Source organism: Leeuwenhoekiella nanhaiensis (genome assembly GCF_002744755.1).
In the GTDB taxonomy this organism is placed as follows: domain Bacteria; phylum Bacteroidota; class Bacteroidia; order Flavobacteriales; family Flavobacteriaceae; genus Leeuwenhoekiella; species Leeuwenhoekiella nanhaiensis.
In genome coordinates this window covers 1-56,646 of the sequence record NZ_KZ319292.1, presented here as the reverse complement: position 1 = coordinate 56,646, position 56,646 = coordinate 1, and the positions used below count along the sequence as shown (strand labels likewise).

The 56,646-nt window shown below is 42.1% G+C and carries 59 protein-coding genes and 1 riboswitch (1 of these 60 only partly in view); of the genes, 35 read left to right on the top strand and 24 right to left on the bottom strand.

Features of this window, described 5'->3' with window-relative positions:
• Positions 1-297, bottom strand: partial view of a vWA domain-containing protein gene (locus tag CJ305_RS12040; protein ID WP_099646531.1) — the beginning only. It extends 825 nt beyond the left edge of the window; the window shows 297 of its 1,122 coding nt (coding positions 1-297); the start codon lies at positions 295-297; its stop codon lies beyond the left edge, outside the window.
• 169 nt (positions 298-466) lie between these two features.
• Positions 467-1,057 carry a fasciclin domain-containing protein gene (locus CJ305_RS12035; RefSeq protein WP_099646530.1) on the bottom strand — a complete coding sequence of 197 codons (591 nt, stop codon included), beginning with the start codon at positions 1,055-1,057 and terminating at the stop codon, positions 467-469.
• Positions 1,058-1,228: 171 nt separating this feature from the next.
• On the opposite strand from CJ305_RS12035, the gene CJ305_RS12030 reads away from it, so the two are divergent.
• Positions 1,229-4,450: a WD40/YVTN/BNR-like repeat-containing protein gene (locus tag CJ305_RS12030; RefSeq protein ID WP_099646529.1), complete on the top strand. Its 3,222-nt coding sequence runs from the start codon at positions 1,229-1,231 to the stop codon at positions 4,448-4,450.
• A 137-nt stretch (positions 4,451-4,587) separates the two neighbouring features.
• Here CJ305_RS12030 and CJ305_RS12025 read toward each other — a convergent pair whose 3' ends face one another.
• Complete coding sequence (locus tag CJ305_RS12025; protein WP_099646528.1) at positions 4,588-5,568, bottom strand: App1 family protein; 981 nt, start codon at positions 5,566-5,568, stop codon at positions 4,588-4,590.
• A 65-nt stretch (positions 5,569-5,633) separates the two neighbouring features.
• On the opposite strand from CJ305_RS12025, the gene CJ305_RS12020 reads away from it, so the two are divergent.
• From CJ305_RS12020 to CJ305_RS11995, 6 genes are all read left to right on the top strand, one after another.
• The gene (locus tag CJ305_RS12020) at positions 5,634-6,524 is read left to right on the top strand and encodes a diacylglycerol/lipid kinase family protein (protein WP_099646527.1); all 891 of its coding nucleotides are present in this window, start codon (positions 5,634-5,636) and stop codon (positions 6,522-6,524) included.
• 85 nt (positions 6,525-6,609) lie between these two features.
• Positions 6,610-7,197, top strand: coding sequence for a superoxide dismutase family protein (locus tag CJ305_RS12015; RefSeq protein ID WP_099646526.1), 588 nt, complete (start codon positions 6,610-6,612; stop codon positions 7,195-7,197).
• 86 nt (positions 7,198-7,283) lie between these two features.
• Positions 7,284-7,814 carry an RNA polymerase sigma factor gene (locus CJ305_RS12010; protein WP_099646525.1) on the top strand — a complete coding sequence of 177 codons (531 nt, stop codon included), beginning with the start codon at positions 7,284-7,286 and terminating at the stop codon, positions 7,812-7,814.
• 3 nt (positions 7,815-7,817) lie between these two features.
• Positions 7,818-8,627, top strand: a complete 810-nt coding sequence (locus CJ305_RS12005) for an anti-sigma factor (RefSeq protein WP_099646524.1) — start codon at positions 7,818-7,820, stop codon at positions 8,625-8,627.
• Positions 8,628-8,996: 369 nt separating this feature from the next.
• A complete protein-coding gene (locus tag CJ305_RS12000; RefSeq protein WP_099646523.1) occupies positions 8,997-10,199 on the top strand; it encodes an LETM1-related biofilm-associated protein in 1,203 nt (400 codons plus the stop codon).
• Positions 10,200-10,283: 84 nt separating this feature from the next.
• Positions 10,284-11,612 carry a DUF2254 domain-containing protein gene (locus CJ305_RS11995; RefSeq protein WP_099646522.1) on the top strand — a complete coding sequence of 443 codons (1,329 nt, stop codon included), beginning with the start codon at positions 10,284-10,286 and terminating at the stop codon, positions 11,610-11,612.
• Here CJ305_RS11995 and CJ305_RS11990 read toward each other — a convergent pair.
• From CJ305_RS11990 to CJ305_RS19300, 4 genes are all read right to left on the bottom strand, one after another.
• Complete coding sequence (locus CJ305_RS11990; RefSeq protein WP_099646521.1) at positions 11,609-12,367, bottom strand: LytR/AlgR family response regulator transcription factor; 759 nt, start codon at positions 12,365-12,367, stop codon at positions 11,609-11,611. The two genes, CJ305_RS11995 and CJ305_RS11990, sit on opposite strands and share 4 nt — an antisense overlap.
• Before the next feature lie 91 nt (positions 12,368-12,458).
• A complete protein-coding gene (locus tag CJ305_RS11985; protein WP_099646520.1) occupies positions 12,459-12,773 on the bottom strand; it encodes a 2TM domain-containing protein in 315 nt (104 codons plus the stop codon).
• A 93-nt stretch (positions 12,774-12,866) separates the two neighbouring features.
• The gene (locus tag CJ305_RS11980) at positions 12,867-14,207 is read right to left on the bottom strand and encodes a 2TM domain-containing protein (RefSeq protein ID WP_099646519.1); all 1,341 of its coding nucleotides are present in this window, start codon (positions 14,205-14,207) and stop codon (positions 12,867-12,869) included.
• Positions 14,207-14,386 carry a hypothetical protein gene (locus tag CJ305_RS19300; protein ID WP_143469381.1) on the bottom strand — a complete coding sequence of 60 codons (180 nt, stop codon included), beginning with the start codon at positions 14,384-14,386 and terminating at the stop codon, positions 14,207-14,209. Before CJ305_RS19300 ends, CJ305_RS11980 begins: the two co-directional genes overlap by 1 nt.
• A gap of 193 nt (positions 14,387-14,579) precedes the next feature.
• Between CJ305_RS19300 and CJ305_RS11970 the strand changes: the two genes are divergently transcribed.
• The 3 genes from CJ305_RS11970 (at position 14,580) to CJ305_RS11960 (ending at position 20,145) form a co-directional block, all read left to right on the top strand.
• Positions 14,580-18,248: a ShlB/FhaC/HecB family protein gene (locus tag CJ305_RS11970; protein WP_099646517.1), complete on the top strand. Its 3,669-nt coding sequence runs from the start codon at positions 14,580-14,582 to the stop codon at positions 18,246-18,248.
• Between the two features lie 80 nt (positions 18,249-18,328).
• Complete coding sequence (locus tag CJ305_RS11965; protein WP_099646516.1) at positions 18,329-19,747, top strand: MBL fold metallo-hydrolase; 1,419 nt, start codon at positions 18,329-18,331, stop codon at positions 19,745-19,747.
• A 5-nt stretch (positions 19,748-19,752) separates the two neighbouring features.
• Positions 19,753-20,145: a rhodanese-like domain-containing protein gene (locus CJ305_RS11960; RefSeq protein ID WP_099646515.1), complete on the top strand. Its 393-nt coding sequence runs from the start codon at positions 19,753-19,755 to the stop codon at positions 20,143-20,145.
• A gap of 51 nt (positions 20,146-20,196) precedes the next feature.
• On the opposite strand, the gene CJ305_RS11955 is transcribed toward CJ305_RS11960, so the two are convergent.
• Positions 20,197-20,562, bottom strand: coding sequence for a winged helix-turn-helix transcriptional regulator (locus CJ305_RS11955; protein ID WP_099646514.1), 366 nt, complete (start codon positions 20,560-20,562; stop codon positions 20,197-20,199).
• Positions 20,563-20,694: 132 nt separating this feature from the next.
• Between CJ305_RS11955 and CJ305_RS11950 the strand changes: the two genes are divergently transcribed.
• The gene (locus CJ305_RS11950) at positions 20,695-21,582 is read left to right on the top strand and encodes an SDR family oxidoreductase (RefSeq protein ID WP_099646513.1); all 888 of its coding nucleotides are present in this window, start codon (positions 20,695-20,697) and stop codon (positions 21,580-21,582) included.
• Between the two features lie 62 nt (positions 21,583-21,644).
• Here CJ305_RS11950 and CJ305_RS11945 read toward each other — a convergent pair whose 3' ends face one another.
• The 5 genes from CJ305_RS11945 to CJ305_RS11925 form a co-directional block, all read right to left on the bottom strand.
• Complete coding sequence (locus tag CJ305_RS11945) at positions 21,645-22,169, bottom strand: hypothetical protein (protein ID WP_099646512.1); 525 nt, start codon at positions 22,167-22,169, stop codon at positions 21,645-21,647.
• A 9-nt stretch (positions 22,170-22,178) separates the two neighbouring features.
• Entirely contained in the window at positions 22,179-22,859 is a 681-nt protein-coding gene (gene rpiA / locus CJ305_RS11940) for a ribose-5-phosphate isomerase RpiA (protein ID WP_099646511.1), read from the bottom strand.
• A gap of 37 nt (positions 22,860-22,896) precedes the next feature.
• Positions 22,897-23,478, bottom strand: a complete 582-nt coding sequence (locus CJ305_RS11935; RefSeq protein WP_099646510.1) for a nucleotidyltransferase family protein — start codon at positions 23,476-23,478, stop codon at positions 22,897-22,899.
• Entirely contained in the window at positions 23,478-24,506 is a 1,029-nt protein-coding gene (locus CJ305_RS11930) for an XdhC family protein (RefSeq protein ID WP_099646509.1), read from the bottom strand. The genes CJ305_RS11935 and CJ305_RS11930 overlap by 1 nt, the downstream gene beginning before the upstream one ends.
• 89 nt (positions 24,507-24,595) lie before the next feature.
• A complete protein-coding gene (locus CJ305_RS11925; RefSeq protein WP_099646508.1) occupies positions 24,596-25,285 on the bottom strand; it encodes a VIT1/CCC1 transporter family protein in 690 nt (229 codons plus the stop codon).
• 124 nt (positions 25,286-25,409) lie between these two features.
• On the opposite strand from CJ305_RS11925, the gene CJ305_RS11920 reads away from it, so the two are divergent.
• The 3 genes from CJ305_RS11920 (at position 25,410) to CJ305_RS11910 (ending at position 28,895) form a co-directional block, all read left to right on the top strand.
• The gene (locus tag CJ305_RS11920) at positions 25,410-25,988 is read left to right on the top strand and encodes a non-canonical purine NTP diphosphatase (RefSeq protein ID WP_099646507.1); all 579 of its coding nucleotides are present in this window, start codon (positions 25,410-25,412) and stop codon (positions 25,986-25,988) included.
• Between the two features lie 226 nt (positions 25,989-26,214).
• Positions 26,215-28,029, top strand: a complete 1,815-nt coding sequence (locus CJ305_RS11915) for a DEAD/DEAH box helicase (RefSeq protein WP_099646506.1) — start codon at positions 26,215-26,217, stop codon at positions 28,027-28,029.
• A 74-nt stretch (positions 28,030-28,103) separates the two neighbouring features.
• Positions 28,104-28,895, top strand: a complete 792-nt coding sequence (locus CJ305_RS11910) for a carboxypeptidase-like regulatory domain-containing protein (RefSeq protein ID WP_099646505.1) — start codon at positions 28,104-28,106, stop codon at positions 28,893-28,895.
• A gap of 45 nt (positions 28,896-28,940) precedes the next feature.
• On the opposite strand, the gene CJ305_RS11905 is transcribed toward CJ305_RS11910, so the two are convergent.
• The 3 genes from CJ305_RS11905 to CJ305_RS19485 all read right to left on the bottom strand — a co-directional run bounded on the left by CJ305_RS11905 (position 28,941) and on the right by CJ305_RS19485 (position 31,884).
• Positions 28,941-29,198: a CBU_0592 family membrane protein gene (locus CJ305_RS11905; RefSeq protein WP_099646504.1), complete on the bottom strand. Its 258-nt coding sequence runs from the start codon at positions 29,196-29,198 to the stop codon at positions 28,941-28,943.
• Positions 29,195-29,851, bottom strand: a complete 657-nt coding sequence (locus CJ305_RS11900; RefSeq protein WP_099646503.1) for a TrmH family RNA methyltransferase — start codon at positions 29,849-29,851, stop codon at positions 29,195-29,197. The genes CJ305_RS11905 and CJ305_RS11900 overlap by 4 nt, the downstream gene beginning before the upstream one ends.
• A gap of 65 nt (positions 29,852-29,916) precedes the next feature.
• The gene (locus tag CJ305_RS19485) at positions 29,917-31,884 is read right to left on the bottom strand and encodes a CHRD domain-containing protein (protein ID WP_189319438.1); all 1,968 of its coding nucleotides are present in this window, start codon (positions 31,882-31,884) and stop codon (positions 29,917-29,919) included.
• 123 nt (positions 31,885-32,007) lie between these two features.
• On the opposite strand from CJ305_RS19485, the gene CJ305_RS11890 reads away from it, so the two are divergent.
• Positions 32,008-32,688, top strand: a complete 681-nt coding sequence (locus CJ305_RS11890) for an SIR2 family NAD-dependent protein deacylase (protein WP_099646502.1) — start codon at positions 32,008-32,010, stop codon at positions 32,686-32,688.
• Here the strand turns inward: CJ305_RS11890 and CJ305_RS11885 are convergent.
• Positions 32,657-33,130 carry a heme-binding domain-containing protein gene (locus CJ305_RS11885; RefSeq protein WP_099646501.1) on the bottom strand — a complete coding sequence of 158 codons (474 nt, stop codon included), beginning with the start codon at positions 33,128-33,130 and terminating at the stop codon, positions 32,657-32,659. The two genes, CJ305_RS11890 and CJ305_RS11885, sit on opposite strands and share 32 nt — an antisense overlap.
• Before the next feature lie 39 nt (positions 33,131-33,169).
• On the opposite strand from CJ305_RS11885, the gene CJ305_RS11880 reads away from it, so the two are divergent.
• Both CJ305_RS11880 and purB read left to right on the top strand, forming a co-directional pair.
• Complete coding sequence (locus tag CJ305_RS11880) at positions 33,170-33,721, top strand: hypothetical protein (RefSeq protein WP_099646500.1); 552 nt, start codon at positions 33,170-33,172, stop codon at positions 33,719-33,721.
• 72 nt (positions 33,722-33,793) lie between these two features.
• A complete protein-coding gene (gene purB, locus CJ305_RS11875; RefSeq protein ID WP_099646499.1) occupies positions 33,794-35,137 on the top strand; it encodes an adenylosuccinate lyase in 1,344 nt (447 codons plus the stop codon).
• Positions 35,138-35,315: 178 nt separating this feature from the next.
• Here the strand turns inward: purB and CJ305_RS11865 are convergent, their stop codons facing one another.
• The 6 genes from CJ305_RS11865 to CJ305_RS11840 form a co-directional block, all read right to left on the bottom strand.
• Entirely contained in the window at positions 35,316-36,509 is a 1,194-nt protein-coding gene (locus tag CJ305_RS11865; protein WP_099646497.1) for an acetate/propionate family kinase, read from the bottom strand.
• Positions 36,510-36,569: 60 nt separating this feature from the next.
• On the bottom strand, positions 36,570-38,663 hold the full coding sequence (pta, locus tag CJ305_RS11860) for a phosphate acetyltransferase (protein ID WP_099646496.1): 2,094 nt from the start codon (positions 38,661-38,663) through the stop codon (positions 36,570-36,572).
• A gap of 128 nt (positions 38,664-38,791) precedes the next feature.
• The gene (locus tag CJ305_RS11855) at positions 38,792-39,328 is read right to left on the bottom strand and encodes a DUF4252 domain-containing protein (protein WP_099646495.1); all 537 of its coding nucleotides are present in this window, start codon (positions 39,326-39,328) and stop codon (positions 38,792-38,794) included.
• Between the two features lies 1 nt (position 39,329).
• Positions 39,330-39,848, bottom strand: coding sequence for a DUF4252 domain-containing protein (locus tag CJ305_RS11850; RefSeq protein ID WP_099646494.1), 519 nt, complete (start codon positions 39,846-39,848; stop codon positions 39,330-39,332).
• Between the two features lie 16 nt (positions 39,849-39,864).
• Positions 39,865-40,302 carry a hypothetical protein gene (locus CJ305_RS11845; RefSeq protein ID WP_099646493.1) on the bottom strand — a complete coding sequence of 146 codons (438 nt, stop codon included), beginning with the start codon at positions 40,300-40,302 and terminating at the stop codon, positions 39,865-39,867.
• Positions 40,289-40,798, bottom strand: a complete 510-nt coding sequence (locus tag CJ305_RS11840; RefSeq protein WP_099646492.1) for an RNA polymerase sigma factor — start codon at positions 40,796-40,798, stop codon at positions 40,289-40,291. Before CJ305_RS11840 ends, CJ305_RS11845 begins: the two co-directional genes overlap by 14 nt.
• A gap of 110 nt (positions 40,799-40,908) precedes the next feature.
• On the opposite strand from CJ305_RS11840, the gene CJ305_RS11835 reads away from it, so the two are divergent.
• Entirely contained in the window at positions 40,909-42,396 is a 1,488-nt protein-coding gene (locus CJ305_RS11835; protein WP_099646491.1) for a S41 family peptidase, read from the top strand.
• A gap of 17 nt (positions 42,397-42,413) precedes the next feature.
• Positions 42,414-43,883 carry a S41 family peptidase gene (locus CJ305_RS11830; RefSeq protein ID WP_099646490.1) on the top strand — a complete coding sequence of 490 codons (1,470 nt, stop codon included), beginning with the start codon at positions 42,414-42,416 and terminating at the stop codon, positions 43,881-43,883.
• 74 nt (positions 43,884-43,957) lie between these two features.
• Here CJ305_RS11830 and CJ305_RS11825 read toward each other — a convergent pair whose 3' ends face one another.
• Positions 43,958-45,826, bottom strand: a complete 1,869-nt coding sequence (locus tag CJ305_RS11825) for a TonB-dependent receptor plug domain-containing protein (RefSeq protein WP_099646489.1) — start codon at positions 45,824-45,826, stop codon at positions 43,958-43,960.
• A 66-nt stretch (positions 45,827-45,892) separates the two neighbouring features.
• Positions 45,893-46,172: riboswitch (cobalamin riboswitch) on the bottom strand.
• A gap of 85 nt (positions 46,173-46,257) precedes the next feature.
• On the opposite strand from CJ305_RS11825, the gene CJ305_RS11820 reads away from it, so the two are divergent.
• From CJ305_RS11820 to CJ305_RS11745, 16 genes are all read left to right on the top strand, one after another.
• The gene (locus CJ305_RS11820) at positions 46,258-47,406 is read left to right on the top strand and encodes an ABC transporter substrate-binding protein (protein WP_223248867.1); all 1,149 of its coding nucleotides are present in this window, start codon (positions 46,258-46,260) and stop codon (positions 47,404-47,406) included.
• The gene (locus tag CJ305_RS11815; RefSeq protein WP_099646487.1) at positions 47,396-48,424 is read left to right on the top strand and encodes an iron ABC transporter permease; all 1,029 of its coding nucleotides are present in this window, start codon (positions 47,396-47,398) and stop codon (positions 48,422-48,424) included. The genes CJ305_RS11820 and CJ305_RS11815 overlap by 11 nt, the downstream gene beginning before the upstream one ends.
• Before the next feature lie 3 nt (positions 48,425-48,427).
• Positions 48,428-49,216: an ABC transporter ATP-binding protein gene (locus tag CJ305_RS11810; RefSeq protein WP_099646486.1), complete on the top strand. Its 789-nt coding sequence runs from the start codon at positions 48,428-48,430 to the stop codon at positions 49,214-49,216.
• A gap of 40 nt (positions 49,217-49,256) precedes the next feature.
• Complete coding sequence (gene rmuC, locus CJ305_RS11805) at positions 49,257-50,582, top strand: DNA recombination protein RmuC (protein ID WP_099646485.1); 1,326 nt, start codon at positions 49,257-49,259, stop codon at positions 50,580-50,582.
• Positions 50,583-50,636: 54 nt separating this feature from the next.
• Positions 50,637-50,888, top strand: coding sequence for a type II toxin-antitoxin system ParD family antitoxin (locus CJ305_RS11800; protein ID WP_099646484.1), 252 nt, complete (start codon positions 50,637-50,639; stop codon positions 50,886-50,888).
• Positions 50,881-51,183, top strand: coding sequence for a type II toxin-antitoxin system RelE/ParE family toxin (locus CJ305_RS11795; protein ID WP_099646483.1), 303 nt, complete (start codon positions 50,881-50,883; stop codon positions 51,181-51,183). The genes CJ305_RS11800 and CJ305_RS11795 overlap by 8 nt, the downstream gene beginning before the upstream one ends.
• A gap of 63 nt (positions 51,184-51,246) precedes the next feature.
• Positions 51,247-51,615: a 6-phosphogluconate dehydrogenase gene (locus CJ305_RS11790; protein ID WP_099646482.1), complete on the top strand. Its 369-nt coding sequence runs from the start codon at positions 51,247-51,249 to the stop codon at positions 51,613-51,615.
• Between the two features lie 63 nt (positions 51,616-51,678).
• A complete protein-coding gene (locus CJ305_RS11785; protein WP_099646673.1) occupies positions 51,679-52,173 on the top strand; it encodes an acyl-CoA thioesterase in 495 nt (164 codons plus the stop codon).
• 107 nt (positions 52,174-52,280) lie between these two features.
• The gene (locus CJ305_RS11780; RefSeq protein ID WP_099646481.1) at positions 52,281-52,796 is read left to right on the top strand and encodes a hypothetical protein; all 516 of its coding nucleotides are present in this window, start codon (positions 52,281-52,283) and stop codon (positions 52,794-52,796) included.
• Positions 52,797-52,967: 171 nt separating this feature from the next.
• The gene (locus tag CJ305_RS11775) at positions 52,968-54,098 is read left to right on the top strand and encodes a hypothetical protein (RefSeq protein ID WP_099646480.1); all 1,131 of its coding nucleotides are present in this window, start codon (positions 52,968-52,970) and stop codon (positions 54,096-54,098) included.
• Positions 54,099-54,240: 142 nt separating this feature from the next.
• Positions 54,241-54,537 (top strand): hypothetical protein, encoded by a 297-nt coding sequence (locus CJ305_RS11770; RefSeq protein ID WP_099646479.1) that lies wholly within the window; start codon positions 54,241-54,243, stop codon positions 54,535-54,537.
• An 18-nt stretch (positions 54,538-54,555) separates the two neighbouring features.
• Entirely contained in the window at positions 54,556-54,936 is a 381-nt protein-coding gene (locus CJ305_RS11765) for a hypothetical protein (RefSeq protein ID WP_099646478.1), read from the top strand.
• A 23-nt stretch (positions 54,937-54,959) separates the two neighbouring features.
• Complete coding sequence (locus CJ305_RS11760) at positions 54,960-55,319, top strand: hypothetical protein (protein ID WP_099646477.1); 360 nt, start codon at positions 54,960-54,962, stop codon at positions 55,317-55,319.
• An 80-nt stretch (positions 55,320-55,399) separates the two neighbouring features.
• Positions 55,400-55,804, top strand: a complete 405-nt coding sequence (locus tag CJ305_RS11755) for a hypothetical protein (RefSeq protein WP_099646476.1) — start codon at positions 55,400-55,402, stop codon at positions 55,802-55,804.
• Between the two features lie 42 nt (positions 55,805-55,846).
• A complete protein-coding gene (locus CJ305_RS11750; protein WP_099646475.1) occupies positions 55,847-56,047 on the top strand; it encodes a PspC domain-containing protein in 201 nt (66 codons plus the stop codon).
• A gap of 61 nt (positions 56,048-56,108) precedes the next feature.
• The gene (locus CJ305_RS11745; RefSeq protein ID WP_099646474.1) at positions 56,109-56,537 is read left to right on the top strand and encodes a hypothetical protein; all 429 of its coding nucleotides are present in this window, start codon (positions 56,109-56,111) and stop codon (positions 56,535-56,537) included.
• The last annotated feature ends 109 nt before the right edge of the window (positions 56,538-56,646 follow it).

Below are 56,646 nucleotides of genomic sequence, written 5' to 3'. Positions count from 1 at the left end.
AATGGCCTGTTCGGTTTTTGCGGTTATGGAAGTACCTTTACTCCCATCAGGTTCTATTTCTTCTCGTATATAGCCCTTGTCTTTAAGTTCCTGCACAAAATCATCAAGTGTATAGTCCTCATTGGTAAGGTTATATTCATTATCCAATTCTTTTAACCAATCCATCGCCTCATCAAAATCACCTGAGGTATGGGTAATCAGTTCCTTAAAAATTTCAAGCAGTTGTTCAAACAGGGATTGCTGGGGTGCATCATAGCTTCTAAATACAAATCCCCGGCCTTGCATTTTCTTTTTCATAGTAGTTTAAAATTAAAGCATTTTAGGCGCTTTACCTGAATAGTTTTCTTAAAAACTGCTCCTTATCCCATGTTCTTTATAACTTCTAAAAGGAGAAGCCTTTGAGACCGAAATCCATAAAAAAACCCTTCACAAAGAAGGGTTTTCTATATTTATATAAGATCAATAATTAGCTCTTTGGCATAACTACTGTGTCGATAGCGTGAATTACTCCGTTAGAAGCATCAACATCTGTCATTACTACAGTAGAAGTTCCACCATTAGCATCGGTTAATACCACTTTACCGTCTTGTAGTGTTGCAGTTAAAGTTCCTCCCTGTACAGTTGGAATTGTAAAGCTTCCACCGTTATCATTGATGGCTTTGATTACATCTTCAGCCATATACTCACCAGAAACAACGTGATATGTTAATATTCCGGTTAGTTTCTCTTTGTTAGCGGGTTCAACAAGTGTTGAAACAGTACCTTCGGGTAACTTGGCAAATGCATCATTAGTTGGTGCAAATACGGTAAAAGGTCCCTCGCTACTTAGTGTCTCAGCAAGTCCTGCTGCCTTTACAGCCGTTACAAGAGTTGAGAAATTTTCATTTCCCATTGCGATTTCAGCAATGTTTTGCTGTTCCGGAGCTTCTGCTTCCATCTCAGCTTCTTCCATTGCTACTTCTTCAGTAGTTTCTTCAGTTTCTGCTTTTTCGCTGTTTTTACAAGAAGTAAAAGCTATAGTGGCAAGCACAGCCATACTTAATACAATCTTTTTCATAATACGTGATTTTTAGTTTTGTTCAAATATATTGCGCAAACCTTAAACAAAACAATATATATACGTAAGCTTTTGTTAATTAGGCTTTTATTATGTTAAAGACTTTTGAATAGTCTAAACACAGGTAGTTTTTAGTATTTTTAAAACATTGAGAAATTAATCTATCCCTTTATGAAAAATTATTTACTGTTCTTTTTAATTCTTCTCGGCAGCTTAAGTTATGGTCAGAAGCTTGATCTCCAATTGCTGAAAAATAAGACTCCGCGTAATATAGGCCCTGCTGGAATGAGCGGACGCATTACGGCAATTGATGCGGTCACCGACAATCCGGACATTATTTACGCCGGTTCAGCTTCGGGCGGACTCTGGAAATCTACTTCGGGCGGAGTAACCTGGGAGCCGGTTTTTGAACACGAGGCTACAGCTTCAATAGGTTCTGTCGCCATTCAGCAATCCAACCCTTCTGTGGTTTGGGTAGGTACCGGAGAAGGAAATCCGCGTAACAGCCTTAATGGGGGTTTTGGTATTTACAAATCCTTAGATGGTGGTAAAACCTGGAAATGCATGGGGCTTGAGAAAACGCGTCATATATATAGAGTGCGCATCAACCCGTCTAATCCTGATATCGTTTATGCAGCAGCAATAGGTTCGCCCTGGGGTGAGCACGAGGAACGCGGTGTATATCGCACCACAAACGGTGGAAAAACCTGGGAAAAAGTTTTATATGTTAACGAAAAGACCGGCGCAGCAGAGCTGGTAATGGACCCTACAAACCCAAATAAGCTCATCGCGGCTATGTGGCAACACAAACGCGATCCGTGGTTTTTTAACAGTGGTGGCCCGGGTTCAGGCTTATACATCACCTATGATGGTGGTGATACCTGGAAAGAAATTACTTCAGACAACGGATTACCCAAAGGAGATTTAGGCCGGATGGGGCTTGCCATCGCTCCCGGAAAACCCAACGTGGTTTACGCCTATGTAGAGGCCAAAAAGAATGCCTTATACCGTTCTAATGATGGGGGCGAAAACTGGAAGAAGGTAAACGACGATATGAGTGAAATAGGTAACCGCCCGTTTTACTACGCCGAAATCTATGTAGCTCCAAATAATGAAAACCGGGTCTACAGCATTTTTACCTACGTGAATGTTTCAGAAGATGGTGGAAAAAGTTTCAGCGAACTTATGCCCGCATACGGCGCAGATAACGGTGTACACCCTGACCATCACGCCTGGTACATTCACCCAGAGAATGCCGATTTTATGATTGACGGAAACGACGGTGGACTCAATATCACCCGCGATGGCGGAAAAACCTGGAGGTTTGTTGAGAACATTCCGGTGGGGCAATTCTATCACGTGGCTGTAGATAACGAGTATCCCTATAATGTTTACGGCGGGATGCAGGATAACGGAAGCTGGCGCGGGCCTGCTTACGTCTGGAAAGCACAGGGTATTCGCAACTCCTACTGGCAGGAAATCTCTTTTGGGGATGGTTTTGATGTAGTACCAGATCCTGATGATTCACAGTTTGGCTGGTCTATGAGTCAGCAGGGATATGTGAGCCGTTACGATCACATCACCGGTAACAACTATACCGTACGACCTACACATCCGGACAAGGACATTGAACTACGCTTTAACTGGAATGCCGCGATCAATATTGATCCTTTTGACAGCAACACGCTGTATTTTGGAAGTCAGTATGTACATAAATCTACCGACAAGGGACTTACCTGGGAAGTCATTTCACCGGATTTAACCACTAATGATCCTGAAAAGCAAAAGCAAAGCGAAAGCGGTGGCCTTACGATGGATGCAACCGGAGCGGAAAATCATACCACAATCCTGGTAATCGAGCCCTCCCCGGTAGAACGCGGAATGATGTGGACCGGCTCTGATGACGGAAAGGTTTTCTACACCACCGATGGCGGCAAGAACTGGAACGACGTTTCTAAAAATATCAAAGGCCTGCCGGAAGGAAGCTGGGTCGCCCAGATCAAAGCTTCGGCAAATAATAAGGGTGAGGCGCTACTGGTAGCTAACAATTACCGAAGATTTGACTACAAACCTTATGTTTTCCGCACCAAAGATTACGGTAAAACCTGGCAAAGTCTGGTTGATGAAGACGATGTGGAAAGTTATTCGCTTTCAATTATTGAAGATAAAAAAGAGCCTAACCTGATGTTTTTAGGAACTGACGACGGTCTTTATGTTTCCATTGATGCCGGTAAAAACTGGCAAAAGTGGACGAATGGTTTCCCTACCGTTCCTGTGAAGGATCTGGTAATTCACCCACGGGAAGACGATTTGGTGATTGGTACTTTTGGGCGTTCGATCTGGGTACTCGATGACATCAAACCCCTGCGCGAGCTGGCCGCTAACAAGACTACACTAAACACTATTTCAGCCGAAAACTCAACGGTGCTTGAAGTATTTCCTCCTGCCACGGCTTATCAGAATGCATCTCAGCAACCTACCGGAAGTCGTTTTGGAGCCGATGCGACCTATAGTGGAGAAAACCGAAGCAGCGGAGCCGCTTTCAATTACTTCATCAAACCAAAAAAGGTTGAGAAAGAAGAGAAAAAAGAAGAAAACGAAGAAGCTGATTCGGAAAAGGCGGAAGCAGCTATAACCTGGGATACTGTGTTTTTAAAAATTTACGATGGTGAGCGCCTCATTCGTACCTTAAAAACCAAAACTCCTGATACTGCCGGCCTGTTTACGATGCGTTGGTATATGGATGAAAAGGGAAGCGAAAGGCCTTCACGCTCCTTGCGCGAACGCAATTATGAGCCGGGCGGTGTAGCGGTAAAACCGGGCACCTATAAAGCGGTAATGCATTATGGCGACCTGGAAGACCAAACTACCATCAAAGTAGAAAGTGATCCGCGTTTAGACATTTCGCAGGCAGCGATCAATGAAATTTACACGGCTCAAAAAAAACTAGAAGATTTTATGCAGCTTTCTGCTGATGCCGTAAAACAACTTGTTGAAAGTAAAAAAACAGCGGAAGATTTTCAGAAACGCTTGAAAGACGCTGACAAGGAAAAATACAAGGCGCAGATTGACAGTTCGGCTGCTATTATCAAGAAAATTGACGCTAAAATCGCGTTGTTTTTAGGAACCGAAGATGATCGTCAGGGCATCACCCGCAATCCGGAGGTTACCGTTCTTAACCGCGTTTATTTAGCCAATGGTTATGTGAGCAGCAGACCCGGTGGACTAACCGGTACCGAGCGTACGCTGATTTCGCAGGCTAAGGATGAATTGAACGAAGCTTTAGAAGAAGTGAATACCTTCTATGCTGAAGAATGGCCCGCCTACAAAACCGAAATGCAACAGGTAGAACTAGATCCGTTTAAAGAAACGCAGGTTTTCAAGCTTGATTAAGCAATCATAAACTCAAACTCAAAGCGCTCCCAAAATGGAGCGCTTTTTTATTGGTAACTCCAAAAGGAATAATGCTGCCAGTCTTTTAATGAATTCAGGTTTTTTTTAGCTGCCTTGTAAGCTTTCTCAGGAATAGTTCATTCAGATTCTATAATCCCTATTTTTTTGGAATGATTAATCGCCTCGCTGCTGTTTTCAAAATAACAGGTTGCCACGTCCAGACGTTCAATATTTTCAAGTGTTTTAGAGATTTTTGACTTTTGATGGCCGCCGGTTTGGCGCAAGTAAACCGCTTTTACATTAAGTGGGAACATTTTACAAATACGCTCATAAATGTAGGCGTCCTTTTGCGAATCATCACCCAGCAGTACATATTGCTGCTTCGGGTAAAAAGCGATCAAATCTTTAATTTTTACAAATTTATGGTCGTGATTACCGCCTCCGGTACTGAGAAAATCGGTTATTCCGGTTTTGATATCCTTCAGCTTTAAAACCGCTTTGGGCAATTCCTGCAAATTGGCAAACTGAACAATAAAATCATATAGGTTGTACTCGCTGCTTGATACGTAAAAAAAAGAGTTACGGGTACCTTCCCCTTTATGCCCACTGCTGCTCAAAGCCTGGTAATGACGTACTACATCTTTAAAAGTTTTACGCCGGTTTACATTTCGCGCCAGCATCACAAATAGTTTTTTAAAAATGTTTCCGCTATGCGAAATCAAAAAGGTATCATCAATATCAGAAATGATGCTCAGTTCGCTTTCAAAGGGTTTAAGCAATTCCCCTTTTTCAACAATACCAAAATCTTTATCACCCAGTTTACAGCCTACTTCATAGGTGTGCCATCCACTTTCAATATCCAGATTGTGCGGAATATTAAAACGAAAATAGCCATCATCCATCGTACGGGTGCGCACCTCAAGATCTTTAAAACGCAAAAAGACCTCTACGTTTTTAAGCGGCGAGATGCGAAACATATGTAAAACCGCAAAGGCATGCTTAAAACCCTTATGGTCTACCTGGAACTTATCGGGTGCCCATGATTTAAAAGCGTGGCCAAAAACCACCAGTTCTTCATCATTGGCATAACCCCGGTATAATTGTAAATCAAGTTTCACGTATTGGTATTATCTTAACGTTGTCTGGTGTTCAAAATACCTAATTTTAAAACGAAATCTACTTAATGAAAACACAAAAGACCATTTTACTGGTAATTAATCCCATCGCGGGAGGCACCGATAAGAAACCCATCATAAAGCGGTTTAAAACCTTTGTTACGGAAAATGACTACACAGCAGTAGTCTATGAGACCACGGGTGAGGATGATCAAAAAGCTATTGATGAGCTGGTTGACCGTATCAACCCGGAGCGGATTTTCATTTCAGGTGGTGATGGTACCATACGTGAAGTTGCAGATGTCCTAAAAGAAAAAGAGGTCAAAATAGCCCTGCTTCCCTCGGGTTCGGCAAACGGTCTAGCCGAAAATCTCGATTTACCAGAAAAGCTTGACGAGCAGTTAAAAATTGGTCTGGCCGATCATTTTATGGATCTGGATACGCTTGATGTGAATGGCCACACCTGCCTTCATATCGCTGATATTGGTGTGAATGCGCAACTTATCAAAAACTACGAGCAATCTGAGATTCGCGGTAAGTTTGGGTATTTACTACAGGCATTTCCCACGCTGGTGAACAGTAAATTTCCCTTTAGAGTCGCGCTAAAAGTAAATGGGGAAACACTAGAAAAAGAAGGTATTCTAGTCGCAATTGCCAATGCCAATAAATTTGGCACCGGTGCCAATATCAATCCTGAAGGTAAAATGAATGATGGGAAATTTGAGGTTTTGGTATTTAAAAATTTCAGCATAACCGAAATATTGAAGACCTTTTACGGAAGCAAAAACCTTGACCCAGATTTTGTAGAAGTTATTTGTTGTACTGAAGTCGAAATACAAACTGACGAAGCCATTGCCTTACAGGTTGATGGGGAATATCTGGGAGAAGAAACTCGCGTTAAAGCGCAGATGAATCCCAATAAAATAAACATTGCGGTGCCTTCAGGCTTTAAGCTGTAGTACAATGTTAAGCTATGCTTAATTCTTTGTGCAGCCCCTGCCTAACCCTTAATTTAGTGCTACAATTAACTAATACGCTACTATTATGAAGAATTATGCATTGTTTTTTTCTCTTGCTCTTGCATTAGGATTTACCTCTTGTAAAAACGATAAGAAAGATAAAGACGCCGAAGAAACTACAGTAACCGAAACTGCTGCGATGGAAGAACAAGCTCCTGAGCCTAAAAAGGTAACTGTTAAACTGGAATCTAAAAGTGGAAGTACTGCAAAAGGAAGCGCGGTATTTAAAGAAGAAGACGGCTCCGTTACGATGACAGCTGTTTTTGAAGGCCTTGAGCCGGGTATGCACGCCATCCACATTCACGAGAATGCAGATTGCTCTGCAGATGATGGTACCTCAGCCGGAGGTCACTGGAATCCTACTAAAGAACAACACGGTAAATGGGGTGATGCAGCCGGTTACCATAAAGGAGATATCGGTAATTTTGAAGCCGACGCCAACGGTAATGGTACTCTAACTATCACAACAGATGAATGGTGTATAGGTTGTGATGACCCAATGAAAGATATTCTTGGTAAAGGTCTTATCGTACACCAGGGAGCTGATGATTTTACCAGTCAGCCTAGCGGTGATGCCGGTGCCCGTGTAAGTTGCGGGGGTATCATTGAGTAAGACTCTAATAAGTTAACGAATATAAGCAGCCTTGGGGCTGCTTTTTTTGTTGGAATTTGATACATTTAGCAAACCAAAAAATCGCTATGCAACCCGACGAACTGATTTTACGATTACAGCAAAAAGACGAAAAAGCATTTGAGCGGATTTATGCTCTTTATTCTGAAAGTATTTTTGGTGTAATTAACAGCGTACTCCACGATACGGAAGCCTCTGAGGAAGTCTTACAGGACGTTTTTATTAAAGTATGGGACAATTCTGAATCTTATACTTCCAAAAAAGGACGTTTTTTCACCTGGCTTCTCAACATTGCACGCAACGCCGCCATAGATAAAACAAGGTCTAAGGCATTTAAGAACCAAAAGAAAAACCTTACTCAGGAATATTTCGTAGATATTCTTGAAAACAAAAGCAGTTTTACAAGCAAGGTTGATGCTATAGGAATTAAAAAGTATATCAAGACCCTTGGCGAAGAGTGTAAAAAAGTAATCGATTTGTTATTTTTTAAAGGATATACACAAAAAGAAACTTCAGAAGAGCTCAATATGCCACTTGGAACGGTTAAAACCCGTAACCGACTTTGCATAAATAAATTGCGTGAAATTTTGGTAAATTAAATTATGGATATTCAAGAATACATAGAATCTGGCATCCTCGAGCTCTACGTTTATGGAGCACTCACGCAAAAAGAAAGCGAAGAGGTTTCTGCAATTCTCGCACAATACCCCGAGGTACAGCAGGAAGTAGAGCAAATTGAGGCAGCACTTCAAAGTTTATCTTCTGCGGCAGCGCCTTACAATCCGGAGGCTTTGATAGCTGCAATCAAGTCAAAATTGAGAAATGCTGACGGGGTGATTCAACTGCAGCCTTCTGCCTCTCAAAAACGGGCGCGCATCCTTTCTTTTATAAGTGTTGCAGCTTCGATCATCTTCCTGATAGGAATTTTTGTGTTGCTTAACCGAACGAACAACTTACGTGAAGAACTTCAAACTGTAGAAGTCGAAAAAACACAGCTTGAAAGTAAATTGAATTATTCTGAAGAGGCCCTTCAGGAGACTAAAGAAATTCTGGCGGTCATTCGCGATCCACAGGTAACTAAAGTACCATTAGCGGGGCAGCAGGTTGCGCCGGAAGCTTATGTAAATGTATTTTGGGATAAAACTTCAAACAAGGCTTACATAGATGCTATGGGTCTTCCCGAACCTCCGGAAGGATTTGTATATCAGGTGTGGTCATTAAGATTAGATCCGTTAACACCTACCAGTATGGGTCTGTTAGAAAACTTTAGCGAAGATGAAAACAAGGTTTTTGAATTGGAAAATCCTAACGATTCTCAGGCATTTGGGATAACTCTGGAGCCTGCCGGCGGAAGCGAAACCCCAACGATGGAACAACTCTATACCCTGGGTGTTGTGCAGGGTAACGCCTAATTCTAAAAAAAAGTAATAAAATAAAAAATCCCTCTGATTGAATCAGGGGGATTTTTCTTTGGGAAAGAAGGCCAAAAAAAAAGAACCACCCGCTCTCTCCAAAGCATGGTGGTTCCCAACTAACAAAAAATCCAAAAAAACTAATCAACTAACCTAGTGACAAAATTTCCTTTTCATATTCTCCAAAAAATAAGGATTCGGATTTTTCAATTATAAAAGTTAAATGCCCAACTTAACTTTCTCACTATATTTACGTAGTAAAGATTCGTGTGGTTTTAAAAATCTGAATTTTATTTGTTAAAATTTACACGATATTGATTTTCAGAGTTTTAACTATTTAAAATTCAACATTCGTCTAAATTAAATCGTATGAATCCTTCAGCTCCCGGATGGATTTTAAAACACAAACCCCTCATTACCAAATGGCTTGATGAAGCATCAACCGGGCCTGAAGATTTCTATACCCGGCTTTTAAAAACCGGATTCATCTACGGGGTTTCGGTAAGCACGTGTATTTATAAAGATCGCGAACCCTTAAAATGGGATGAAACCGAACGCGCTAAAATCAATCTCTTTGATGCACTTCTTTACGTGTATTACAGTAAAAAAGGGAACTCTACTCATTTCTTTAAAGAAGTCGTTGACTTTTATACGCGCCTCAACACCTCCGAAAAAAGCTATTTTACGGGTTTTATTAAAACCAAACCTACTGCGACCGGCCTTGAGAAAATCATTCAATCCCGGTTACAAACCAACGAAGCTTTACTGCAGCGAAATTTCAGTAACCTTATTACCAATGCATTGCTCTTTCTCGACGTCATCGCTTTTGAATGGTATTTAGAGCATAAAGACGAAGACGTGGTTGTCTATGCCGCTCAATTTGAGGCCCTGCTGATGCAGCTCATTTGGATGGCATTCAATCAAAAACAGCAAAAAGAACACTTTGACAAACTGCTCCTGAAGCTTTTTGAAAAATCATTGCGCTATAACAGCAGTCTTGATAAAGGCCTCACATCGCTAGAAAGTCTTGAACTTTCTGCTCAAAACACTCTTTTCGCGCGACGGTATATGCTAGATCTCACTGCTCTCGCGGTATGGGATGATTACAAAATTGATTTAAATGAGCTGCAATTTTTGAAGGAACTGGGGAACCTGCTCGACTTTAATATCGAAATCACCCTCAACGCCACCCTTGGAGTACAGGAGTTCATTATGAGTAATCGGGGTCAAATCTCCTATCTAAACTACAGCAATCCGGTAAAGCATTTCTACAATCAGACGTCAAAAACCGTACGTACACTGATCATCAGGAATAAAAAACGTCTGCTGATCGAACTTTCAGAAAGTAAGGATCTGGTTATCTTACTCAGCTATTCAACGGTAAGAGATTTGACTAAAGCCGAAAAGAAACGCGTAAAAACTCAGTTGCTTGACATTTGTAAAAGCGTACCCTCGCTGGCCATTTTTATGCTTCCGGGAGGGGGTGTACTCCTGCCCCTCCTCATTAAATTTATACCCGAACTTCTGCCCAGCGCTTTTAATGAAAACAGGCCTGAAGATCAGGAATCCTGAAAATAGAATGCTTGAAAAAGCCAAATGCTGTTAAGAGAATACCAATTTTGGGGGCTTTGTAAAAATTATTATTGAAATTCGTTTATGCGACAATTATTTACCAAGTTCAAACTCATACTCGTTAACCTTACTGCAAACATTGGGTTTTATCCCACGCTCTTTGCCTTTGGAGGTCTTGTTATGGGTTTCGGGATGCTTTATGCGGAAAGCCGCGGTATTTCAAGCTTTTTAATTGAACACGTACCGCAGCTGGTCATTAACGACGCCGATACTGCGAGAACTCTATTGAGTACTTTTATAGGAGGAATCATCTCGCTGATGGTGTTCAGCTTCTCAATGGTTATGCTGCTGCTCAATCAGGCATCCAGCAATTACTCGCCCCGTATTCTTCCCGGACTGATTTCCAATAAAAAACACCAGTATGTTCTGGGCTATTACATCGCGGTACTTATTTACTGCATCCTTATTCTGCTTAGTGTAGAGCCTACAGACAACAAATACCAGCTACCCGGTTTTTCGGTGATTCTGGGTATAGTAATGAGTATGCTCGTACTGGCTTTGTTTATTTATTTTATACACTCCATTTCAGAAGCTATACAGATTAACCGCATCGTAGAAAATATTTTTACAAAGGCTAAAACCAGACTTGATCGCCTTATTGAAAATACCGGGGATCACGATCGCAGTATTGATTTTCCGGAGGGTAAGGACTGGTTTGAGATACGCATAGATGAGACCGGTTACCTGCAAACTATTGCTATAGATACACTGATGGAAATTTGTAAGGAAAACGACGTTAAGGTGCGTATTATGCAGCCTAAAGGATCGTTTATACTTAAAAATATACCTATCGCCCGTTGCTCCAAAGAACTAGATGAGCAAACCACAAATAATGTGCTCTCGTGCTTCGCTTTTTCGCGTAGCGAAATCGTAACCCACAACTACATTCTGGGCTTTAAACAGCTTACCGAAATTGCGCTTAAAGCGATGAGCCCCGGTATTAATGATCCCGGCACCGCCATCACCTGTATAGACTACCTCACTGAGCTTTTTGCACTTCGGCTCAGAAAAGAAGATTACAGCTACATTCACAATGACGAGGGCGAAGCGCTCATCTGCCTGCGGACTATTGACTTTAAGGAACTTATCTACTTCGTTTTTGTAGCGCTGCGCAGTTATTGTAAGCACGATGTGATTATGCTGCATAAGATGCTAACCGCACTTTATTTTCTGCTTCAGGTACAAAGTGTGATTAAAGATTCTGAAGAAATTATCATTGATGAAATCAACCTTATTCTGGAAGACGCGAAAGAAAATATTCAGAACCCTACAGACTTAAAGGTCATTTTTCAAATCCGGGAAAAAATTGCGAGACACAATTCAACGGATAAACATCTTGTCAGCATCGACTAGGACAGCCAAAGTTTAAAATCTTTAACCCGTTCCCGGCTTACAATGATTTCCTGATCTTCGCAGGCTTTCAACTTGATTTGCAGGCGTGAATTGGTGTAACTAATGATATCCTGAATCGCTTCAATATTCACATAATATTTGCGGCTCACCCTGAAAAAGGTATCGGGAGCCAGTTCCTCTTCCAGATTTTCTAATGTAGTTTCGAGCAGGTAATCACGTTTATCAGAAGTGCGGGCATAGGTGCCTTTGTTTTCGCTATAAACACACATTACATCGTCAATATTAATCATCTTAATATGCTGACCTATTTTTACCGTAAAACGCTTTTTATACTCGCGGTCAACAGGATTGACTCCTAATAATTTACGGATATCTTCAAAGTTAAATGTGCTGCTCTTTAGATCGGGACGCTGCTTTTTGAATTTTGAAACCGCGGCTTCCAGTTCGTCCTCATCAATAGGTTTTAGCAGGTAATCAATACTGTTCAGTTTAAAAGCCTGAAGGGCGTACTCGTCGTAAGCAGTGGTAAAAATAATGGCACTTTGTACAGTCACCGCATCAAAAATTTCAAAAGATAACCCATCGCTGAGCTGTATATCTAAGAATATTAAATCAGGGTGCTCTTCCGTTTTAAACCAGGCAACCGCCTCTTCTACGGAGTGTAACTGAGCCAGAACGGTTAACTCAATGGCTTCAAGCATACGGGTTAGACGGCGTGCAGCAGGTTTTTCATCTTCAATAACGAGGACATTCATGGTTCTATTAGTTCTAATGCGATTTTTTTTAAAAAACGTTTTATGGGTTTTGCCAATGGCTAAAACACTCCGTGGCTTTGCTCAGGATTGTTTATTCCCAGCGACCCATATTTGATTTAGAACGTTCTTCGCGTTCCATATACTCTTTAATTTTGCGCTCTTCCCATTCTTTCGTTACAATGGGATTCCAGTTAAAAGCTTTCGCAGCCTGAAAAAGCAGACCAATCCCCCAGCCGGCGGCGGCCCAAAGAAACCAGGGATGTGAAAGGCCATCCACATAATAATTAAGTGTGGCGAGGGCCGAAATTACAATGATATAACTTACTAAGCTGCCATAAAACTTCTTGATTTCTGCAACCTGCTCTTTAGCTTTTAAATACCGGCTTTCCTGTTCAAAATTTTCCATAATTAGTCTTTTTAATTCTTGTGTAAAGTTGAAGATATACCCATTGCTTTCCCACTTAATCAGACCCAACTGTCAAATAAATGGGATCAATTGTTAGTTGTTGCGTTTCTCTTTTTCCATAAGCTCCTGAATCTTGCGCTGCTCCCAACCTTTACCTAAGATTGGATTCCACTCAAACACTTCAGCACCGTGAAAGAAGACTCCAAGGCCCCAGCCTAAAGCCGGAAATATCACCCAGGGAAAGTTTGAGGTCATCGCATTAAGCACAATTAATGCGGGAATGATAAGGCAATACATCGTCAGGTTTACATAAAAGCCTTTGAGCTTAGCCACGTGCTCTTTGGCGCGGTCGTATTTCTTTTCAAGCAGATAATTCTCGGTTTTCATGACATTCGTTTTTAATTGACGGGTTAAAGTGGGTAATTTGATGATGAATTCGGTTTCGGTTTTCTCTACGAAAACCCTGCGGGACGTAAGCAGTGCGTATCGTTGTCTAATGTTGAAAAGCCCTACACCACTACCCCGCTCCATATTTTTTTTAGGCTGAAGCGTGTTACGCACCACCAGATAGCCCGGTTCTTCTTCAATGCGTATTTCTAACCGGCGGTTACTGCTTACCACATTGTGCTTAACAGCATTTTCAAGCACCAGCTGAAGGGCAAGAGGCACCATTTTGGCTTCAGGCTTCTGAAGCTCCTCGGGCATCGTAAAAACAATACTGTCTTCATACCGCATCTTAAGTAGCGTCATATAGGTCTTTGCAAAAGCCAGTTCCTCTTCAAGCGTAACCAGCTCTTTATTCTTTTGTTCCAAAACATAACGATAGACCTTAGAAAGCGATGTGGTAAAGCGCTGCGCCTGATGCGGATTTTCGTCAATAAGACTGGTTAGTACATTCAGGCTATTAAATAAAAAATGCGGATCAAGCTGATTTTTGAGAGCGTCAAACTGTGCTGAAGCGGTACCGGCAATGATTTTTTGCTCCTTAAGTTGATAGTCCTTTCGCTGCTTGTAGAAATAAAACGAGTAAAAAATCGTATTAACCACAAGGGCTACAAAAAGCGGTATCCAGTAATCCTTATAATCCTGAGTTTCTAAAAATCGCTCAACCGAAGTGCCTAAAATCACAGAGCTGTGAAATAATTCCAATAGAAATACAGCCAGAATCGAAACCAGCATCCCGCTAATAATCGCTGGGATGGTGCGTTTAAAAGTGAAAAGTTCTGATTTGTAAGTATGGTGAAAATACCGAAATACGCCCATGTTAAACATGTACAGTACAATGGAGTATAACATACTCATAGCAAAATCCTGAGCTAACTCACCATTGAATATCAATTGATTGCCTAACAGCACATGAATAAGGATAAATACCAGGTAAATGGACACTCCTACGATACAGGCCTTGGCAAATTCTTTGATAATCACATTCATTATACAACAGCTTTAAACTTCGCGGTTTTAATATCTACACACTTTTTAAAGGTATCACATTCTTCAGAATTGAAAGGAATAACGACACTATACCCGATTTGAGCTGATGTCATCTCCCCTGTGCTGAAACCCAAGACCGAAAGGGCAAGATGGAGTACGTAAACCAGTAATTTGACCATAACACTGTTATTTTGGTTAGACCCGTCAAAGATTGAAAATGAAACCGCTCTTTTCAGATTAAAAAGACTGAGTTGTAAAATAGGTCTACTGAATTGTAAATTCAGCAAAAATTGACCAAGAACGTTAACAATCACATAAAAACTTTTAGCCCTCAGATCGTTTAGTAATTTTGTGATAACAACCTAATAATTAATGCGATCACATCTACCCTATAAGAGCCTTGTCACCCTGATTTTGACCGGCCTGATTCTTTCCTGCGCGAGTAAACGCACCCAGTTTAGAGACCGGGAACAACGAGTTTCCCAAACCACCGCCGATACCTCAAAGTACCGCAGCTTTTTTGTTATTGGCAACCTGGGTGCCGATAAGAAAGGTCCTAATAAGACGCTCTTAGACGCCTTTTACGAACTACAGTCAAAAAGCGCCGCTAAGGACGATTATCTCGTACTTGCCGGAGATAACATCTACCCGGATGTGGGTAAAAAGGAGGATACCGAAGAACAACTCGATCCGCTGGTAAAGCTTATCAAAGAATTTAATGGTAAAACACTGATTATTCCCGGCGAACACGAGTGGAATGATCGCGGTGTGAAAGGCCTTGAATCTATTGAAGATCTTATTGAAGAAAAGATGGGCAAAGACAATCACTTTCAACCCGAAAATGGTTGCCCTCTGGAAGTGATTGATGTAGACGAGGAGACCGAAATCATTGTTGCAGACTCCCAGTGGTATATTGAGAACTGGAGTACGCAACCCGGTTTTAATGACAAGTGTGCAATAAAAACGCGCGAGCAATTTCTAACACTACTTAAAGATGAGGCCCGTAAAGCGCGTCATAAGAATGTGATTCTCGTAATGCATCATCCGTTGTATTCAAATGGGATTTATGGCGGGGAAATGAGCTCCCGTTCATTTTACAGACCTTCAGCAGAGAATGCTTTCATTCCGGGAGCCGGCTTTTTATGGGCATTTGCACGAACTCAGGGAGGTATCTCTAAACAGGATCAGTTTAACCCGCTAATGAATGAACTCATGCACGAGATCAAACTGATGTCCATTGGTTTACCCCGATTATTCGTGGTTTCGGCTCACGAGCAGTCCCTGCAATACATTGAAAACAAAGATATCAGACAAATCATTTCCGGCACAGCCGCAAAAAGTGAATATGCCCGTTTAGGTAAAGACGGACTCTTTGCTTCGGTTAAACCGGGATTGGCCGAACTGAGATTATACAAAGACGGCGCTTCAACCGTTCATTTTTATGAACTGAATCAAAATGGAAAGCTCACAGAGCGCTATTCTAAAGAGAGTTTTGCCGCACCAGAGCCCTACCCAATAGACTCACTGCCAGATTCCTTTCCGAAAACGGAAACCGCCAGCATCTATCCTAAAAATCTTGTGGAAGTATCAGAAGCTTATGAAAAAAAATGGGGGAAGCATTACCGCGATCTATATGGAGTAGAAATTGAAGCTCCTATCGCAATTTTAGATACGTTGTACGGGGGTCTTAAGGTAGAACGCGCCGGTGGTGGGCATCAAACGCAATCCCTGCGCCTGGTAGATGCTGACGATCGCGAGTATAATATGCGGGCTTTGGCAAAAGATCCTTTTGCATTTTTACAGGCTATGGGTTACGATGACCTTGATGCGCAGCAATATTTTCAAGGGACTCTACCCGCCCGTCTTATTGAAGATTTTTACACAGCCTCGCATCCCTATGGTGCGTTTGCGATTCCCCGTCTTGCAGGAGCTGCAGATCTTAATCATACACATCCTAAAGTCTTTTATGTTCCAAAGCAAAAAGCTCTGGGCGATTTTAATGAGACTCACGGCGACCGTTTATATATGATTGTAGAAAAACCAGACGATGATTTTAACAGCAGTCACATGTTTGGTTTTAATGAAGATGTAGAAAGTACCGCTGATCTTTTTGAAGCCATTCGCGAAGATGAGAAAAACAGAGTTGATGAGCAGGCTTACATCAAAGCGCGGGTATTTGATATGCTCGTAGGTGACTGGGACCGTCACGAAGACCAGTGGCGCTGGGCCGAACGTAAGAACAGCGACAGCACCTACTCCTTTATTGCCATTCCACGCGATCGCGATCAGGTATTTTCAAAATTTGATGGCAAGTTTATACAGACGATGCAAAAATTTATGGCAGGTACACGCGAATTGGGGAATTACGGGCCGGATATTGAATTTGTAAAGCATTTCAGCGAGAGCGCTATAAACCTGGATCGGGCGGTGCTTCAGAATACCAATAAAAAAGACTGGTTGGATGCCGTAGATTTCATACAGAAAAATATAACTCCCGAAGTGGTTGCAAAGGCGTTTAGCGAAATGCCGAAGGAAATTCAGGATGAGAAATGGCAACAGCTTCAGGAAGATGTGCTGGCGCGAAAAGAAAACCTCGAAAGCATTGTAGAGCGCTATTACGATTACTTTATTGACTTTCAAACCTTGAAAGGAACCGATAAAGACGACCATTTTTACATCAACCGAAACGATGACGGCACAACGCATATCAGCGCCTATCGCATCAAGGATGGTGAAGATGGAGCCTTACTTTTTGACAGGGTTTTTGATCCGAAGGAAACTCAGGAAATCTGGGTTTATGGTCTGGACGATGATGACGTCTTTACCGTTACCGGTGATCGGGGTTCTAAAATCAAGATGGTTATTGTGGGTGGTCAAAATGACGACACCTATGAAATAGAAAACGGTAGTAATCTCACGGTTTACGATCAGCCCGAAGGAAATGAGGTTAAAGTGAATAAGGGCGCCCGACTTCGGTTTAATAATATCTACGAGAATCATATCTACGACTCCGAACGCAGACCGGATGAAGCTAAGAAAGTTGCGCTTAAATTACCGTACAACCCAGATTGGGGTGTGGCACCTCATATCAGGATCGCGCGGCAAAAAATGGGCTTCGAGCGCAATCCGTTTACTTCTCAGTTTGTTTTAGACGCACAGTATTTTTCATTGACGCAGGCCGGGGCTTTTGAAGGTGAGTTTCATTTCAGCAATATTTTCCCGGAATGGAACTTTCTCATTGGCGCTCGTGTTACGACCAACAATTACACTGAAAACTTCTTTGGTTTTGGTAATGAATCAGAAAATACTAATTCCAATTTTGACGCGAATCGCCTGCTCAATCAACAATTTGAATACGCCGCAGGTGTTTATTACGATGGGGAATATGGCAGTTCGTTTAAGCTTGCTTTGGCTTATCAACACTATGCGTTTGATGCTTCCGCTTTGCGTGAACTGGGCAATGCAACGTCTCAAAACAAATACGCTACCCTAAAAACAGAATACAACTACCGCAGTGTTGATGACGCGGCTTACCCTACACGAGGCATGCATTTTACAGCTGCCGTTTCAATCTATGATAACTTGAATGAGGCCACAACAGTTTATGCTGCAGACCCTTTCCTTACATTCTGGAATGCCATAGACAGCTCCCGCGATTTGGTACTTAAAACCGAGGTAGCCGGGCAATTGCGATTTGGCGATCCTGCCGTATTTTTTCAATCGGCTCAACTGGGCGCTTCTTCGGGTCTGCGCAGTTACCGTATAGATCGCTTTACAGGTGATAAGGCATTACGAGGCTCTGCCGATGTTTTATACCGTTTTAAACCCTTAAAGACAGCCATCTTTCCGCTACGCTCGTACATTTTTGGTGGCTACGATATGGGCCGGGTTTGGTATGAAGGAGAAGATTCGGAACGCTGGTATAACAGTTTCGGTGGGGGAATTAACCTGAGTATGGGTGGTTTTTTAAGCGGAAATATCGCGTATTTTACAGGTGATGAAGGTGGTCGCCTGAGTTTTGGGCTTAATTTTGGACTTTAGGTCAAACCTTCAAATGTAACCCGTGTTACCGCGACACCCATTAAGGTGCCTTATCTTTGCCCTATAAATACAGTACTACAATGACTATAGAACAGATTTACACCGGTTGTTTGGCTCAGGGAGCCTATTATATTGAAAGTAACGGCGAGTCCGCCGTAATTGATCCGCTGCGTGAGGTAAAGCCTTATATAGAGCGTGCAGAAGCAGATAACGCCAAAATCAAATATATTTTTGAAACCCACTTTCACGCTGACTTTGTGAGCGGTCACGTTACTCTGGCTAAAGAAACCGGAGCGGAAATCGTCTACGGTCCTAAGGCCAATCCTTCATTTGACGCCCTTATCGCAAAAGACGAGCAGGAATTTAAAATAGGCAACATTACCATCAAAGTGTTGCACACACCCGGTCACACGATGGAAAGTACGACCTACCTCCTGATTGATGAAAATGGAAAAGATCACGCGATTTTTAGCGGAGACACCTTATTCCTGGGCGATGTAGGCAGACCCGATTTGGCACAAAAAGCCAAAGAACTTACTCAGGAAGATCTCGCAGGCTATTTATTTGACAGCTTGCGCGAAAAGATTATGCCATTGGCTGATGACGTTATTGTATATCCGGCACACGGTGCAGGTTCTGCCTGTGGAAAAAATATGAGCAAGGAAACGGTTGATACCCTGGGCAATCAGAAAAAAACCAATTATGCCTTGCGGGCAGATATGACCAAAGAAGAATTTATTCAGGAAGTGACTGACGGTCTCTTGCCTCCTCCCTCCTATTTCCCATTGAATGTGAAAATGAATAAGGAAGGATATGACGACATTGACGAGGTTTTAGAACGCGGAACACGAGCGCTTTCTCCCGATGCCTTTGAAACCGCGGCGAACGAAACCGGAGCGGTGATCCTTGATGTAAGACACCAAAATGATTTTGCTAAGGGTCACATCCCAAGATCTATATTTATAGGTATTGACGGCGGTTTTGCTCCCTGGGTGGGCGCTCTTATTGCCGACACTGAGCAGGCTATTTTATTAGTCGCCAATGAAGGTCGCGAGGAAGAAACCATTACCCGACTTTCGCGAGTGGGCTTTGACGGGACTATAGGCTATCTCAAAGGCGGATTTAAAGCATGGGAAGCAGCAGGTAAAGAAACCGATTCTGTAAAATCGGTACCTGCGAGGGAAGTGGAAGCCGCCGTAAAAGCTGATTCAGACACGCCGGTTTTTGATGTGCGCAAACCCGGCGAATTTGAAGCAGAGCATCTGGAAGTGGCCGAAAGTACTCCGCTTGATTACATCAACAAACATTTAAGCGAATTTCCTGATACTAAAGAATTTTACATTCACTGTGCCGGGGGTTACCGCAGTATGATTGCTGCCAGCATCTTAAAAAGCCGGGGCATTCACAACCTCATCGACGTACAGGGAGGTTATGGCGCTTTGAAAGAAACAGAGCTAAGAACCACCAATTACGTCTGCCCTTCCACCTTAAAAAAATAGGAAAGATGAAAGCTATATTTAGTTTACTGCTTTTAAGTCTGTTCACTTTTGGTGCCAAAGCTCAGGAAAACAATCACCTCATTTTAGATAAAAATGCTTTTCGCGACAGCATCAATGCTAAAAAGGTATTGCTTCTTGATGTGCGTAGAGCGGAAGAGTTTGAAGCCGGTCATATTGAGAAGGCACTCAATTTTAATGTGCTCGATTCGCTGAACTTCAGAGCACAGGTTGAACAGCTGGACCCTGAAACTCCGGTCTACCTCTATTGCAGATCGGGTAACCGAAGCGGCAAAGCAGCGGTCATTATGCAGGAAATGGGTTTTCGAACCCTCTATGACCTCAAAGGCGGTTATCTGGGCTGGACCGAAGAAAATGCAGCAGCAGCTAAAAACGAGTAGTTGTTTTTTATATAATACAAGAAGGCTGTTTAAAAATTTTGAGCAGCCTTTTTACTTTTTATACGCCGCCCGCGATTGGGTAATCGCTTCAAAATTGGCATTGGCCCATTGAACCAGACTTTTTATATGTGGAATCAGCGATGCTCCGCGTTCACTTAAAGTATATTCTACCCGTGGCGGAATTTCAGGATATTGGGTTCGCAGAACCAGACCGTCTGCTTCCAAAGATTTCAACGTAACGGCAAGCATTTTTTGAGAAATGGTATCAATCATTTTATGAATCTCGTTAAAACGCAGGACTTTGGTATCGTCAAGCACGAGTAAAACCAGCGTAGACCATTTGTCTCCAAAGCGATCCAAAACATTACGCACCGGGCAATTTTCAGAATCTGCAAATTTTTTTTCAGAATTTTCCATTATAACACATTGAATTTCAACAAAACTAACTTCCGGGAAAGTGACCTACAGCCTCGTAAGTTCTTCCACATGAGTCAATTACTTCTTATCTTTGACTTACCAAAAGTAAGTTAATAACTTAAAATAAAAAACATGAGTACTTATTTAATTACAGGAGCAACCGGAGGTTTAGGTAGCAGCGTGGTTGAACACCTTTCAACTACTATAAATCCATCTGAAATCGCAGTATTGGTACGCGATGCAGCAAGCGATCAGGCTAAAGCATACAAAAGCAAAGGTTTTGAACTACGCATTGCCGATTACGATAACACAGAAAAACTCACGGAAGCCTTTAAGAATATTGAAATTCTCTACTTTGTTTCCGGGAGTGATATTGGTACAAGAAGCGTACAGCATAAAAATGTGGTGGATGCAGCAACTCAGGCGGGAGTGCAACATGTGGTTTACACCAGTGCCGGGAGAAAAGACGAAAGCGAAAACTCTCCGGTAGCTGTTGTAATGGACGCCCACATCAAAACCGAAAACTGGCTTAAAGAATCGGGAATGGCGTATACCATTTTGAGACATAATCTGTATGCAGAAGTGATTGCACTCTTTCTAGGCGAAAAAGAAGCCTTGCTTCAATCAAAAACCGTCTTTCTACCTACGGGTGCTGGCAAGACAGCTTTTGCCTTACGCGACGATTTAGCTGAAGCCGGAGCGCTTATTTTGAAAAATGCAGCACAGCACCAAAACAAAATCTATACGCTAGACGGACCAAAAGCGATTGATTTTAAAGCGGTAGCTGAAATCCTGAGCGCTATCACGGAAGAAGAAATACACCATGTATCTCCCGATGTAGAAACGTTTAAATCGACTATGGCTTCCTATGGCGTACCGGAAGATATCATAAATATGATGCTGGGATTCTCTCTGGGGATTTCGCAGGGCGAATTCAATTCTGAGTCTAAAGATCTGGAGAATCTACTTGGCAGAAAGCCTAAAGCTGTGGCCGATTTTTTAAAGCAGGTTTACGCTTAAAACTAAAAATTAATGATATCTAAAAAGGGAGAAACAACACTAACAGCTTCTCCCTTTTTAGTTTATTCAATCTCCTTCCAGTTTCCCTTTCGGAAATACATATTATTAAATTTTGGGGAATTAAAAACTAGAAAAAAGTCCCAAATCTCTCGATATATAGTTGGATTACTCGTCACAACATGATGTGTTGGGCTTTCCATGTTAATCATCAATCGAGCTGATTGAAAAGGTGTTTTAGTTTGAATTGAACCTGTATAAGTTTCCTTGATATTAGCTCCTTCCGTGACGTAGAAGTAAATGGAGTCATTCTTTTTGATCTCAAAGCGGAAATGATTGTATTGCCAATCTGCCTGCTTACCGGGAAAGTAATTGCGGTCAATTATATATTCTCCATAAAAATCACTTTTGTCGAGAATTTTTTTCGTGTAGAAAGGTTTAAGGATAGCTGATAAAATCCATATACCTATGATTCCTCCCCAAAATCCTAAAAATAGAATTCCAAAAGACTTTTTTTTGGAATAAATCAGTAATACAAAGAGAAGAACTGAAAGCGGTAATACAATAAAGATGAAACCTAATCCTGCCATTAAACAAAATTAGTGCTTCCGCTCCTTAATCTCCGATCCGCCTTCTTTCCCCACAATAATGAGGCTGGTGCTATCGAGGAAAAGTCCGGTTTCAACCACACCGGGAATTTTAAGCAATTTGATTTCCAGTTCCTGAAGATCGTCTACTTCAAAAATATCAATATCCAGAATGTTGTTGTTTTCGTCGGTTCGGTATTCGTTTCCTTCCTTCATTCGCTGTACAGGCTTTAAACCTTCCGCTTCGAGATAGGTTTTGATTTGTTTGGTCGCAAACGGAATCACTTCGACAGGAAGTTTAAAAGCGCCCAGTTTCTTCACATCCTTACTGCTATCGGCAATGATGATGTTGAATTTGGTATTCCACGCCAGAATCTTTTCGCGTAGCAAAGCGCCGCCACCCCCTTTGATCAATTGGAAATCGCCGTCAAACTCATCGGCGCCGTCAATGGTGACATCGATATGGTCTACCTCGTGAAGCTCCACGATTTTAATGCCCAATTCTTTAGCGAGCTTTTCGGTTGCATCAGATGAAGGTACGCAGGTAAGGTTTACCCCCTCTGCTACCATCTGGCCCACAGCTTCGATCATGTGTTTTGCGGTTGAGCCTGTACCCAGACCTACAACCATGTTGTTTTTAATGTATTTAACCGCTTCTAATGCGGCTTGCTTTTTTTCCTGATCTGCAGTCATGAAGAATGGTTTATGCTGGTTAGATTTCTAAATTAATTCAATTTTTAAGCAAACGACTATAATCGTCAGGCGTATCTATGTCCTGAACGCGGTCTTCTGCGATTAGTGTTAATGGTTTTGGATTTCCCGAATTCAGTAATTGCCGCGCGCCCTGATCGCCGTCAAGAGTCTTTAACTGGTCAAAAAAAGATTTCGGAAACAGCGCAGGTACTCCGTTTTTTGAACCGTAATCGGAAGCGATAAGGGTATTTTTATGTACAGTGGCCATGCCCATAAGTTGGGTGAGGAATACGGCATCAATACGGGGTTGATCGGCGAGCATGATTAAGGCGTAATCAAAGCCTGCTTTTTCAATCTCCTGAATACCTACCGCAATACTGCTGCCCATTCCCTGCTCCCAGTTCGGGTTATAGATCGTCTTTACCGGTTGCCGAATCTCGTTTTTGATATCCTCTGCGCCCGCACCCAAAACACAATAAATCGCGTCAGCCGGGGTTTTTAAGGCCTGCTCAATCGCATAACCCAGTAAGGTGGTATGTTTGTAGGAGAGCAGCTGTTTTACTTTGCCCATTCGTGAGGCGCTTCCGGCGGCCAGAATGAGAATTGCAATTTTATCCATTAGCTGATGGCCGAATTAATTTTACCGGTAAGTGTTTTAAGTGAAAGTGAATTGCGATTACGGGTCACCGCAAGAATTTCGGCTAAAATAGAAAGCGCGATCTCCTCAGGGGTTACAGACCCAATATTTAAACCTGCCGGACTGTAGATCTGTTCCAAAAAATCAAGATCCAGATCCGGTGCATAGTCCAGAAGTTCGTGTTGTATTTTCTCGCGGCGCTTCACCGATCCAAGGATTCCCAGATAGGGAAGTTTCAAGTCTTTCAGTTTTACCAAATACTGCAAATCCTGCGCGTAATTGTGGGTCATCAGCACAACAGCCGTCTGTGCATCGAGAGTGGCAGCGTCAAAGGTATCGGCGTTGCCGCCTATTACCCGGGCCGCTCCCGGAAAATCCTTTAATTCTTTGGGATCTTTCAGCGAGGTGATGACATCTACCTCCCATCCCAGCATCGCTGCCATCGTACACAATTTTACGGTATCGTGCTCACCGCCAACCAGAAGTAATTTAAACCTTGGATTAAGGGTTTGTTTAAACCGAAGCGCTTCGGAGGGTGCTTCAAGCGTGCTTGTATTTTGAAAGTAGACTTGATTGCTTTCGCCCACACGTAAAAACGAACCAAAATCCCCGGTAGCCTCATCTTCCTTTTTATAAAAACTAACAATCTCAAAGCTTTCGCGCTGCGAAAGCAGATTTTCAAAAGTATGTACCAGTTGGTCTGAAGCTTCAAAACGTTCCAGCAAAATATAGAGAACGCCCTCACAACCCAGGCGGTAACGCCCATCATAGGTCATAATTTTAGATACGCCGGTCTTAAAAACCGATTCCGCGCGACGCACCACTTCTTTCTCTACACAGCCGCCACTTACAGCCCCGGTCATCGCACCGTTCTCGGCGATGAGCATACGTACACCGGGTTTTCGATAAGACGAACCGTCAAGCGCGACCACGGTTGCTAAAACACAGAAAACACCCTGTGATTTGTAGACTTTCGCCTGATTTAAAATTTCTAAAAATTCGTGTGTCATGTGAATTTTGCTTGCGGAAGCATTAAAGATAAAACTTTGCAGTTAAAGCTTTCGTTTTTTAAAACCAGAAATCAAAAGCTTGCCCGCTTTTAGGCCACATTCACCCCAAAAAGATGACCTATAAGCGCACTGGCAACCATAGCGAGTGTACCCCAAATGGTGATACGCATTACTGCGGTGCTCATTTTTGAACCTCCGGTACGTGCCGCGGTAGCCCCCAAAGCAATTAAAAACAGAATAGCGGCCGCATATTGCACGTACTCCATTGAGTTCACAGGCGCTAAAAATGCAACCAAAACCGGCAAGGCGCCGCCCACCGTAAATGCAGCACCACTGCTCAATGCGGCCTGCAAGGGTCTGGCCTGCGTAATCTCGTGCATCCCGAGTTCGTCACGAGCGTGAGCCTCCAGCGCGTTGTGAGCTGTGAGTTGTTTGGCCACTTCGAGTGCTGTATCTGCTCTGAGGCCCCTTTTGATGTAGATATCTTTGAGTTCGTGCAATTCCGATTCGGGCATGGTAGCGAGTTCTTCTTCTTCGCGTTTGAGATCGGCTTTTTCGATATCGCTTTGCGAACTCACCGACACGTACTCACCTGCGGCCATTGATAAAGCCCCGGCAACAATACCGGCCACTCCGGCAAGGATAATGGGTTCGCGGGTTGAACTGGCAGCCGCCACCCCGATTACGAGACTCGCGGTTGAAAGAATCCCGTCGTTTGCCCCTAAAACAGCGGCCCGAAGCCAGCCACTGCGCTGTGCGTAATGTTTTTCGTCTTGCATAGGTCTAAAGTACCCTTAAAAAGTTTTGCATTCAAGACTTGCCCGTTTATTTAGGCTACTTTTAATGAATACGCATTGTAGCGATTCTGCAATAATTAATAACTTACCTGCCTAAATCGTTCCTATGACGCTGGTTTTTGCAACCCATAACGCCAATAAACTCAAAGAAATTCAGGCTTTGATGCCGAAAAACATTCAGTTGAAAAGCCTTACCGATATTGGCTGTACCGAAGAAATTGTGGAAGATGCAGACACGATAGAAGGCAATGCGCTCATTAAAGCCCGGTATGTAAAGGAAAAATACGGCTACGATTGCTTTGGCGATGATACCGGGCTTGAGGTGGAAGCGCTAAATGGTGAGCCGGGAGTCTACAGCGCGCGCTATGCCGGTGAACAAAAGAATGCGGCAGATAATACCGCTAAGTTGCTGAACAATTTAAACGGAAAAGATAACCGTAACGCGCGTTTCAAAACCGTGATCGCACTGTGTTTGGGTGAAGAGGAATTGATTTTTGAAGGCATCTGCAAGGGCGCGATTACAACAGCTGTTTCGGGAGATGGTGGTTTTGGCTACGATCCTGTTTTTATGCCTGAGGGTTATGAGCTGACCTTTGCTGAAATGCCGCTGTCTGAAAAAAATAAAATCAGTCATCGCGGGCGTGCAACTCAAAAACTACTGGAATACCTGCACAAACTGGCCTGATTTGCTTCGGTTTATCCAAATACTAAAAGAACAGGCAGAATATGTTTGGAAAAAGACGTCTTATTCGGGCTTCTAAAACGATGTATTTTTAAAAGCTTCTATTTCGTCATTTAAAACTCTCATTTACAATAATTTAAATGCTTCTCAAAACAGGCAGTTTACTAAGCTAATTAACTGTATCTTTGCGCCCTCTTAAATCGACGTTGATTTAAGATAATTATTTTATATGAATACATTTAAAGCGTTAGGACTTAATGAGGCTATTTTGCAGGCTGTATCCGACATGGGATTTACAGAACCTTCAGAAGTACAGGAGAAAGCCATCCCGGTCCTACTAAAAGAGGCAACAGACGTAGTTGCGCTCGCACAGACGGGTACCGGTAAAACAGCAGCATTTGGTTTTCCGCTTATTCAAAAAGTTGATGCAAACAATCGCAATACTCAGGGTCTAATCATATCCCCTACCCGCGAGTTGTGTTTGCAGATTACTAATGAACTTAAGAATTACTCAAAATACGTTAAAGGTTTAAACACAGTGGCTGTTTATGGAGGTGCAAACATCCAGGAACAGGCACGCCAGATTTCGCGTGGGGCTCAGATTATTGTGGCCACCCCGGGGCGTATGCAAGATATGATGCGTCGTAATCTGGTTGATATTTCTGGAATTGATTTTTGTGTGCTTGATGAGGCAGATGAAATGCTCAATATGGGCTTTTACGAAGACATCACCACCATTCTGGCCGATACGCCAAAAAGCAAACAGACCTGGCTATTTTCGGCAACTATGCCAAAAGAGGTTGCCCGCATTGCCAAGCAGTTTATGAACAGTCCTATCGAGATTACGGTAGGAACTAAAAACGAAGGTGCAGACAGCGTTTCACACGAATACTATATGGTGAACGCACGCGACCGCTATCAGGCGCTTAAACGTCTTGCTGATGCGAATCCGGAGATTTTCTCTGTAGTATTTTGCCGTACCAAACGCGATACGCAAAAAGTGGCTGAGCAATTGATTGAAGACGGTTATAATGCATCGGCTCTACACGGAGATTTAAGTCAAAATCAGCGTGATTTGGTGATGAAAAGTTTCCGGGCGCGTCAAATTCAGATGCTTGTAGCAACTGACGTGGCTGCACGGGGTATTGACGTAGATGATATCACACACGTGATCAACTACCAGTTACCTGATGAGATTGAAACCTATACCCACCGAAGCGGACGTACAGGTCGCGCCGGTAAAACCGGTATTTCGATGGTGATCGTTTCGAAGAGCGAACTGCGCAAAATACGCACCCTCGAAAAAATCATCAACAAACAATTCGTTCAAAAAGATATTCCTACCGGGATGGAAATTTGCGAGGTACAGTTGATGCACCTGGCTAATGACATTCAGGGAACCAAAATAAACGAAGAGATCAATCCGTATCTCTACAGCATAAACGAAGTGCTTGAAGGGATTAGTCGCGAAGATCTGATCAAGAAAGTATTTTCAGTAGAGTTTACGCGTTTCTTCAATTACTATCAAAAGACCAAAGATCTCAATGTCGCGGTAAAAGCCGATATGAAAGAGGAGTCTGGTGAGTCAACCCGTTATTTCATCAACATCGGTGCAAAAGACGGTTTTGACTGGATGAGCCTGAAAGACTTTTTGAAGGATGCTACCGGTCTGGGCGAAGGCATTTATAAAGTAGATTGCAAAGATTCCTTCTCATTTTTCAATACCGATACCGAAAATAAAGATACCATTCTGGCGCTTTTTGAAGACTTTAAACTTCAGGGAAGACAGGTACACGTAGAAGTTACTAAAGACACCCGCGGTGGTGGCGGTGGCGGAAAACGCAAACGCAATGATCGCAAAGGCGGTGGTGGCGGAAAACGCCGTGGTGATTTTGGCGACGGAGGAGGTTTCCGTAAAAAAGGAGCATCCAGTAAGAAAGAACGCCGCAGTGGCGGTGGCGAACGCAAAGGAAAGCGCAAACCAGACGGACCAAAAGAAAATAAGAGTCCGTTTTCAGGAAAACGCAGACGCCGGGACCGATAAATTTTTATTTAATGAGACGGAATTGTCACTTTTGGTATGATTTTTCCGTCTCTTTCTATAAATTGGCTTCCAATATGAAAAAGCTCTTATTACTTGTACTTTTTATAGCTCCGTTTATGCTTTCGGCTCAGGAAACAGTTCTTTCCGAAACCGAAGGAGAAAACGAAGAATTTATAGTAGGTACGGTACTCAATTCTTCAACTGACGAACCTTTAGAAGGTGTAAATATCATTAATCTGAATTCGGTACGGGGTACCACTACCAATGCTGAAGGTACATTTCGCCTCAGAGCTCAGGTAAACGACACTTTGTTTTTCTCTTTTCTTGGGTTTAAAAGCCTTCAGGTACGTGTGACCAACGACTGGAAACGTTTTGGTGATGTAAAGGTAAAAATGACCGAAAGCGGTATCGCACTTGAAGAAGTGGTGGTTAAGGATGTGGAGCTTACAGGCTATCTGGAGATTGATGCGAAGAATGTACCAGTTTATAAAAACGTACGTTATAGTATTTCGGGATTAAGCTCTGCTTACGAGGCAGGAGATTCGCAGCCCGGCGCCATAGACAAGGTATTAAGCGCTATTTTTAATCCGGCAGATTTTCTCAACAAAGTCTTTTCTAATAAGAGTTCGCAAATGCGAAAGCTTCGCAAGATGAAAGAAGACGATAACATCAGAAACCTGTTGATTACTAAATTTGACAGAGAAACTCTTACAGCTTTGCTTCAGGTACCCAAAGAAGATATCGAAGCAATTCTAAGTCGCTGTGATTATTCGGAAAGTTTTGTAAAAACTGCCAATGATCTTCAAATATTAGATGCCCTGAGCAGTTGTTACGAAGAATACCGGGTCTTGAACCGGGATCGTTAGAAAATAAAAAACATTAGAAAAAGCTTCCCCTACCGGAAGCTTTTTTTATTGCTCCTGCTCTGTTTTCCTGTCGCGAAAGTAAACCACCAAAGCTCCGAGTGAAACCAGAGTCCAAACTGCTTCGAGGAAGATAAATGGCACGTAATTTAGGAGTACACTCGCCGTGCAGGCCATACCGGCGCCGATGGTATTCAATAGGATAAAAATGAGGCTGTTCTTCTTTAGCACATTAGTAACCTGCAAAATGTAGGCAAGTAAAATTTGAAAAGTACCCAGCGCTCCTATCCAGTCTGTTAAATTCATTGGGCTGAAGTATTAAAGGTATTAACCAACGCATCATAATCCTTCAGGTTGCGTCTCAGCCACAATTCTTTCACTTCTAAAATGTCTTCAGGTTTAAGTTTCCAGTCCAATTGCGAATTGCGTAAACGCTGAGTAAGTTCCTGAAGTAAAATTGCCGCACAGACTGAAATATTAAGACTTTGGGTAAAACCATAGGTTGGAATATAGATGTACGCGTCAGCGGCCTCAATAACGGTGTCTGTTAATCCATCCTTTTCGCTACCAAAGAACAAAGCCGTTGGTCTGTCTAATTTAAAATCTTCGAGTTTGTGGGCGGTATGATGTGGGGTTGTGGCAACAATTTGATAGCCTTTAGACTTCAAACCAGCCAGCGCGGTTTTAGTAGAATCATAACGGTATACCGAAGTCCATTTTTGAGCCCCCATAGCAATCTCCCGGTCTATACGTTTACCCTTGAGTTCTTCAATCACATGCACATCCTGAACGCCAAAGGCATCACAGCTGCGCATAACTGCGCTTGTATTGTGTAAGTGTCCCACATCTTCAATTGCGACCGTTAGAAAGCGTGTACGCTGCGCAATCACTTGTTTAAAAAGTTCTTGTCTGCGGGGAGTGAGAAAACTCTCGAGGTAATTAATCAATTCTGAATTCATAAGGACCGAAAATAAAAAAACCCGGCCAATTGGCCGGGTTTTCTGAATATTAAAATGCTTTTAAATTAGTTTGCATTTGCACCTACGTTACCCTGAGCAACGATAGTTCCTAACTCGTCAGCACTTAAGTGCACGTTGATATAACCGTCAATAGCTACCATCTCATCATAGGTAATTGCGGTTCCTCCATTTGCAGTACCGTCAGCCGCATTGTATGCACTAACATTAGTCATACTCATTCCGGATGTTCCATTTACGGTTGCAAGTGTAATCAAAATATCGCCAGGAGCTTCAGCAACAGAACCCGCGTGAATGTGTGCAGGGTGCATACCTCCCGCTGGAGTACCATCTATATCTAGAGTTACTAAAGTCTCACCACTTTTACGCTCAGCGAAAGTTGCAGTTCCACTAATCCCTGCGACATCTTTGGTTGCCAGGTCATAAGTTTTACTCATTCCGGTCAATTCATTTTGACCTATATCTCCTTGTGCCACAAGAGTAGCTAAGTCATCTGCGCTTAAATGGAAATTAATATAACCATCAAAGTCCAACAATTCAGCATAACCTATTTCGGTACCATCATTTAAAGCCTCAATATGCGTAACACTCATTCCAGTTGTTCCATCAAGCGTAGTAAGCGTCTTGGCAATGCCACCGGTTTCAGCAGCAGAATTGTTGTGTATGTGACCTGGATGCATTCCACCATCAGGTGTACCGTCTAACATTACGGTTACTAGAGCAGCACCACTTTTACGCTCAGCGAAAGTAGCTGTACCACTAATTCCGGCAACATCTTTTGTTACAAGTTCATACTCTTTGGTTTCACCAGTTAACTCATTTTCTCCGATGTCACCTTGTGCAACAAGAGTTGCTAAATCATCTGCGCTTAAATGGAAATTGATATAACCATCAAAGTCTAATAAACCGGCGTAACCTATTTCGGTACCATCATTTAATGCTTCAATATGCGTAACACTCATTCCGGTTGTTCCATCAAGTGTAGTAAGCGTCTTGGCAATACCACCGGTTTCAGCGGCAGAATTGTTGTGTATGTGACCCGGGTGCATTCCACCATCAGGTGTACCGTCTAACATTACAGTTACCAGAGCAGCACCACTTTTACGCTCAGCGAAAGTTGCTGTACCGCTAATTCCGTCTACGTCTTTAGTTACTAGTTCATAATCTTTTGTCTCACCGGTTAATTCATTTCCACCGATATCTCCTTGAGCAACTAAGGTTGCTAAATCATCACTGCTTAAATGGAAGTTGATATAACCATCAAAATCTAATAATTCAGTGTAGGTAATGTCAGTTCCATCATTAAGAGCACTGATATTTGTCTTACTCATTCCGGTAGTACCATCTAGTGTTGTAAGCGTTATAGCAATACCTCCGGTCTCAGCAGCTGAGTTATTATGGATGTGTCCCGGATGCATACCTCCATCTGGAGTACCATCTAACATCACCTCTAGTAAAGCTTCACCATTAAGACGTTCTGAGAATGTAGCGGTACCGCTAATCCCTTCAACATCTTTGGTTAGTAAGTCATACGATTTTGTCTCTCCTGTAAGATCATTTTGCCCAATATCACCCTGAGCCAAAAGCGTACTTAAATTATCTGCACTTTGATGAACATTAATGTAGCCATCAAAAGCAATTAATTCTTCATAGGTGATTGCTGTTCCGCCGTTTGTCTCTGTAATATTTGTTAAACTGCGTCGCGTTGCACCATCCACATCCGTAAGGTCAATAACGATGTCTCCACCTTCTGCAGCCGTATTTGCATGAATATGAGCAGGATGTGTTCCGCTCGTAGTACCAGTCATTACGATACTTACATCAGTTGAACCATCGGTCTTTTTCGTAAACGTTGCAGTACCGCTGATACCAGGATCAGATACTGAACTTAAATCATAAGTAGTCACATCTCCAGTCGATTCGCCGGGAATTATCTCTACTCCGTCGTCGTCACTGCTGCAACTTGATAAAGCTACCATCAGTAAGGATAGTGTTAAAACATAAATTTTTTTCATAAGATCAATTTTTTGAGTTTTGATTAATAGATTTTGGAATTTAAAAGTTTAATAACTTTCAACATTAATGTTTACGAAGACTTTAACGAAATGGTTTTCGTCAAATGAGTTAAAATATTGTTAATGGAAAATATTGTGATATTATCAGGCGCAGGAATAAGCGCCGAAAGTGGTCTAAAAACCTTTAGAGATTCTAATGGACTTTGGGAAGGACACGACGTTATGGAAGTCGCAAGTCCTGACGGCTGGCACAAAAACAGAGCACTCGTTCTCGATTTTTACAACCAGCGACGACGTCAATTAAAAACAGTAAAACCCAATGCCGCTCATCAAGCCCTTGTAGATCTTGAAAAACAATTTGACGTTCATATTATTACGCAAAATGTTGACGACCTTCACGAACGGGCAGGGAGCTCTAAGGTTTTACACCTTCACGGCGAACTATTAAAGGCTCGCAGTACAACCGATGAAAATTTGGTGATTGACTGGCACGAAGATATTTGCGAGGGGGATTTGTGCGCTAAAGGCAGCCAATTGAGACCGCATATTGTGTGGTTTGGAGAGTTGGTTCCACTTTTAGAACCGGCTATCGAACTTACAGCAAAAGCTGATTACATTATTATAGTAGGAACCTCTATGCAGGTCTACCCTGCTGCCAGTCTTATTAATTATGCAAAACCGGAAGCGCTGATTTACTTCATAGATCCTAAACCCAACATTGCCTCCCAAAAGAATCTGAAAGTAATTGCAGAGAAAGCTTCAGCGGGAGTTCCTATTGTGGTTGAAGAGCTTTTGAGTAAATAAGCCTTGCTGCTTTGGCCCAATTTATTAAGGCTTCGGTTTGCTCAGCAGAAAGTTTTGCGTCTGCGTGGATCAAGGTGTAAGACTCTAAAGGCATCTCTCCATGCTCCACCTCCTCAATGAGTTCGTCGAGTTTGTGGTCTTTCCGCTTTGCGGAGTAGCTTTCCCAATTGGCAAAATTAAGATACTCCTTTCCCTCTTCTATATGATCGGCCAGAAAAAAACTTGCCGGGGCTAAATTAGAATACCAGGGATATTGGGTTTGGTTACTGTGGCAATCATAGCATGAGGATTTTAAAATGCCTGCCACCTCTTCAGAAGGTTTGGTTTCCTGTAAAAAATTGTCAAGAGATTCATAGCCTCCTTCATTTTTCTCAACAGGTATAAATTGAATGATTAGTAAGGCAACCAATGCCAACATTAAAATACGCTTCACCCAAACCATAATTTTCTAATTTTAAAGGTCGAAAAATACTAAATACAAATGACTGAAGCGGTCTGGACTACTAAAATTTTGAATATTTCCTCCAGTCTGGCAGATCGTAAGGCGATAGGAGAAGAGCTGCTCAAATTTCCGGATGGGGTGACCCACTGCCTTCATTTTATTGCTGAGTCTTCAGATAACGAACTGGTTACAAAATCTGCTTATGCGCTTGATCAGGCTGTTCGCAGTAATCCTGACATACTTCAACCTCACAAAATACTTTTCTTTAAAGCACTTCGTACACTTGAAGTGGACACGGTAAAACGAATCTTTGCCAAAACTTTAGAGCTTATCTCTTTCGATTTTCTAAAAGGTTCCTTTCCCTTGCAGAAACCGGAACAGGAACTGATGGTATCAACCTGTTTTGACTGGCTCATAGCAGATGAAAAAGTTGCCGTAAAAGCTTTTGCGATGCAATGCCTCTACAACCTGAAAGACACGCAAGCATGGATTGAAGGCGAGCTTAAAGCACAGCTCAACAGCCAATTTCAAAACGCTTCACCTGCTTTTCAATCACGGGCACGTCATATTCTGAAAAAACTAAAAAACTAAGTTTATCTACATTTTCTGCTTGCTGACCGCAACGAGCTGTGTATCTTTGCGCTTTTAAAACCAAAAGCAATTATGTCTTTAAGTTCTCTGGAAGCTGTTTCTCCTATTGACGGCCGGTATGCCGGCAAAACAGCAGCACTCGCTGCATTTTTTTCTGAAAAAGCACTTATTAAATACCGTGTTAAAGTAGAAGTCGAATATTTTATCGCCCTTTGTGAAATTCCATTACCTCAACTGGAAGGATTTCCCAAAGAAAAATACAGCCAGCTGCGTGCAATCTATGAAGATTTTTCGCTGGAAGATGCGCAAAAAGTAAAAGAGATCGAAAGCGTTACCAATCACGACGTAAAGGCTGTTGAATATTTTATCAAGGAAAAATTTGATAAGCTTGGTCTAAACGAGTCCAAAGAATTTATACACTTTGGTCTTACTTCTCAGGATATCAACAATACCGCCATTCCATTAAGTTTAAAAGATGCTACAAATCAGGTCTATCTTCCTGAACTTTTAGAAGTTGTAGACCATTTAAAGCAGCTTGCTGATGAGTGGGAAAGCGTATCTATGCTCGCCCGTACACACGGCCAGCCGGCTTCTCCAACCCGTTTGGGTAAGGAAATTGAGGTCTTCATTGTACGTATTGAAGAGCAGGTAAAACTGCTGAAGGCGATACCAAGCGCTGCAAAATTTGGTGGTGCTACCGGTAATTTCAACGCGCATCACGTGGCATACCCTAATATCGACTGGAAAAAATTTGGAAAGTCTTTTGTAAACGGAACTTTAAAGTTACACCATTCCTTCCCTACCACACAAATTGAGCATTATGATCATATGGCTGCGCTTTTTGACAATATGAAGCGTATCAACACCATTTTACTCGATTTAAACCGTGATTTCTGGAGTTATATCTCTATGGATTATTTCAAACAGAAAATAAAGGCAGGAGAAGTAGGCTCTTCGGCTATGCCGCATAAAGTGAACCCTATTGATTTTGAAAACAGTGAAGGGAACTTGGGTATCGCAAACGCCCTTTTCGAGCATTTGTCCTCAAAATTACCGGTTTCGAGATTGCAGCGTGACCTTACAGACAGCACCGTTTTGCGCAACATAGGCGTTCCGTTTGGCCATACCTTAATCGGTTTACAAAGTACCCTTAAGGGATTGAACAAATTATTGCTTAACGAAAGTAAATTCAATCAGGATCTCGAGAATAACTGGGCGGTTGTGGCTGAAGCTATTCAGACCATTTTAAGACGTGAAGGCTATGCCAATCCGTATGAGGCACTTAAAGGTCTAACCCGTACCAACGAGGCCATTACCGAAAAGTCAATGCACAACTTTATTGATACGTTAGACGTAAGCGACACGATAAAAACAGAACTTAAAGCGGTAACACCCGCTAACTATACCGGAATCTAATGACTAAAAAGTTCTCCCTAAACCTGTTTCTGGTGATACTGCTTTACAGTTGTATACTCGTAAGCGGTTTACTCAATATTTTGGCAAGAGCCGAAGTATTAGCAGGTTTAGGGTTGATTTTTGGTTTACTGCTTTTCAATTTGATTAAAAATCAAAGAAAAGATACTACCTCAGGGTCTTAGTCTGTTGCACGTACCAGGTCGTAAACCTGATTTGCAATCTCCAACTCTTCATTAGTAGGAATAATTAGAACTTTAACTTTGGCTTCAGCAGACTGAATTTCCCGAATACCTTTTTTGCGTTGCGCATTTTCCTCCTTGTCAATCGCTATACCCAGAAAATCCATTTGATCGCAAACCATTTTTCTAATGGTACTACTGTTTTCACCTATTCCGGCTGTAAATACCAGGGCATCAACGCCATTTAAAGCGGCTGCATAGGCACCTATATATTTTCGAATACGATACGCATTCAGTTCTAAAGCCAATTTACAAACGGCATCTCCGGCTTCCGCTTTAGCTTCAATATCCCGCAGATCACTATGACCGGTTAGCCCCAGCATTCCGCTTTCTTTATTTAAAATAGTGTTTACCTCATCTACAGAGTATCCCAACTGCTGCTGCAGGTACAAAACCACCGTCTGATCAATATCTCCAGCACGCGTCCCCATTACCAGACCGTTGGCGGGGCCAAAACCTAAGGAAGTATCTATAGGCTTCCCGTTTATAAGAGCCGTCATACTGCAACCATTACCCAGGTGGATCGTGATTAATTTCAGGTCTTCCTTGTTTAAATATTCCTGAGCTTTAGCACTTACGTATTTGTGACTGGTCCCGTGAAAACCGTATAAACGAATGTGTTCCTCAGTCAAAAATTGATGTGGGATGGCATATTGATAGGCTTTTTGCGGAATGCTGCTAAAAAATGCCGTATCAAACACACACACCTGCTCTGCATTCGGAAATAGCTCCTCAGCAACTTCAATCCCGGTTAAATTTGCCGGATTATGCAATGGAGCAAGTGAAAAGAGTCGTTTGATATTGGCTTTAACAGCGTCATCAACACGCGTAGTCTCGGTAAATTTTTGCCCGCCGTGCACTACCCGGTGTCCCACCGCATCTACCTCGTCTGCACTGTCAATCACTCCGGAATGAGGATTCATCAGCACCGTAGCAATTTTCTTGAGACCGGCGTTATGATCTTCAAAATTGCCTTCTTCCTGTAAAGAACCTCGTTCTGATTTATACTGAATGCTTCCGCCTTCAATACCAATGCGTTCAACCATACCCGATGCCAGTACCCGGGCCATAGGCATTTCTATCAATTGAAATTTTATCGAAGAGCTTCCGCTGTTGATTACGAGTATGTTCATTTATTTGATTCTTAGTGAATGCTGAATAATTTATCTGCTGTTAGTTTTCCGCTTTGCGTATTAAATACCCTGCGCCTGAATTGCCGTGATGATTACCGTATTAAAAATATCTTCAATCGTACAACCCCGACTCAAATCATTAACCGGCTTGTTCAGACCCTGTAACATGGGGCCGATAGCCAAAGCGCCGGTCTCCCGCTGTACCGCTTTATAGGTATTGTTCCCCGTGTTTAAATCAGGAAAAATCAAAACACTGGCCTGCCCGGCAACCTCTGAGTCGGGCAATTTGCTTTTGCCAATGGCCGCATCTACGGCAGCATCATACTGAATAGGCCCTTCAACTTTAAGGTCCGGCCGTTGTTTTTTTACGATTTCAGTAGCCTCACGTACGCGGTCAACATCTTCCCCTTTCCCGCTGGTTCCTGAGGAATACGAAAGCATCGCGATTTTAGGTTCAATACCAAATGCAAGACTGCTTTCTGCGGAAGAAATAGCGATTTCTGCAAGTTCGCCCGCCGAAGGATTCGGGTTGATCGCACAATCGCCAAATACTGAAACCCGGTCTTCCAGGCACATAAAAAACACCGAAGAAACCACCGAAACACCCGGCTTAGTCTTGATAAACTGAAGCGCCGGCTTTATGGTATGCGCGGTTGTATGTGCAGCACCACTCACCATCCCGTCTGCGTGGCCTTTGTAAATCATCATGGTTCCGTAATACGAAACATCGGCCATCCAGTCGCGGGCGATATCCATATTTACATTTTTATGTTTTCTCAGCTCGTAGAAGGTATTCACATAATCTTCAAAATGGTCAGAATCTACGGGGTTTATGATCGAAATTTTCTCCAGATTAAGCGGAATACTATGCTGAACGGCTACCTCTTTAATTTTTTCCAGTTCACCCAAAAGCGTGATTTGTACAATATCAAGTTCCACCAGCTGAACGGCAGCGTTTAGAATGCGCGGATCTGTGCCTTCGGGCAGAACAATGTGCTTCTTTGTAGTCGAAGCCCGCTTCATCAGGCCATATTGAAACATTCTTGGGGTAATCCCTTTTGGCTCCAAGTTTATCAGACGCTCGATAAGCTGATCAAAAGAAACTTCCTTCTCAAAAACCGTCAGCGAAGTTTCAATCTTAGATTTGCTTGTAGCATAAATTTTAGACTTGATATTTCCCACGCGGTTGGTTACCGAAAACGTACCATCATCAACCGAAACAATAGGTACAATCTGTGACAGACCTTCTATCAATTTTAAAATGGGCTCTTCCGGAACTAATCCGCCGGTTAAAATTATACCCGAAATACGCGGATAATTAGTGGAAATATTGGCCTGTAAAGCACCCAGAATAATATCTGCACGGTCACCGGGTGTAATCACCAGGCTGTCTTGCTTTAAGTGCGTTAGGTAGTTGCGCAACTGCATAGCGCCCACGCCAAAATTACCGGTCTGGTTGTCTAGAAATTCGTCACCGAAAAGCACTTTCCCGTCCAATTCCTGCACGATTTCCTTAATAGTAGGGTGCGCGAGTTTTTCAGTAAAAGGAATTGCAAAAACCTCAACCATATCCGGAAGAAAATTACGCAAACCCTTTTTAGCTACCTGTAAATTTTCGGGCTGTACTTTGTTAGCCACAACGCCCATTACCGAAACATCCCGTTCGGTAAATGAGGTATAGGCAATTTGCAAACTTCCAAGCAGTTCATCTTCGGTCTTACCTACTCCGCTGCCCACTAAAATTACGGGAAGCCCCAGGTTTTTAGCGATCAACACATTGGTATCAAATTCAAACACACTACCCTCTCCCGTAAAATCGGAACCTTCAACCAGAACAAAATCAAACTGATCTTCCAGGTTTTTATATTTGGTAATAATCGTATCCAGAATTTCGCCGGACTTACCTTTATTACGCTTTTTGATGAGTTGGCTGGTTGTAAAGGCATAGGCATCCTCATAATCAAGCGGAATGTCAAAAAAGGAAAGTACCGTATTGATGTGATTGTCTTTTGTATCCCCTTTACTGTCGTCAATAACCGGCCTGAAATATCCCACTTTTGCGGTCTTACCTAAAAGGGTGCGCATAAGTCCCAGAGAGATAATTGACTTACCACTGTTGGGCTCAAGAGTCGCAATGTATATACCTTTATTCATAGCTTTTTATTTGGTGCAAAATTACGACATTAAGACCTGAATGGCGAGCTTTTAAACGTCTGCATGCCTGGATTGCAGGCAAAAAAAAGAGGGCAAAAAGCCCTCTTCAAAGCTGACTCTAAAACAGTTTATTTGAATACATCCATAATACCTTCAAAGCTTCCGGTATTTAAGGTTGCGCTGCTGGTATCCATGGTTTCAGCGAAGCGTACCATATCGGCAACATTCATATCTTCGCCTAAAACACGAGCCAGTACAAAGCCCTTATTTTCATCCTGGGCAAATACCACTACCTCATCAATGGCATCTTCATCTCCCTTGATAAAGATACGCATACGCTGCTCGCTATTTCCCACTTTCATCAACTCATCATAATCATCGTTTTGAAGGATTGTTTTGAGCTTTGCGGTTTCGGTATTGAAGAAAGCGGTATCCTTCAAGGAGTACGCCAGCAGATTGATTTTTTTAACTGACTTCACCACTTTTTGCTGGTCTGCCGAAAGCTTTTCGATAGCAGGTGCAATAAGACTGGTAGAGGCTTCAATAACCTTAAAATCATTGTTTTCTTTGCTGTCTATGTAATACTCCTGTAGCGACTGCTCGTTATTGCAACTCATCAAACCGAAGAATGCTAGAGTCAGTATGCTTAGTTTAAAAAATTTCATCTTAGTCTACTTTTACGTTTTTAAGCTCTTCGCTGCCTTCAAAATTGATACTGCTCGCGATTTTACCTATTTCTTTGAGGTCAATGTCACCTGTGATCTTTATGATAACCGTATCTTCATCACCTCCACCGTTTAGAAACATCAGGAATTCGCTTACAAAATCTTCGCTTTTACCCGGCTTGTAGTAAAAATTTACATTTTTACCATCGTCCTTAACACGCATCAACTGCTCCAGTTTTTGGGATGACCTGTACGCATTAAACTCACTCTTCATCATACCTGCCGCTGAAGCGTTCTTTGTTGCGTATACCTGAATTTCCTTAAGGCTGTTTACCATATTGATGTAGTTTTTCATCTCCGGATCTTTAGAGTCGAGATCCATTTTGCCCAGAAGCTTGAACATTTTTTGATTCATAACCATTGCGGTTACATCTTTCATGTCTTCAAACTTCTCAAAGCTCTGTGAAAAACCGGTAAGGCTCACGCTTACCAAAAGGATTGTAATTACTAATTTTCTCATCGTTTTTTGATTTTGATTATTTTAAAATTTGCTTGGTGGTTTCTTCAAAAGCATCAAGCTTATTGAGGTTACCGGTACTCTTGTTTACAAAGTTGCCCATCATAAACAGGGCCTGTTTGGTTTTAAGTGCTGCTACTTCCGGGTCTTTATAAGTCCCAAGATCCTGCTCTGAAGCGGATTGATTATTAAAGGTTAAAAACAATCCCACACAAAGCAAAATACTGGCCGCAATGGGTATCCAATAGCGTTTGGGTTTGTCTTCCGGGAGTTCTAATGTTCGGTTAAAACTACCTTCACGGGCAACTGCAAAGGCTGCAAACAAAGGCTTGTATTCTTCCAGGTGCGCAGCTACTTTGTCACTAGTAAAGTAGTTTTGCAACTGGGCTTCCTGCTCCAGAGAAGTCTCCCCTTCAAAATAAAGCTGGAGCAGCTTTTCGATTTTATCTAATTCCATAGTTGTGTTTTTTTAGCAATTGTTCGCGTATGGTTTTTCGGGCTCTCGAAAGCGTCACACGCACCGCTGTTTCATTTAAATCTAATTCTTCGGCAATCTCGCTGTTACTGTACTGCTCTATGTCACGCATATGCAAAATCAGCCGTTGTTGTTCGGGTAAGTCATTCATCAACTTCAATACCCAATTTACACTGTCCTGATTTTCGGTATGCTTTACCGTATTGTAATGCTCATCTTCGTAATTGGTGTGTACCAGTTGTAAATTGCTGCTGCTTTTCAGCTTTAGCTTATCGTAACAATGATTCTTAGTTATGGTTACTGCAAAGGCTTCTACACTTTTAAGTTTCTTAAACTTTTTGCGATAGGACCATAATTTAATGAGAACCTCTTGTGTAGCATCCTGCGCCTCATCTTCAGAAACCAGCAACCGCTTGGCTAAGCGGTACAGCCGGTCCTGTACGGGAGTCACGTGAGCTAAAAATTCCTTTTGGTTCATCTCTTCTTGTGGTTAGTTATAAGGATGACGACTCAACATAAATTTTGTTACATCATCATCGTTTAATACAATAAACCTTTAAATTTAGCGCTAATAAAATTTGCACCCTTATGAAAAAAATTGCCCTAAATATAGCAGCCTTCCTGGTACTTGCTCTTTCGTGGTCCTGTGCTAACGATCGTGATGACGAATTGGGACCGGTTTCGTTTCTTGAAATAAAAAATTTCATCTACGACGGAATGCAGCTTTACTATTTATATAAACCCGAAGTACCGGAGCTGGCCAACGACTTTTTTGAATCGCGTGATGCGCGGAATGATTTTTTAAACAGCTTTGACACTCCGGAAAATTTCTTTTACAATGGTGTCGTGGCGCCTGTAGACCGCTTTAGTTTTATAACAGACGATTACCGTGAACTCGAACGCAGTTTTGCGGGGATATCAAAAACTTCGGGGATTGAATACGGCTTATCGTTAGACCGTAACGATCCCAATTTTGCCTTTGCCTGGGTGCGTTATGTGTTACCAGACACACCTGCATCTGCTGCCGGTGTTGAACGCGGAATGCTCTTTAACAGCATCAATGGAGAGCGATTGACCACCACAGCTAATGCTGATGGCACCTATTCACTTAGCGCACGTTCCCGCGAATTACTCAATCTGGATGTGTTTAGTATTGACCTGGCCGAATTTGACACCAATGATGATTTACAACCCACGGGAGTAAGCATTGATCTCACTCAGGTAGAATATACCGAAAACCCGGTTTTTATAGCCAAGACTCTCACCGTCAATAACCGAAAAATAGGCTATTTAATGTATAACGCCTACCGGCGGAATTTTGACGTGCAGCTCAACAACGCTTTCGCACAGTTTAAGGCAGATGGCATCGAAGACCTAGTGCTTGACCTTCGGTATAATGGCGGTGGCTCTGTAGAAACTGCTATTGATCTCACTTCGATGATCACCGGGCAGTTTAACGGTCAGGTAATTACCAAACAACGTTGGAACCCCGAGATACAGGCCTTTTTAGAATCTGATGATCCTGAATCTTTAATAGATCGCTTTGACAACACGATTTCAAATGGAAATGCTATTAACAGTCTTAATCTATCCCGCCTCTTTGTAATAGGCACCGGCAGTACGGCATCAGCAAGTGAACTCACCATCATAGGTCTCGAACCTTATATTGATGTACAGACTGTGGGTACAACAACGGTTGGTAAGTTTCAGGCATCTATTACCCTATATGATTCTGATAATTTTAGCCGAAACGACGACAGCTTAAATCCCAGTCATTTTTATGCCATACAGCCGTTGGTTTATACCTATGAAAATTCAGCAGGCACGGTAGGTCCACCTAGCGGTATTATCCCTGATTTTGAACTTCGTGAAAATTTGACCAATCTTGGCGTGCTGGGCGATGAAAGCGAACCCTTGCTTAGTCTGGCTTTAGATCAGATCCTGGGAAGAAGCCCTTCCGGAAAATCAAGAAGTGGTATGAAATTTGAACATTTTACAGCGGTTGAAAACCAAAGCATTGACTTTCAGCGTATGTATATTGACTACCTGCCGGAAGTCTTGCAAAACAAAAAATAAAACCCTTAAAGATGACTATGAAAAAGAATTTTTTAGTATTACTCCTGGGTTTGCTTGTTTTTACAGGCTGTTCTAAGGATGATGGGCCTTCAGAACAATTATCCCGTGCCGATTTTCCTATTCAGGATTTTATTTATCAGGCGATGAATGTGTATTACCTGTATAAAGGTGATATTCCTGAATTAGCTGATGACTATTTTACCTCAACACCTAATTATGTTGAATACCTTTCTGAAAGTCCAAATCCAGAAGATTTTTTCAACAATGAACTGCTTTCAAATCAGGATCGCTTTAGTTTTATTACTGACGACTATGTGGCTCTTGAAAATCAATTTTCTGGTGTAAGCAAAAGCAACGGACTCAAATTTCAATTAGTACGCTTTTCCAATTCTGATAATATTTTTGGCTATGTGCGTTATGTTGCAGAAAATTCACCGGCAGCAAGTTCTGAAATTAAAAGGGGTGATTTATTTACTCAAATCGATGGAACCTCTTTAAACATAAATAATTACCAAGATTTAATCGGTAGAGATTCGTATACACTTTCACTTGCAGAAGTTCAGGAGAATGCTTCTGGTGGCAGAACAGTAGCGGAAACAGGAAAAACAGTAACACTTACCAAGGAAACAAACTTTGCAGAAAATCCTATTCTGATCGCAAAGACGCTTGACGTTGAAGGACAAAAAATCGGCTATTTGATGTACAACTCGTTTGTAAGTCAATATGATGATGAACTCAACGCGGCGTTTGCTCAATTTAAATCGGATGGAATTACAGACTTAGTATTAGACCTCCGCTATAATGGTGGGGGTTCGGTTGCTACTGCAATTGATTTAACCTCTATGGTTACCGGTCAGTTTGACGGAGAGGTATTGATTAAAGAACAGTGGAATGCCGAGGCAATGGCCTATTTTGAAGCCGAAGCCCCAGAAAGTTTACTTAACCGTTTCAATTCTACCATTTTTACAGGTACAAGCCAGGAAGAGCCTATTAACAGTCTTAATTTAAATCGACTTTATGTTATTGGCACGAATAGTACCGCTTCTGCCAGTGAGCTGACAGTTATTGGTTTAGAACCTTATATTCCGGTAACGCTGGTGGGCACGACCACGGTTGGTAAGTTTCAGGCATCTGCAACTTTATACGATGGTGATAATTTTGGTAAAACCAATATCAACCCTGATCATAAATATGCTATTCAGCCTTTAATTTATACCTACTCAAATGCTGATGGTGTGGTAGGACCTCCTTCCGGACTTACGCCAGACATCACCAAAGAAGAAGACATCGCAAATATGGGTGTTTTGGGCGAGCCCACAGAGCCTCTTTTGGCTGCTGCCTTACAGGCCATAACCGGCAAATCCTTTGTTTCAAAAAACAGAAAGGCGCCATTTGATATTCCTGTCAAAACTGTTGGAGAAACCGATATGTTCAGTCCAACTTTTCAGAGAATGTATGATAATAACATACCTGTTATCAAGAAGTAAGATATTTTAGACTCATAAAAAAACCCGGCTTTTGAATCTTCAAAAGCCGGGTTTTTTTATGTGCTTTGGTTAAGTTACAGCGAAAGATTCAATCCAAATCGAATATTTCTTCCACGTGTGGTATAGCCCACCAACTCAACATAGTCGGTATTGAATACATTGTTGAGGCCTACAAAAAGATTGACCTGATTCTTCAGAATCTTTTGGCTCAAATACAGGTCAAACAACCCATAAGCATCCAGACTTACCCGCTCACCGGTCGCAAAATCGCTGTCACTGCGCTCGCCCCGGTATTGATAACTGGCCGAGAAAAAGGTTCCGCTATTCAGGTTGAGGCCCACCTGACCAAAGGCCGTATGCTTCGGTAAACGCAGCAATTGGCGGTCTTTAGGCTCGGTAAAGGTGTAATTGGCACGCAGATCTAAAACTTTTAAAAGTTTTCCTTCGAGTTCAAATTCAGCACCCTTTACCGCAAAATCTTCAGTCACATTCTGGTATTCGCCTTCAAAAGTCACCGGATCGATGGTCACATAATCTATAAAGTTTTCCTCCAGACGGTTAAAATAGGTTCCGCTTACGCGAAAAGTACCTGCCTTCCATTCTACCCCGCCTTCCAGGGTTCGGTCTTCTTCAGGCTGCAAATCGGGGTTGGCGCCAAAATCTCCATATAATTGCGAAAGCGAAGGCGCGATAAATGAAGTTGCATAGCTTCCAAAAAACTTCAGATAGCCTTCCTGCTGCTCCAAAGAAAATGAGGGGTTGAGGCTATAGGTCAGATGGCTTCCGTACTCGCTGTGATTATTGAGACGTGCACCGGCGTTTACATTCAGTCCAAAATCAGACACATACACCACATTGGCATACGGATCGGTGATTTGAGAAGTTTCGTGCTCCCCAAAATAAGTACGGCTGTTGATGTGATTCAGTCCCAAAACCGTATAAAATTTTTCGTTAAACGTATAGCGGTTAAAGACATCCAAAATATAGCTGTCTGAATCATACGCGTTAGGAAAAGCCGATTGAAACTCGCGCTCAATGCTGTTATAGGCAGCGTTTAAAGTAATGCTTCCCTTGTTGTAGTTGAATTCCGAATTGATCCCACCACGATACTGCTTGCTGAACGAGCGGTAAGCTGCATCTTCCAGCGGGAACGAATTGTCGTAATCCACATCCATCTTATCGTAGTTTCCATAAGCGGTAAGACTGAAACTTTCACCAAAGTCATACCCAAACTTCACTTGCGTGCTGTAACGCGAAAACGGGTCTTTCTCGTTGCTGTCTGCGTCAATAACAGCCGAAAGTCCATCTGTATACTGCTGTGCAAAACCTACCAGATAGGTAAATTTATCAAGCGTACCGTTTACCGCAACCCGGTTTTGAAAATCGTTAAAACTAAAATCCCGGTCATTTTGAGACTCATTGGTTCCGGCAACAGAAGTGGCTTCAAAAGCGATTTTGTCTTTGGAAGCCTTGCTGGTAATGATGTTGATCACCGCTGTAGCCGCGCCGCTTCCGTAAAGGGTACTGGCCGCGCCTTTGATAATCTCAATACGTTCAATACTATTTACATCAAGCAAACGCAAATCGTAATCGGAAGCGATATTTGAAGGGTCATTAAGCTGCACCCCGTCAATAAGTACGAGCACCTGCCGGTTATTACCCCCACGTGCAAAAATGCTGATGTTCTGCCCCGCATTGCTCTGTGCGCCGTTAATGCTGATGCCGCTTACGGTGCTCAGGATCTCGGCAACCGATTTCCCTTCCTGTTTTTCGAGTTCGTCGCGAGTGATCCGGGTCACTACTTTACCGCTGTTTTCGCGTTTCAATTCAAATTTGGAGTCGGTCACCACGACCTCTTCCAGTTTTTGTGGTTCTTCCTGTTGAGCAAAAACCGACAGGGACGCCACTAATGCGCCGCCCAAAACATACTTTTTGGTAATCATTTAAAAATAAAATTGTACGAGAAAAGGTATGAAGTCACCTTCATACAAACCTTTATCCCGAAGGTTTGACAAAAGTGAATAAAGGCAGGTCTCCTGGCTCGCGTATAAAGATCAACCTTCCCGCCTAATACAGGCAGTGGTATTAAAGAGCAATCTTTACCTTCCGCTGATGCGGAAAAAGCTTACAGTTGCGGGAACAGCTCAGGACTTTTTAAAATACGAAGTACAAAATAGGAAATACAAAATCTTTAAATTTTGAACTTTAAACCTTGAATTCTAAATCACCTGATTCCCTTTTAAGGCATTTTTCAGACTGAAAATTGCCACCAAAATTCGGGTACGAAGTTAATCAAATCCATAAGCCTGCACGCCTTTTTTTAATTAATCTTACTTTTGAGGTGGCGTTTAAAAATTCCAAATCCAGTATTATTTTGAAAGCAAAAAACTTAGCCTCCCTTTTCGTCTTGTTCGTGATCGTTTTTACCGGCTGTAAAAATGAAAAAGCAAACGATCCCGCTTCCGCGAAAGCATCACAGGAGCAAAAGATGAAGTATGCTAAGGGCTTCAACATTCTGGATTATGAAGCGTATACGCTGCTCACAGTCACTCAGGCCTGGCCCGGAAGCGATAAAACCTTTCGTTATGCCTTACTGAAACAAGGTCAAAAACTTCCGGACAGCGTAAAGGCCGACGCCGTGATCAACATTCCCCTAAAAAGCATTGTAGTCACCTCGACCACGCACATTTCATCTCTGGAATTGTTACATGTGGAAGCCAGCCTGAAAGGTTTCCCGAATCTTGATTACATTTCGTCTCCTAAAACCCGCGCCCGAATCAAAAACGGCGAAGTACAGGAATTGGGTCAAAACGAGTCAATCAACACCGAAAGCGCCATCAACCTCAACCCGGATGCGGTCATAACCTTTGGTGTGGAAGGCGAAAACAAAACCATCAATTCCCTGCAACGGGCCGGGATTCCGGTTTTGTATAACGGCGACTGGACCGAAATCACGCCTTTAGGCCAGGCCGAATGGATCAAATTCTTTGCAGCCCTCTACGACAAACAGGATCTGGCCGACTCAATATTTAACGGTATCGAAAAACGCTATCTCGATCTCAAACAAAAAGCTTCGACCGCTCCGCAAGAACCCACGGTAATCAGCGGCGCGATGTTTAAAGACGTGTGGTATTTGCCTAAAGGCGACAGCTGGGCAGCAACTTTGGTTGCAGACGCATACGGAGATTACCTGTACAAAGACACCGAAGGAACCGGCAGCGCCGCCCTGAGTATCGAAGAAGTACTCAACACCGCTCAAAATGCCGATTTCTGGATCGCACCCAATGCCTTTGAACGCTTCAGCGATCTGGCAGAGGCCAACGAGGCCTACACCCGTTTTAAAGCCTTCAACGAACAAAATATCTACAGTTTTGCGGCCGCAAAAGGCGAAACCGGCGGGATGTTGTATTACGAACTCGCCTCTTCTCGACCCGATTGGGTGCTTGAAGATCTTGTAGCGATTTTACACCCGCAACTCCTAACCGATCATCAATTTCATTTTTACTCCCGCCTTGAAGACTAGATCAGGTCATAGCACCAAATTTACACTGCTGGGCGTAGGCGTACTGCTCCTGTTGCTGCTCAATATCGCATTGGGATCGGTGTACATTCCGCTTTCTGCAATCTTTAAAGTGATTGCAGGCGACGACAGCATTCGGGAAGCATGGACGTATATTATACTCGATTACCGCATTCCCAAAGCGCTGGCGGCTGTGATGACCGGCAGCGGACTAGCCGTCGCCGGACTTATGATGCAAACGCTTTTTAAGAACCCGCTGGCGGGACCTTTTGTTTTGGGAATAAGCAGTGGCGCCAGTCTGGGCGTAGCTTTTTTTATTTTGGGCGGAAGCGCTCTGGGCCTTACCGCAATACTTCAGGTACACGGCTGGGGCACTATCATCGCCGCTAGTCTGGGCAGTTTTGCAGTGCTTAGTGTGGTAATTGCCGTTGCTTCACGGGTGCGGGATGCGATGGCCCTTTTGATCATCGGCTTGATGTTTGGCAGCCTCACCTCGGCGGTGGTAAGTATCCTCGCCTATTTCAGTCCGGCGGAAGAACTGCAGCGCTATATGTTCTGGTCTTTCGGTAGCCTTGGCGATATTTCGTGGGCGGCGCTGGGAATCCTTTCGCTTTGCTATTCTATTGGCATCGGTTTAGCCTTTAGCATTACCAAAAACCTCAATAGCCTGCTTTTGGGCGATCACTACGCGCAAACGCTGGGAGTTTCCCTGCAACGCAGCCGCTTTGTAATTCTGATTTCAACCAGTATTCTGGCGGGCAGCCTTACCGCATTTGTAGGGCCCATCGCCTTTGTAGGTCTTGCGGTGCCGCACCTCATCAGGCAATGGTTTACAGCCTCTAATCATTGGACACTAATCCCCGCCTGTATTTTGGGCGGTGCGGTGCTGATGCTGCTCTGCGATATTCTGGCCCAATTACCGGGTCTGCCCATCACCCTGCCCATCAACGCGATCACTTCGCTTATAGGCGCCCCCATTGTGATTTGGTTATTAATACGAAAGAAAAAACTCCTGTTTTAAGCGATGTCCTCTACTCCAAAACATAGCGTTTTAACTACCAAAAATCTCGCAGTAGGTTACGGCAAAGCCGAAAAGGAAACCGTGGTGAATACTATCAACCTCGAGTTAAAGGCCGGAAGCTTTGTGACTATGGTGGGCATCAACGGTTCGGGTAAATCTACCCTGTTGCGTACCCTCGCGGGCCTGCAGGAACCGCTTGAAGGGGAAATCTTTCTGGAAGGAAAACCCCTGAATCAACTGGATTCCGCAACCAAATCCTTAAAAATAAGCGTGGTGCTTACGAGTCAGGTGATTTCAAAAAATCTTACCGTACTCGAACTCGTTTCTTTGGGACGCCAGCCCTATACCAACTGGCTGGGTAAACTCACCGAAGAAGATAAAGCCGAAATACAGGCTGCCCTTGCGGCAACCGAGCTCGAAAACCTCAAACACAAAGCCTGCTATGCCCTGAGTGACGGGCAGTTGCAGCGGGCCCTGATCGCACGCGCTTTGGCACAAAACACCGAAGTCATTCTGCTCGACGAGCCTACCACCCATCTCGATTTACACCATAAAGCTTCGATATTCTCCCTGCTTAAAAAGATCGCGCGGCAGCAGCAAAAAACCATTTTGTGTACCACACACGATATTGAATTGGTGCTTTCGCTTTGCGATGAACTTATCGTACTGCACAACAACACCGCCATTCAAAACACGCCCGAAGCCCTGATTGAACAGGGAATTTTTGAAAATCTTTTCCCCGGGATCAATGTGTATTTTGACAAAACCTCCCGCCGCTTTTTAATTCGTTAAGACCCCGGCGTTAGCTATCTTTGAGAAAATTCTCCCCCAAATGGATCAAACGCTATTGCTTATCATTGCTCTGCTTGCCGGCCTTTTAACTGGTGCCGTGATCGCCTATCTGATTACTTCCCTGCGTAAAAATGCACGTTACGCACAGGTTTCTGAACGCCTGAGCAATGCCGAAATACAACGCGGGCAATTGCTAAAACAGGAAGCTGCATTGCAGCAAAAAATCGAGCAATTGCAGGAAGACAAGGAGTTTTATCAAAACGAACTCACCGCCCGCAATACCGCCTTTGAACATTTAGAAGAACGCATCCGCGAAAAAACCGGCGAGCTGGAGCAGCTGCAGGAGAAGTTTACCAAAGACTTTGAACTGGTTGCCAACAAATTGCTGGACGAAAAATCGAGCAAGTTTACCCTGCAAAACAAAGAAAATCTCGATACCATCTTAAAGCCCCTGCAGGAAAAGATCAACAGTTTTGAGAAAAAGGTTGAAGAAACCAATAAGGAAAGTCTGGGGCGTCACAGTGAACTGCGCGAGCAAATTAAAGGTCTGGCGGCTTTGAATCTGCAAATGAGTAAGGATGCAGATAACCTTACCAAAGCGCTGAAAGGCGATGCCAAGATGCAGGGGAATTGGGGCGAACTCATCCTGACCCGAATTCTGGAAAAATCGGGTCTCGAGAACGGCCGCGAGTACTCCTTACAGGACGCGCATACCGATGAAAACGGCAAACGCCTCGTCACCGATGTGCTCATTCATTTGCCCGACGGCAAAAAGATGATTGTAGACAGTAAGGTCTCGCTGGTGGCTTTTGAACGTTATGTTTCAGAAACCGACGAGGCGCTGCGAGCTACGTATTTAAAGCAACACATCCAGTCGGTAAAGAATCACATCAACACGTTGGCTTCCAAAAAATATGAGCAGTTGGTTGCCCAAAGCCCCGATACGGTTTTTCTGTTTGTGCCCATCGAGCCTGCATTTGCACTGGCTTCGGCACACGAACCTCGGCTGTACGAAGAGGCTTTTACTAAAAATGTAATTATCGTTACGCCTTCTACCCTGCTAGCCGCGCTTAAGTTGGTCGAAAACCTGTGGCAAAACGACCGGCAAAAACGCAACGCCATAGAGATCGCTACCCAGGCCGGGCGATTGTACGACTCGTTTACGTCACTTACCGAAGAACTGGCAAAAATAGGCAGTCAGCTGGGAACGGTACAAAACACCTGGGAGCGCACGATGACCAAACTAACCGGTAAGGGCAATCTTGTGAGCCGGGTCGAAAAACTGCGTAAGCTGGGCGCCAAAACCGGGAAACAACTCGATCAAAAGTTGCTTAACAGCGCCAGTGATGATACGTTAGAAAACTAAAAAGTTATTCCGAATTTTACCAATTTTTGGTATTTTTAAGCAAATTTCAAAGTCATGAGTAAAAATACTTCGGTTTCATTAGGAACCTATTTTGACGAGTTTGTAAACAATCAGATTTCGGCAGGGCGGTATAAAAACGTTAGTGAGGTAATCAGAGCCGGGCTTCGGCTTTTGGAAGATGAGGAAACAAAAACCCTGGCTTTACGCAAAGCGGTTCAGGAAGGCATAGATAGCGGTATTGCTTCAGATTTTGATCCTGAAAAACACCTGCAAGCGCTTAAAGCCAGACCTAAAGTAAATGGCTAGTTATCAATTGACCAATAAGGCCGTTCAGGATTTGACTGAAATTTGGGAATACACGGTTGAAAAATGGTCTGAAAAACAGGCCGACCAGTACTATAATTTGCTCATTAAAAGCTGCCAGGAAATTGCCAATAACCCTAAATTGGGCAAAAATTATAAGGGAATAATCCATGAATTGTTCGGACTAAAAACCGGCCGGCACATTATCTTTTATCGAAACCGAATCAATAAACCCATTGAGATTACTCGAATTTTACACGGACGAATGGACTTGACAAAACGAATCTTTGAAAAATAATCACACCTTAACCAGACTACAAATTAGATTTCGCATAAACCGAAAACCTTAAACCGAAAACCCATGAAAAAACTCTTAGCCCTTGTCTTAACCGGAATCATCGCCTTTGCGGTGCTCTTTTACGCATTCGTCTATTTTGTGCCTTACAGTGAGGGTACACGAGCCGGCGAACTCATTAAATTCAGTAAAAAGGGCGTGCTGGTAAAAACCTGGGAAGGCCAGATCAGTCAGGGTATAAGCGGCGCACAGATCTTTGATTTTTCGGTGATGGGCAGTAAGCAGGACGTGATTGATAAGCTAAAAGAATATCAGGGCAGTTATGTAAAACTTACCTACGAGGAGCGCTACGCTACTTTTTTCTTTTGGGGCGACACCAAATATTTTATCACCGACATCAGTAAAGAACAATCCCCGCATTTTAACCGCGAGTAAATCTTAGATACTTTGGAAAACTTTAAAACCATTGAACAATCACAGGTAACCATCAGCGAACTGATGCTGCCTTCACACACCAATTTTAGCGGAAAAATACACGGTGGCTACATCCTCTCTCTGATGGACCAGATCGCTTTTGCCTGTGCTTCTAAACACAGCGGCAATTATTGCGTGACCGCCAGTGTAGATACCGTAGATTTTTTAAGGCCTATTGAGGTGGGTGAACTCGTGGTGATGAAAGCCTCGGTTAATTTCGTGGGCCGCACCTCGATGGTGGTAGGCATACGTGTAGAGGCCGAAGACATTCACAGCGGCTCCATCAAACACTGCAACTCCAGCTATTTTACGATGGTGGCCAAAGATAAAAACGGCGACTCGGTACCCGTGCCCGGCCTTATTTTGCAAAACGAAAAGCAGATGCGCCGCTTTTTAAAAAGCCTCAACCGCCAGGAAATGAAAAAAAAGCACCGAAAGGAGTCTTCTGCCAAACACGAGATCAACAACGAAGATCTCGAGATTCTTAAAAATTCGCATAAGGTGCAGTTGAAATATTAATAACGTAAGAAACGGACCTAATGCGTGGCGATACCCCGCCATCTCTTTTATAAACAGGTATAATTAGGTGGATATAATAAGTTAACTGCAAGCTGAAAATCGGAACGATGAAAAAATATATAGCAATAATTTTACTACTTACTTCCTTTAAAGGGATTGCCTGTACTTGTGCGATTAAAAAACTATCGGAATTGCAAAAATCGGAAATTGAAAATTCGGAATGTATTTTTATTGGAGAAGTAATTGAGGTCAACGAATCTGATTTGACTTACAAAGTAAAAGTGACCGAATCGCTCGATGGTGGAGATAAAGTCGGAACCGTGTATACTGGAAAAAATTGGAAATATTGTTCGCCTTATATTTCGGAGCTTGGAAAATGGATTATTTATGGACATATGGAAGGCGGTTTCCTACGACTTAATATGTGCGGAATAAGTAGAAGTTTTGAAAACCCAATTATGAATCCAATTCCACTACCTTCACCCGAACTGTTCGAAAAAAATATAACCGAAAAAGAAAGAAAAAAAATCTTTGACAAAATGCAAGCTGAAAATATGAAAAATGCACTATCCGACTTGGAATTGGAATTGAAAGTATTGAGAAAAAGAAGAAATGAAGAATAAAAGCCAGCAGGTAACAATGTTTAACCCGCAATTACGGCGTCCCGAGCCTTCGGGAGACTACGTCTCAATCCACTCGGAATTGCTAAAGTCTGTGCCAAACCGAAAATTAACGATATAAACCCGTAAATGACGGTTATACGAGACCGTTATGAGCAAGCTTTATAGAAAATTTTGAGAAAAGAAGTAAAAATTAAACTACGAAAGATTGCAGATATATGGAGCCATTATATTTGGGAATATAACATCTGTAGAAGAAAAGTAAAATTTGATTCTGCTCTAAAAAAGAATTATTTAGGAGACATTATTGGCTATTTCCAAGATACATTTGATATAATTTATAATGAAAGAAAATCTTCTAATTATGCTGATAGATTTTCTAATCAAATAAGTTTGCTTCAAAGTATTTATATACAACAGGATTTTATAGAAGAAATGCTAAGAATATTTAGATGTGGCATTCAAAAAGGAGATTTAAAAAAAGATCCCAATTACTATAAAAATCGAAATTTAAGAAACGAATTAGTAGGTCATCCAGTTCGGAGAATAAATGGGGAATTTATATCCTCAGCTCTATTTGGATATAATGGAGATAGTTCCAAAATTGTATATCTTCTTTATCATAAGGATAACAACTTCGAATTTGAAAATAAAGAGTTCCAAATCAGTTATATAGTTGAGGAACATACAACTTTCCTGAATAACTATTTTCAAATTATTTTAGATCGTTTACAAACTATACTTATTGATTTTGTAAAAGAGACTGAAAATATTGACCGATGTATTAAAAGTCAAAGCTTAGAGAGATTATTAGATATTTGTGAATTAAAATTTGAGTCAATTCTTAAGTATGATTATTGCTACGACAAAGATTCTTTACTAAGAATAAATTCAAAAAAAGAAGAACATCCTCGATATAAAAATTTCATAGAATCATTCTATCTGGATTTAGAAAAAAGTCTTGAGGAAACTAAAGATTCAATCTCAAACTATTTTAAGGTCGATCCAAATGAGAATTTAAAGAAAATTCCTAATGAAATGCCGATTTTCACGATTCAGTTTGATAGTAATTCGAAAGTAGAAAAAGTTAAATCTAATGACTTAAGTTATCACTACGAATTAGGAAAAATTGCCACAAAGCGTAATCTTCAAGATTTTGAATTTTATTCGGGCTTTCTCAAAAGAAAATGCAAGGATATGCCAATTATCCTAAATGAACTTAACCATATGAAGGAAAATATATGTGATCCAAAAGAATACTATTGTTCCTTTAGATTAATTTCCAAAATATTAAGAGAGGAATAAAGCCAGCACATAACAACGGCTCATCGCCAATAAGCCCCACCGTTAGAAAGAAAATAATTAACGTGATCAAAGAACCAATACTAAGCCGCCAACTGGCTATAAACGAGACCGCTAGGGAGCATTTTTAAAAGACACGCCGACAATGAGCTTGAAAGGGCAAACAGTGAGAATAATAGTGAGTGAACCTTGGGATTGGAAAGAAAATCTTTTCGGGACGATTTTATCTGACCGTGGGGGAGAAAAGTTATTGGTTAAACTGACTAAACCAATAAAAGGCAAAAAATTAACAAACCACCTTATAGAACTTAGACCAAGGTATGAAAAGGAAGCATTTAAACCGCTTGGACAATATTACTCTGTGACTGTCGGTGGTGCTTTAGTAAAAGAAGAAAATGACGAATTTGAATATATAATAATCGGAAGTGTAACGATCGATTAAAATTCTTCTTAAATCAATATGGAAATAAAGAGGATCTTGACTTATTTAATTTTAATCACTTTACTGAGCTGTGATGCTTTAGAATGTAACTACCAAAAACTATCCGAGAGCGAATACAAAATTATAGCAGCCCTAAATCAAAATAAAAAACGAATTGACACCATGTTCAATGATGAATGCCTGAGAGGTTATCTTCACGTTTATATAAAAGAGAAGTCAACTGATTTAGATACGGATAATGAGATTAAGCAAATACTTTTAGAATTAAAAAAAGAAAATATGCAGCGTGATATTTGGGTGTTTAATAGTTCAAATAAATTCTTACACCGCTTTTTTTGGTCTAATGTACACGGTGAAAAAGGCATTATGAAGACAGACCTGCAATATCCAAATCAATAATAATTTTCCTTAAAAAATCTTACGTGATCAAATTACTTCAACTTACCACGCTCCTCCTGCTTTGTATTTCAGCCAAGGCACAAGTGGCAGATTCCATTGAGCAAAGTGATAAGCGCGTTAGGATAATTTGCAGTGCCACGCCTTTAGACCATAAGCCCCTATATGTTGTTGAGCTTGATGAAGATCGAATAGAATTGGACAATTCTGAAAACTTTACTTCTTCCATCGATCGAGATTGGATCAAAGCGGTAAGCATTCTTAAGAAAGATAAGGATATCGAAGTATTTGGGGAAAAAGCAAAACACGGAGTCATCCATATTAAGATTAAAGCTCGTTTTGTTGAACAAGTCAAACAGAACCTGACAAAAAATTCCAGTCATTAAAAAAATATATTAAGCTCCTTTTTAATGTATTTACGGTATTCAGTAAAGGGTTTAAAAAACCGATCTTTATATTTACTAGAATGCAACTCGAAAAAATTTTAAGCACCATAAACTCATACAGCGTGGGACTATTTGATAAACTCTTTGGAAAGAATAAAACCTACTCCAAACCACAAGAACCGGAACATGCTGTAATTGTACATTTTCGTTATGAAATGGATTCACTTGAGCCACTTTATCAATTAGAAGATGCACTTGAAAAGCAAATTAATGAAGAAGGCGTTGGAGAATTTGACGGGCACGAAATAGCTGTTGATCTAAGTGATGGCTTCCTTTATATGTATGGTACAAATGCAGAAACCCTTTTTAAAGCTGTCAAACCGATTTTAGAAAAATCAAATTTTATGAAAGGAGCAGTTGCCAAATTACGATTTGGACCACCCGAAGAAGGTATTAGAGAAATTGAGGTTAAACTCCCAGAATAGCAATCAATACTATTTAAATATTCCTATTCCTTAATTAAAAAAATGAATAATAAAAAACTTACCAAATCCAAGGATAGAATGATAGCCGGTGTTTGTTCCGGGATTGCTGAATACCTGGACTGGCAAACGCATCACGTTAGAATGCTATTCCTTATAGGCACCCTATTAGGAGGTTCCGGACTAATAATCTATACGGTTTTAAACTTTGTAATGCCCAATCCTAAAAATGATTACTTTCAATAAAGCATCATATTGGTAAACTTTCAATGTGCATTAAATAACTAGCTCTATTTTACTTTTTAAAATGAAAATTAAATCAATACTACTCAGCAGTATTTTGGCAATACTCTCTTCCTGTAAAACCTATACGATTCCGGTAGAAAGCTTTCGGAAACAGATGACAAAATCCGGAACTGAAATGCGAAAAGTGGAAATAAATAACCCAATTTCTTACTCCAATATTAAGTATGAAGCTAATAGGATAGAGTCACTTATTGTAATGGACAAAGATGGAAATAATGTAGAAATCGAAAACTTACCCAAATTGGAAATGCGCGTCACAAGAAAAGACGGAAGCAAATACATTCTTCTATTTGACACTGTAGTTGTAGAAAACGATACCCTTAAAGGAGCTCGTTCGAGAATTATTCAAAACTTAAGACGCGAAATCCCTTTAAATGACATCGAAAAAATTGAAATTCAGGATAATGGGAAAGTGTATAAATATCAATAACCAATAGCCTATTCAAGACATTTTGGATGCTACTTAAGTCAGTGCAGTAAGAAATCTATTACTTATTTTGTTCCTCTTTAAGACACTATCCTATTAACTGTGTAAGTTA

Coding starts and splice junctions, on each gene's coding strand:
- CJ305_RS12035 (WP_099646530.1), bottom strand. CDS start 1,057: ATGAAAAAGATTGTATTAAGTATGGCTGTGCTTGCCACTATAGCTTTT.
- CJ305_RS12030 (WP_099646529.1), top strand. CDS start 1,229: ATGAAAAATTATTTACTGTTCTTTTTAATTCTTCTCGGCAGCTTAAGT.
- CJ305_RS12020 (WP_099646527.1), top strand. CDS start 5,634: ATGAAAACACAAAAGACCATTTTACTGGTAATTAATCCCATCGCGGGA.
- CJ305_RS12015 (WP_099646526.1), top strand. CDS start 6,610: ATGAAGAATTATGCATTGTTTTTTTCTCTTGCTCTTGCATTAGGATTT.
- CJ305_RS12010 (WP_099646525.1), top strand. CDS start 7,284: ATGCAACCCGACGAACTGATTTTACGATTACAGCAAAAAGACGAAAAA.
- CJ305_RS12005 (WP_099646524.1), top strand. CDS start 7,818: ATGGATATTCAAGAATACATAGAATCTGGCATCCTCGAGCTCTACGTT.
- CJ305_RS12000 (WP_099646523.1), top strand. CDS start 8,997: ATGAATCCTTCAGCTCCCGGATGGATTTTAAAACACAAACCCCTCATT.
- CJ305_RS11995 (WP_099646522.1), top strand. CDS start 10,284: ATGCGACAATTATTTACCAAGTTCAAACTCATACTCGTTAACCTTACT.
- CJ305_RS11990 (WP_099646521.1), bottom strand. CDS start 12,367: ATGAATGTCCTCGTTATTGAAGATGAAAAACCTGCTGCACGCCGTCTA.
- CJ305_RS11985 (WP_099646520.1), bottom strand. CDS start 12,773: ATGGAAAATTTTGAACAGGAAAGCCGGTATTTAAAAGCTAAAGAGCAG.
- CJ305_RS11980 (WP_099646519.1), bottom strand. CDS start 14,207: ATGAATGTGATTATCAAAGAATTTGCCAAGGCCTGTATCGTAGGAGTG.
- CJ305_RS19300 (WP_143469381.1), bottom strand. CDS start 14,386: ATGGTCAAATTACTGGTTTACGTACTCCATCTTGCCCTTTCGGTCTTG.
- CJ305_RS11970 (WP_099646517.1), top strand. CDS start 14,580: ATGCGATCACATCTACCCTATAAGAGCCTTGTCACCCTGATTTTGACC.
- CJ305_RS11965 (WP_099646516.1), top strand. CDS start 18,329: ATGACTATAGAACAGATTTACACCGGTTGTTTGGCTCAGGGAGCCTAT.
- CJ305_RS11960 (WP_099646515.1), top strand. CDS start 19,753: ATGAAAGCTATATTTAGTTTACTGCTTTTAAGTCTGTTCACTTTTGGT.
- CJ305_RS11955 (WP_099646514.1), bottom strand. CDS start 20,562: ATGGAAAATTCTGAAAAAAAATTTGCAGATTCTGAAAATTGCCCGGTG.
- CJ305_RS11950 (WP_099646513.1), top strand. CDS start 20,695: ATGAGTACTTATTTAATTACAGGAGCAACCGGAGGTTTAGGTAGCAGC.
- CJ305_RS11945 (WP_099646512.1), bottom strand. CDS start 22,169: ATGGCAGGATTAGGTTTCATCTTTATTGTATTACCGCTTTCAGTTCTT.
- rpiA (WP_099646511.1), bottom strand. CDS start 22,859: ATGACTGCAGATCAGGAAAAAAAGCAAGCCGCATTAGAAGCGGTTAAA.
- CJ305_RS11935 (WP_099646510.1), bottom strand. CDS start 23,478: ATGGATAAAATTGCAATTCTCATTCTGGCCGCCGGAAGCGCCTCACGA.
- CJ305_RS11930 (WP_099646509.1), bottom strand. CDS start 24,506: ATGACACACGAATTTTTAGAAATTTTAAATCAGGCGAAAGTCTACAAA.
- CJ305_RS11925 (WP_099646508.1), bottom strand. CDS start 25,285: ATGCAAGACGAAAAACATTACGCACAGCGCAGTGGCTGGCTTCGGGCC.
- CJ305_RS11920 (WP_099646507.1), top strand. CDS start 25,410: ATGACGCTGGTTTTTGCAACCCATAACGCCAATAAACTCAAAGAAATT.
- CJ305_RS11915 (WP_099646506.1), top strand. CDS start 26,215: ATGAATACATTTAAAGCGTTAGGACTTAATGAGGCTATTTTGCAGGCT.
- CJ305_RS11910 (WP_099646505.1), top strand. CDS start 28,104: ATGAAAAAGCTCTTATTACTTGTACTTTTTATAGCTCCGTTTATGCTT.
- CJ305_RS11905 (WP_099646504.1), bottom strand. CDS start 29,198: ATGAATTTAACAGACTGGATAGGAGCGCTGGGTACTTTTCAAATTTTA.
- CJ305_RS11900 (WP_099646503.1), bottom strand. CDS start 29,851: ATGAATTCAGAATTGATTAATTACCTCGAGAGTTTTCTCACTCCCCGC.
- CJ305_RS19485 (WP_189319438.1), bottom strand. CDS start 31,884: ATGAAAAAAATTTATGTTTTAACACTATCCTTACTGATGGTAGCTTTA.
- CJ305_RS11890 (WP_099646502.1), top strand. CDS start 32,008: ATGGAAAATATTGTGATATTATCAGGCGCAGGAATAAGCGCCGAAAGT.
- CJ305_RS11885 (WP_099646501.1), bottom strand. CDS start 33,130: ATGGTTTGGGTGAAGCGTATTTTAATGTTGGCATTGGTTGCCTTACTA.
- CJ305_RS11880 (WP_099646500.1), top strand. CDS start 33,170: ATGACTGAAGCGGTCTGGACTACTAAAATTTTGAATATTTCCTCCAGT.
- purB (WP_099646499.1), top strand. CDS start 33,794: ATGTCTTTAAGTTCTCTGGAAGCTGTTTCTCCTATTGACGGCCGGTAT.
- CJ305_RS11865 (WP_099646497.1), bottom strand. CDS start 36,509: ATGAACATACTCGTAATCAACAGCGGAAGCTCTTCGATAAAATTTCAA.
- pta (WP_099646496.1), bottom strand. CDS start 38,663: ATGAATAAAGGTATATACATTGCGACTCTTGAGCCCAACAGTGGTAAG.
- CJ305_RS11855 (WP_099646495.1), bottom strand. CDS start 39,328: ATGAAATTTTTTAAACTAAGCATACTGACTCTAGCATTCTTCGGTTTG.
- CJ305_RS11850 (WP_099646494.1), bottom strand. CDS start 39,848: ATGAGAAAATTAGTAATTACAATCCTTTTGGTAAGCGTGAGCCTTACC.
- CJ305_RS11845 (WP_099646493.1), bottom strand. CDS start 40,302: ATGGAATTAGATAAAATCGAAAAGCTGCTCCAGCTTTATTTTGAAGGG.
- CJ305_RS11840 (WP_099646492.1), bottom strand. CDS start 40,798: ATGAACCAAAAGGAATTTTTAGCTCACGTGACTCCCGTACAGGACCGG.
- CJ305_RS11835 (WP_099646491.1), top strand. CDS start 40,909: ATGAAAAAAATTGCCCTAAATATAGCAGCCTTCCTGGTACTTGCTCTT.
- CJ305_RS11830 (WP_099646490.1), top strand. CDS start 42,414: ATGAAAAAGAATTTTTTAGTATTACTCCTGGGTTTGCTTGTTTTTACA.
- CJ305_RS11825 (WP_099646489.1), bottom strand. CDS start 45,826: ATGATTACCAAAAAGTATGTTTTGGGCGGCGCATTAGTGGCGTCCCTG.
- CJ305_RS11810 (WP_099646486.1), top strand. CDS start 48,428: ATGTCCTCTACTCCAAAACATAGCGTTTTAACTACCAAAAATCTCGCA.
- rmuC (WP_099646485.1), top strand. CDS start 49,257: ATGGATCAAACGCTATTGCTTATCATTGCTCTGCTTGCCGGCCTTTTA.
- CJ305_RS11800 (WP_099646484.1), top strand. CDS start 50,637: ATGAGTAAAAATACTTCGGTTTCATTAGGAACCTATTTTGACGAGTTT.
- CJ305_RS11795 (WP_099646483.1), top strand. CDS start 50,881: ATGGCTAGTTATCAATTGACCAATAAGGCCGTTCAGGATTTGACTGAA.
- CJ305_RS11790 (WP_099646482.1), top strand. CDS start 51,247: ATGAAAAAACTCTTAGCCCTTGTCTTAACCGGAATCATCGCCTTTGCG.
- CJ305_RS11785 (WP_099646673.1), top strand. CDS start 51,679: ATGCTGCCTTCACACACCAATTTTAGCGGAAAAATACACGGTGGCTAC.
- CJ305_RS11780 (WP_099646481.1), top strand. CDS start 52,281: ATGAAAAAATATATAGCAATAATTTTACTACTTACTTCCTTTAAAGGG.
- CJ305_RS11770 (WP_099646479.1), top strand. CDS start 54,241: ATGAGCTTGAAAGGGCAAACAGTGAGAATAATAGTGAGTGAACCTTGG.
- CJ305_RS11765 (WP_099646478.1), top strand. CDS start 54,556: ATGGAAATAAAGAGGATCTTGACTTATTTAATTTTAATCACTTTACTG.
- CJ305_RS11755 (WP_099646476.1), top strand. CDS start 55,400: ATGCAACTCGAAAAAATTTTAAGCACCATAAACTCATACAGCGTGGGA.
- CJ305_RS11750 (WP_099646475.1), top strand. CDS start 55,847: ATGAATAATAAAAAACTTACCAAATCCAAGGATAGAATGATAGCCGGT.
- CJ305_RS11745 (WP_099646474.1), top strand. CDS start 56,109: ATGAAAATTAAATCAATACTACTCAGCAGTATTTTGGCAATACTCTCT.